The sequence below is a fragment of the Pseudomonas putida genome, from assembly GCF_050989985.1.
Taxonomy (GTDB): Bacteria; Pseudomonadota; Gammaproteobacteria; order Pseudomonadales; family Pseudomonadaceae; genus Aquipseudomonas; species Aquipseudomonas putida_AI.
Map to the genome: position 1 here is coordinate 5183941 of NZ_CP158815.1, position 57550 is coordinate 5241490.

Annotated in this window: 48 protein-coding genes, 4 tRNA genes and 1 pseudogene (2 of these 53 running past the window's edge); 15 read left to right on the forward strand and 38 right to left on the reverse strand. The window is 60.8% G+C overall.

Annotation, left to right across the window (positions count from 1 at the left end):
* The 10 genes from ABTV29_RS23710 to ABTV29_RS23755 all read right to left on the reverse strand — a co-directional run.
* On the reverse strand, positions 1-711 hold the 5' portion of the coding sequence (locus tag ABTV29_RS23710) for a molybdopterin cofactor-binding domain-containing protein (RefSeq protein WP_433767062.1). It extends 1611 nt beyond the left edge of the window; the window shows 711 of its 2322 coding nt (coding positions 1-711); its start codon is at positions 709-711; its stop codon lies beyond the left edge, outside the window.
* Positions 708-1178, reverse strand: a complete 471-nt coding sequence (locus ABTV29_RS23715) for a (2Fe-2S)-binding protein (RefSeq protein WP_110966941.1) — start codon at positions 1176-1178, stop codon at positions 708-710. Before ABTV29_RS23715 ends, ABTV29_RS23710 begins: the two co-directional genes overlap by 4 nt.
* A 243-nt stretch (positions 1179-1421) precedes the next feature.
* A complete protein-coding gene (gene murB, locus ABTV29_RS23720) occupies positions 1422-2441 on the reverse strand; it encodes a UDP-N-acetylmuramate dehydrogenase (RefSeq protein WP_433767063.1) in 1020 nt (339 codons plus the stop codon).
* Positions 2438-2902 carry a low molecular weight protein-tyrosine-phosphatase gene (locus ABTV29_RS23725; RefSeq protein ID WP_433767064.1) on the reverse strand — a complete coding sequence of 155 codons (465 nt, stop codon included), beginning with the start codon at positions 2900-2902 and terminating at the stop codon, positions 2438-2440. The genes murB and ABTV29_RS23725 overlap by 4 nt, the downstream gene beginning before the upstream one ends.
* Positions 2902-3666: a 3-deoxy-manno-octulosonate cytidylyltransferase gene (gene kdsB, locus ABTV29_RS23730; protein WP_433767065.1), complete on the reverse strand. Its 765-nt coding sequence runs from the start codon at positions 3664-3666 to the stop codon at positions 2902-2904. The genes ABTV29_RS23725 and kdsB overlap by 1 nt, the downstream gene beginning before the upstream one ends.
* Positions 3663-3848 carry a Trm112 family protein gene (locus tag ABTV29_RS23735; RefSeq protein WP_007945752.1) on the reverse strand — a complete coding sequence of 62 codons (186 nt, stop codon included), beginning with the start codon at positions 3846-3848 and terminating at the stop codon, positions 3663-3665. The genes kdsB and ABTV29_RS23735 overlap by 4 nt, the downstream gene beginning before the upstream one ends.
* A 24-nt stretch (positions 3849-3872) precedes the next feature.
* Positions 3873-4883 (reverse strand): tetraacyldisaccharide 4'-kinase, encoded by a 1011-nt coding sequence (gene lpxK / locus ABTV29_RS23740; protein ID WP_433771991.1) that lies wholly within the window; start codon positions 4881-4883, stop codon positions 3873-3875.
* Complete coding sequence (locus ABTV29_RS23745; RefSeq protein ID WP_433767066.1) at positions 4883-5311, reverse strand: ExbD/TolR family protein; 429 nt, start codon at positions 5309-5311, stop codon at positions 4883-4885. Before ABTV29_RS23745 ends, lpxK begins: the two co-directional genes overlap by 1 nt.
* Positions 5308-5943: a MotA/TolQ/ExbB proton channel family protein gene (locus tag ABTV29_RS23750; RefSeq protein WP_433767067.1), complete on the reverse strand. Its 636-nt coding sequence runs from the start codon at positions 5941-5943 to the stop codon at positions 5308-5310. Before ABTV29_RS23750 ends, ABTV29_RS23745 begins: the two co-directional genes overlap by 4 nt.
* 98 nt (positions 5944-6041) lie before the next feature.
* On the reverse strand, positions 6042-8276 hold the full coding sequence (locus tag ABTV29_RS23755) for a DNA internalization-related competence protein ComEC/Rec2 (protein WP_433767068.1): 2235 nt from the start codon (positions 8274-8276) through the stop codon (positions 6042-6044).
* Between the two features lie 136 nt (positions 8277-8412).
* Here ABTV29_RS23755 and ABTV29_RS23760 point away from each other — a divergent pair, with 136 nt between their 5' ends.
* On the forward strand, positions 8413-8928 hold the full coding sequence (locus ABTV29_RS23760; RefSeq protein WP_433767069.1) for a DUF2062 domain-containing protein: 516 nt from the start codon (positions 8413-8415) through the stop codon (positions 8926-8928).
* 153 nt (positions 8929-9081) lie between these two features.
* On the opposite strand, the gene ABTV29_RS23765 is transcribed toward ABTV29_RS23760, so the two are convergent.
* The 4 genes from ABTV29_RS23765 to ABTV29_RS23780 form a co-directional block, all read right to left on the reverse strand.
* Positions 9082-9861 (reverse strand): ABC transporter permease, encoded by a 780-nt coding sequence (locus tag ABTV29_RS23765; RefSeq protein WP_433767070.1) that lies wholly within the window; start codon positions 9859-9861, stop codon positions 9082-9084.
* Positions 9858-10790 carry an ABC transporter ATP-binding protein gene (locus ABTV29_RS23770; RefSeq protein WP_433767071.1) on the reverse strand — a complete coding sequence of 311 codons (933 nt, stop codon included), beginning with the start codon at positions 10788-10790 and terminating at the stop codon, positions 9858-9860. Before ABTV29_RS23770 ends, ABTV29_RS23765 begins: the two co-directional genes overlap by 4 nt.
* A 133-nt stretch (positions 10791-10923) precedes the next feature.
* On the reverse strand, positions 10924-11547 hold the full coding sequence (locus ABTV29_RS23775; protein ID WP_433767072.1) for a glutathione S-transferase family protein: 624 nt from the start codon (positions 11545-11547) through the stop codon (positions 10924-10926).
* A gap of 43 nt (positions 11548-11590) precedes the next feature.
* Positions 11591-12250, reverse strand: a complete 660-nt coding sequence (locus ABTV29_RS23780) for a transglutaminase-like domain-containing protein (RefSeq protein WP_433767073.1) — start codon at positions 12248-12250, stop codon at positions 11591-11593.
* A 249-nt stretch (positions 12251-12499) separates the two neighbouring features.
* Here ABTV29_RS23780 and ABTV29_RS23785 point away from each other — a divergent pair, with 249 nt between their 5' ends.
* On the forward strand, positions 12500-14947 hold the full coding sequence (locus ABTV29_RS23785; RefSeq protein ID WP_433767074.1) for an acyl-CoA dehydrogenase: 2448 nt from the start codon (positions 12500-12502) through the stop codon (positions 14945-14947).
* Positions 14948-15030: 83 nt separating this feature from the next.
* The gene (locus ABTV29_RS23790; RefSeq protein WP_077047009.1) at positions 15031-15438 is read left to right on the forward strand and encodes a PA2817 family protein; all 408 of its coding nucleotides are present in this window, start codon (positions 15031-15033) and stop codon (positions 15436-15438) included.
* A 64-nt stretch (positions 15439-15502) separates the two neighbouring features.
* Here ABTV29_RS23790 and ABTV29_RS23795 read toward each other — a convergent pair whose 3' ends face one another.
* Positions 15503-16501 carry a LysR substrate-binding domain-containing protein gene (locus tag ABTV29_RS23795; RefSeq protein WP_433767075.1) on the reverse strand — a complete coding sequence of 333 codons (999 nt, stop codon included), beginning with the start codon at positions 16499-16501 and terminating at the stop codon, positions 15503-15505.
* 90 nt (positions 16502-16591) lie between these two features.
* Between ABTV29_RS23795 and ABTV29_RS23800 the strand changes: the two genes are divergently transcribed.
* From ABTV29_RS23800 to ABTV29_RS23810, 3 genes are all read left to right on the forward strand, one after another.
* The gene (locus ABTV29_RS23800; protein WP_433767076.1) at positions 16592-17218 is read left to right on the forward strand and encodes an alanyl-tRNA editing protein; all 627 of its coding nucleotides are present in this window, start codon (positions 16592-16594) and stop codon (positions 17216-17218) included.
* Positions 17219-17311: 93 nt separating this feature from the next.
* Positions 17312-18082 (forward strand): 2OG-Fe(II) oxygenase, encoded by a 771-nt coding sequence (locus tag ABTV29_RS23805; protein ID WP_433767077.1) that lies wholly within the window; start codon positions 17312-17314, stop codon positions 18080-18082.
* A gap of 1 nt (position 18083) precedes the next feature.
* Entirely contained in the window at positions 18084-18722 is a 639-nt protein-coding gene (locus ABTV29_RS23810) for a LysE family translocator (protein WP_433767078.1), read from the forward strand.
* 115 nt (positions 18723-18837) lie between these two features.
* Here ABTV29_RS23810 and ABTV29_RS23815 read toward each other — a convergent pair.
* The 4 genes from ABTV29_RS23815 to ABTV29_RS23830 all read right to left on the reverse strand — a co-directional run bounded on the left by ABTV29_RS23815 (position 18838) and on the right by ABTV29_RS23830 (position 19250).
* Positions 18838-18913 (reverse strand) — tRNA-Gly (locus ABTV29_RS23815).
* Between the two features lie 3 nt (positions 18914-18916).
* Positions 18917-18992: transfer RNA gene (locus ABTV29_RS23820), tRNA-Glu, on the reverse strand.
* Positions 18993-19096: 104 nt separating this feature from the next.
* Positions 19097-19172, reverse strand: a tRNA-Gly gene (locus tag ABTV29_RS23825).
* 2 nt (positions 19173-19174) lie between these two features.
* A tRNA-Glu gene (locus tag ABTV29_RS23830) sits at positions 19175-19250 on the reverse strand.
* Between the two features lie 389 nt (positions 19251-19639).
* Between ABTV29_RS23830 and ABTV29_RS23835 the strand changes: the two genes are divergently transcribed.
* Positions 19640-20398, forward strand: a complete 759-nt coding sequence (locus ABTV29_RS23835) for a hypothetical protein (RefSeq protein WP_433767079.1) — start codon at positions 19640-19642, stop codon at positions 20396-20398.
* A gap of 173 nt (positions 20399-20571) precedes the next feature.
* Here ABTV29_RS23835 and ABTV29_RS23840 read toward each other — a convergent pair whose 3' ends face one another.
* The 4 genes and pseudogenes from ABTV29_RS23840 to ABTV29_RS23855 form a co-directional block, all read right to left on the reverse strand.
* On the reverse strand, positions 20572-21453 hold the full coding sequence (locus ABTV29_RS23840) for a methyl-accepting chemotaxis protein (protein ID WP_433771993.1): 882 nt from the start codon (positions 21451-21453) through the stop codon (positions 20572-20574).
* A 27-nt stretch (positions 21454-21480) separates the two neighbouring features.
* A pseudogene (locus tag ABTV29_RS23845) lies at positions 21481-22536 on the reverse strand (methyl-accepting chemotaxis protein); the annotation flags it as partial.
* 108 nt (positions 22537-22644) lie between these two features.
* Complete coding sequence (locus ABTV29_RS23850; protein WP_433767080.1) at positions 22645-24006, reverse strand: PLP-dependent aminotransferase family protein; 1362 nt, start codon at positions 24004-24006, stop codon at positions 22645-22647.
* A 230-nt stretch (positions 24007-24236) separates the two neighbouring features.
* Positions 24237-24998 carry an SDR family oxidoreductase gene (locus ABTV29_RS23855; protein WP_433767081.1) on the reverse strand — a complete coding sequence of 254 codons (762 nt, stop codon included), beginning with the start codon at positions 24996-24998 and terminating at the stop codon, positions 24237-24239.
* 236 nt (positions 24999-25234) lie between these two features.
* Between ABTV29_RS23855 and ABTV29_RS23860 the strand changes: the two genes are divergently transcribed.
* Complete coding sequence (locus tag ABTV29_RS23860) at positions 25235-26239, forward strand: NADP-dependent oxidoreductase (protein ID WP_433767082.1); 1005 nt, start codon at positions 25235-25237, stop codon at positions 26237-26239.
* 122 nt (positions 26240-26361) lie between these two features.
* Here ABTV29_RS23860 and pyrF read toward each other — a convergent pair whose 3' ends face one another.
* Positions 26362-27060, reverse strand: coding sequence for an orotidine-5'-phosphate decarboxylase (gene pyrF, locus ABTV29_RS23865; RefSeq protein ID WP_175389663.1), 699 nt, complete (start codon positions 27058-27060; stop codon positions 26362-26364).
* 295 nt (positions 27061-27355) lie between these two features.
* Here pyrF and ABTV29_RS23870 point away from each other — a divergent pair, with 295 nt between their 5' ends.
* Together ABTV29_RS23870 and ABTV29_RS23875 are read left to right on the forward strand one after the other, a co-directional pair.
* Positions 27356-28114, forward strand: a complete 759-nt coding sequence (locus ABTV29_RS23870; protein WP_433767083.1) for a response regulator — start codon at positions 27356-27358, stop codon at positions 28112-28114.
* Positions 28114-29166 (forward strand): sensor histidine kinase, encoded by a 1053-nt coding sequence (locus ABTV29_RS23875; protein WP_433767084.1) that lies wholly within the window; start codon positions 28114-28116, stop codon positions 29164-29166. Before ABTV29_RS23870 ends, ABTV29_RS23875 begins: the two co-directional genes overlap by 1 nt.
* Positions 29167-29293: 127 nt before the next feature.
* On the opposite strand, the gene ABTV29_RS23880 is transcribed toward ABTV29_RS23875, so the two are convergent.
* The 3 genes from ABTV29_RS23880 to aceK form a co-directional block, all read right to left on the reverse strand.
* Positions 29294-30415 (reverse strand): beta-ketoacyl-ACP synthase III, encoded by a 1122-nt coding sequence (locus tag ABTV29_RS23880; protein WP_433767085.1) that lies wholly within the window; start codon positions 30413-30415, stop codon positions 29294-29296.
* A 336-nt stretch (positions 30416-30751) separates the two neighbouring features.
* Positions 30752-34663 carry an ATP-dependent RNA helicase HrpA gene (gene hrpA, locus ABTV29_RS23885; protein WP_433767086.1) on the reverse strand — a complete coding sequence of 1304 codons (3912 nt, stop codon included), beginning with the start codon at positions 34661-34663 and terminating at the stop codon, positions 30752-30754.
* Positions 34664-34831: 168 nt separating this feature from the next.
* Positions 34832-36544, reverse strand: a complete 1713-nt coding sequence (aceK, locus tag ABTV29_RS23890; protein ID WP_433767087.1) for a bifunctional isocitrate dehydrogenase kinase/phosphatase — start codon at positions 36542-36544, stop codon at positions 34832-34834.
* 178 nt (positions 36545-36722) lie between these two features.
* On the opposite strand from aceK, the gene ABTV29_RS23895 reads away from it, so the two are divergent.
* Positions 36723-37631 carry a DMT family transporter gene (locus tag ABTV29_RS23895; RefSeq protein ID WP_433767088.1) on the forward strand — a complete coding sequence of 303 codons (909 nt, stop codon included), beginning with the start codon at positions 36723-36725 and terminating at the stop codon, positions 37629-37631.
* A gap of 130 nt (positions 37632-37761) precedes the next feature.
* Here ABTV29_RS23895 and ABTV29_RS23900 read toward each other — a convergent pair whose 3' ends face one another.
* The 6 genes from ABTV29_RS23900 to ABTV29_RS23925 form a co-directional block, all read right to left on the reverse strand.
* Positions 37762-39342, reverse strand: a complete 1581-nt coding sequence (locus ABTV29_RS23900) for an aldehyde dehydrogenase (NADP(+)) (protein WP_433767089.1) — start codon at positions 39340-39342, stop codon at positions 37762-37764.
* 20 nt (positions 39343-39362) lie between these two features.
* Entirely contained in the window at positions 39363-40358 is a 996-nt protein-coding gene (gene araD1, locus ABTV29_RS23905; protein ID WP_433767090.1) for an AraD1 family protein, read from the reverse strand.
* 52 nt (positions 40359-40410) lie between these two features.
* On the reverse strand, positions 40411-41586 hold the full coding sequence (locus ABTV29_RS23910) for an L-rhamnonate dehydratase (RefSeq protein WP_015096352.1): 1176 nt from the start codon (positions 41584-41586) through the stop codon (positions 40411-40413).
* A 700-nt stretch (positions 41587-42286) separates the two neighbouring features.
* Entirely contained in the window at positions 42287-43291 is a 1005-nt protein-coding gene (locus ABTV29_RS23915) for a 4-hydroxythreonine-4-phosphate dehydrogenase PdxA (RefSeq protein WP_433767091.1), read from the reverse strand.
* A complete protein-coding gene (locus tag ABTV29_RS23920; protein ID WP_433767092.1) occupies positions 43288-44259 on the reverse strand; it encodes an amidohydrolase family protein in 972 nt (323 codons plus the stop codon). Before ABTV29_RS23920 ends, ABTV29_RS23915 begins: the two co-directional genes overlap by 4 nt.
* Positions 44252-45592, reverse strand: a complete 1341-nt coding sequence (locus ABTV29_RS23925; RefSeq protein ID WP_433767093.1) for an MFS transporter — start codon at positions 45590-45592, stop codon at positions 44252-44254. The genes ABTV29_RS23920 and ABTV29_RS23925 overlap by 8 nt, the downstream gene beginning before the upstream one ends.
* 498 nt (positions 45593-46090) lie before the next feature.
* Here ABTV29_RS23925 and ABTV29_RS23930 point away from each other — a divergent pair, with 498 nt between their 5' ends.
* From ABTV29_RS23930 to ABTV29_RS23945, 4 genes are all read left to right on the forward strand, one after another.
* The gene (locus tag ABTV29_RS23930; RefSeq protein ID WP_433767095.1) at positions 46091-47107 is read left to right on the forward strand and encodes a Bug family tripartite tricarboxylate transporter substrate binding protein; all 1017 of its coding nucleotides are present in this window, start codon (positions 46091-46093) and stop codon (positions 47105-47107) included.
* Positions 47108-47160: 53 nt separating this feature from the next.
* Complete coding sequence (locus ABTV29_RS23935) at positions 47161-47694, forward strand: tripartite tricarboxylate transporter TctB family protein (RefSeq protein WP_433767096.1); 534 nt, start codon at positions 47161-47163, stop codon at positions 47692-47694.
* On the forward strand, positions 47691-49220 hold the full coding sequence (locus ABTV29_RS23940) for a tripartite tricarboxylate transporter permease (protein ID WP_433767097.1): 1530 nt from the start codon (positions 47691-47693) through the stop codon (positions 49218-49220). Before ABTV29_RS23935 ends, ABTV29_RS23940 begins: the two co-directional genes overlap by 4 nt.
* 69 nt (positions 49221-49289) lie before the next feature.
* Positions 49290-50228, forward strand: coding sequence for a LysR family transcriptional regulator (locus tag ABTV29_RS23945; protein ID WP_433767098.1), 939 nt, complete (start codon positions 49290-49292; stop codon positions 50226-50228).
* A gap of 105 nt (positions 50229-50333) precedes the next feature.
* On the opposite strand, the gene ABTV29_RS23950 is transcribed toward ABTV29_RS23945, so the two are convergent.
* The 5 genes from ABTV29_RS23950 to ABTV29_RS23970 all read right to left on the reverse strand — a co-directional run.
* Positions 50334-51197: a DMT family transporter gene (locus tag ABTV29_RS23950; RefSeq protein ID WP_433767099.1), complete on the reverse strand. Its 864-nt coding sequence runs from the start codon at positions 51195-51197 to the stop codon at positions 50334-50336.
* A gap of 360 nt (positions 51198-51557) precedes the next feature.
* The gene (locus ABTV29_RS23955) at positions 51558-52787 is read right to left on the reverse strand and encodes a glycosyltransferase family 4 protein (RefSeq protein ID WP_433767100.1); all 1230 of its coding nucleotides are present in this window, start codon (positions 52785-52787) and stop codon (positions 51558-51560) included.
* Positions 52788-52795: 8 nt separating this feature from the next.
* Positions 52796-54034, reverse strand: a complete 1239-nt coding sequence (locus ABTV29_RS23960; RefSeq protein WP_433767101.1) for a glycosyltransferase — start codon at positions 54032-54034, stop codon at positions 52796-52798.
* Entirely contained in the window at positions 54024-55943 is a 1920-nt protein-coding gene (gene asnB / locus ABTV29_RS23965; RefSeq protein WP_433767102.1) for an asparagine synthase (glutamine-hydrolyzing), read from the reverse strand. The genes ABTV29_RS23960 and asnB overlap by 11 nt, the downstream gene beginning before the upstream one ends.
* Before the next feature lie 5 nt (positions 55944-55948).
* Positions 55949-57550 carry the 3' portion of a D-glucuronyl C5-epimerase family protein gene (locus ABTV29_RS23970; protein WP_433767103.1) on the reverse strand. It continues 2628 nt past the right edge of the window, so the window shows 1602 of its 4230 coding nt (coding positions 2629-4230); its start codon lies beyond the right edge, outside the window; it ends in the stop codon at positions 55949-55951.

The following is a 57550-nucleotide window of genomic DNA, read 5'->3' on the forward strand; positions in this document are numbered from 1 at the left end:
CATGCCGTCGAAATGCACATCGGCACCGTACACCGCGCGACCGTTGACGATGTCGTCGCCATCGATGGCCTTGTTGCCTTCCTTGCCGATATAGCGGAATTCCGAGGGCATCTTGAGCTTCAGGCTGTCACGCGCCGGTACCGCCAGGGCGCTGGCGGCAGTCGCCAGGGCGCCGTACTCCAGCTCGCGACCGGAAGGTTTGTGTACGACTTTGTGCAGTTGCGCATGGCATTCGCCGACCGGCACTTTCCACTGTTCGGCAGCGGCCTGCTCGAGCATGGTCCGCGCGGCGGCACCGCAACGGCGCATCGGCTCGTACCAGTGGCGCATACTGCGTGAACCGTCGGTGTCCTGGTTGCCGTAGCGGGCTTCGTCGCCTGGCGCCTGACGCACCTTGACCCGCGCCCAATCGGCTTCCAGCTCATCCGCCACGACCATGCTCAGACTGGTGCGCACGCCCTGCCCCATTTCCGAACGGTTGCAAACCACAGTCACCGAGCCATCGGTGGCGATGCTGACATACACCTTGGGATCATCGACCCAGCCGTGGGGCATGCCATCGGCACCGAATTTCTTTTCCTTCTCTTCGGCGAACACGTCCTGCCAGCCCCAACTCGCGGCAATCACCAGGGCGCCCGTGGCCCCCACCCCTTTGAGGAAACCACGCCGGCTGAGATTGCTCAGGGCGAAATCATTCGGTAACCGGCTCATGCCTTGGCCTCCTTCAGGTGAGTGGATGCCTGGCGAATGGCGGTCTTGATGCGGTTGTAGGTACCGCAACGGCAGATATTGCCGACCATCGCCTCTTCGATCTGTTCATCGCTCGGGTTCGGGTTGGTCTTGAGCAACGCCGTGGCAGACATGATCTGCCCGCCCTGGCAGTAACCACATTGGGCCACGGCGGTATCGAGCCAGGCTTGCTGCACGACCTTGCCTACCGGGTCGGCGTGCAGGTTGTCGATGGTGGTGACGTTCTGGCCGACCACCGAACCAATCGGGGTGATGCAGCTGCGCGCCGGAGCGCCTTCGATATGAATGGTGCAGGCACCGCACAGGCCCATGCCGCAGCCGAATTTGGTGCCGTTGTAACCGGCCACGTCGCGGATAGCCCACAGCAGGGGCATGTCCTCGCTGACATCGAGTTGATGGTCTTGACCATTGAGCTTCAGGGTAATCATGGGCACGCCCGCATAGTATTGGTTTATGGGGTCGAGCAATCTGCCGCCGAAGTCCGGCGGTTGGCATCACGCAGATCGACTCAGGCTAAGGAGGCTCTCTTGTGCCGACGGGAACGTCTGCACCGGGCCTTTGATGGAACAAAGCATTGCATCGTTAGCTCGCTAAGTTAACCCAGCATTAACAAAAAAGCCCTGCACTTGGCATCAGTGCAGGGCTTTGGATTGAACCTAGAAAGCGTAGCCTCAATACCGGTTCGGCTCCATTTCCAGATCGACTTGGAAACGTTCTGAAATGTCTTTCTGGATTCGCTGCGCCAGGTCGAGCAATTGCAGCCCGGTGGCGCTGCCGTAATTGACCAGCACCAGCGCTTGCAGCTTGTGCACGCCGGCATCGGCTTCGCGGAAACCCTTCCAGCCCGCCCGCTCGATCAGCCAACCGGCGGCCAGTTTCATCTGCCCGTCGGCTTGCGGGTATGCCACCAGATCCGGGTATTGGCCCTTGAGCTGCGTAACCAGCGCCGCCGGCACCAACGGGTTTTTGAAAAAACTGCCGGCATTGCCGAGCACCGCGGGATCCGGGAGTTTTTCGTTGCGGATGCTGCAAATGGCCTGGCTGACATCGCTGGCCGTCGGATGCTCGATGCCTTGCTCGGTCAATCGCTGGCGCACCGGACCGTAATCCAGATGCAAGTGCGCGGTGCGATCGAGTCTGAAACGCACGCGCAGAATCAACCAGCGTCCCGGCTCCTGCTTGAACAGGCTGTCACGGTAGGCAAAGTTGCATTCCTCCAGGCTGAACTCGCGCAATTCACCGCTCTGGCGATCCAGAGCGGTCAGACCGGCGAACACGTCCTTGATCTCGACCCCATAGGCGCCGATGTTCTGCATCGGCGCCGCGCCGACAGTGCCAGGGATCAGGCTGAGATTCTCCAGACCCGACAAGCCGTGCACCAGGGTGTGCTGCACAAACGGGTGCCATGGCTCGCCGGCCTCGGCCTCGATCACGACCTTGCTGCCATCGTCGCTCAGCACACGAATCCCGCGGGTGGCCATGCGCAGCACCAGCGCCGGGATATCGGCGGTCAGCAACAAATTGCTGCCACCACCAATCACCAGCAACGGCACGTCATGGGCCTGTGCGTAAGCCAGGGCTTCCCGTACATCGGCGTCGCTATGGGCTTCGGCAAACAGGCGGGCCTGAACGTCCACGCCAAAACTGTTGTACGGCTTGAGCGATACCTGTGATCGCAGCTGCAAACTCATAACCGTCCCTTCAGTTCAATCACCAGCGAATCGGTAGCGCGTTCGATCAAATCCAGCACCTGTTCGAAACCCTGATCGCCGTCGTAATACGGGTCCGGCACTTCATCGAGTTCGCACTGGTAACGGCGCAGGAACAGGTCCAGCTCGGCCTTGCCCTTGGCTGGCTGAAGCGCCTTGAGGTTGCGCAGGTTGCTGTTGTCCATCGCCAGGATCAGGTCATAAGTGGCGAAATCGGCGCGGGTAACCTGCTGGGCGCGCTGGGCCGACAGGTCGTAGCCGCGACACTTCGCGGCAGCCTGGCTGCGCTTGTCCGGGGCCTTGCCAATGTGCCAGTCACCGGTTCCGGCGGACGCGACTTCGACCTGCTCGGCCAAGCCTGCCTCGCGCAGTTTGTGTCGCAGCACGCCTTCGGCGGTGGGTGAACGGCAGATGTTCCCCAGGCAGACAAACAGGACCCGCATCAGGCCTCCAGCAGGCGACGAACGCGCTCAAGGTCTTCAACGGTATCGACACCGGCCGGCGGCGCGATCAGCGCGTCGGCGACGTGAATCCGCACGCCGTGCCAGAGCGCCCGCAGCTGTTCCAGGCATTCGGTGTTTTCCAGCCAGCACGGGCCCCAGCTGACGAAGTCATGCAGGAAACCGGCGCGGTAGGCGTAGATACCGATATGACGACGGTACGGCACGCCTTGCGGAAGCTGCTCGCGGTTCTGGGCAAAGGCATCCCGTGCCCATGGCAGCGTGGCGCGACTGAAGGTCAGGGCCAGGCCATTGAGGTCGCTGACGACCTTGACCACATTGGGATTGAACAGGCTTTCAACGTCTTCAATCGGCTCGCCCAGGGTGGCCATGCGCGCTTCGGTGTGGGCGGCCAGGTTGGCGGCGACCTGGTCGATCACGCTTGGCGGGATCAACGGCTCGTCACCCTGGACGTTCACCACGATGGCGTCCGGGGCCAGACCCAGTTTCGCCGCGACTTCCGCCAGGCGATCGGTCCCGGAGTTGTGATCTTCGCGGGTCAGCACCACTTCGGCGCCAAACCCCTGGCAGGCTTCGACGATGCGCGCATCGTCGGTTGCCACGACTACACGCTGGGCGCTGCTTTTGCTCGCCTGCTCCCAGACGTGCTGGATCATCGGCTTGCCGGCGATCAGCAGCAACGGCTTGCCCGGCAAGCGGGTGGAGGCATAGCGCGATGGAATGACAACGGTAAAGGCTGTGGTCATTTATCCAGACGCTCATCGGTGGTCAGGGTGCGGGCTTCGGTTTCGAGCATCACAGGGATACCGTCGCGAATAGGGTAGGCAAGACCTGCGCCCTTGCTGATCAACTCGGTCTTGTCGGCGCTGAGCTTGAGCGGGCCTTTGCAGACCGGGCAAGCGAGGATGTCGAGCAATTTGGTGTCCATGAGCATTCCCTGGATAAAAACGGATTAAGGCAACAGACGAGCCGGCAACAGACGCATCAGCTGAGTATCGAACCAGGCTACGAAAGCCGGCGACGGCACAGCATCGACCGCCAGGTACCACCAATCGGCGGCGGCAAAGGCACGGCACTTCACCGCGTCCTTTTCGGTCATCACCAACGGCAATGACGGGGTGAAATTCAAGGCCTGCACGCTGTATTCGGCGTGATCGGCAAATGCATGCGGGACCGGCTGCCAGTGTAGCGTTTCGAGGGTCTTGAAGAAACGCTGAGGGTTGCCGATGCCGGCCACGGCGTGCAGTGCCTGGCCGGGGGGAAAGTGGTCGAGGGGATGGCGTGCGCCGCTGCGCAGATTGATCAACGCGCTGGGTTGCAACTGGAAGGCAAAGCCGCCCTCGCGATCCGCCGCGGCACCGTTATAGAGCACCGCATCGACGCTTTGCAGGCGCTCGACCGGTTCGCGCAATGGCCCGGCGGGCAAACAACGCCCGTTCCCCAGGCCACGGGCGGCATCGATCAGCACCAGCTCCAGATCGCGGGCCAGGCGGTAGTGCTGCATGCCGTCATCGGACAGGATCAAATCCAGCGGCTCGCTCTCCAGCAACGCCTTGACCGCGCGGCTGCGGTCCGGATCGATCATCAACGGCACGCCCGTGCGCTGGACGATCAATAGCGGCTCGTCGCCAGCAATGTCCGCGCCTTGATCGGCCTCGACCCGCCACGGCAACTGAGGCGGTTTGGCGCCGTAGCCGCGGCTGACCACGCCGACCCGCAGGCCGCTACGCTGACAATGTTCGATCATCCATAGAATCATGGGCGTCTTGCCAGTGCCGCCGACCGTGATGTTGCCGACCACGATCAGCGGCACGGGCGGCTGATAGATATCACCCTCGCCCGCCAGGAAGCGTTTGCGTTTGTTGTTGACCACACGCCGGTACAACCACTCCAGGGGCTGTAACAGCTTCAGGGCCGGATGCCCCTGGTACCACGCGGCAAGCAATCGATCGGACATGGCCATCATGGCGCGGTAGGCGCCGCCTCGACTGTGGTCATGCGCAAGTGGCTGAAGCCAAGCTTGCCGGCGGCGTCCATGGCAGTGATCACCGACTGATGCTGGGATTTGCCGTCGGCGCTGATGGACAGTGGTCGACTGGTGTCGCCATTGGAGGCTTTCTGCAGCGCCTCCATCAGGCTCGCCAGGTCGCTCTTTGGCAGAATCTGGTTGTTGACCGAGAACACGCCCTCAGCACTGATGGCGATATCCAGCTGTTTCGACTGATCCTCGGTCGGCGAGCCGCTGACGGCTTCCGGCAGGTCCACGCGCAACTGGGTTTCGCGGGTAAAGGTGGTAGTCACAACGAAAAACAGCAGCAGGACAAACACCACGTCGATCAGCGACACCAGGTTGATGTCTATGTTCTCCCGTTGCTTGCGGCGGAACTTCACGCTTTGCCTCCAGCCAGATCAACGTCACGGTCGCCCTGCACCACTTCAACCAGTTTGATGGCTTCCTGCTCCATGCCCACGACGAGTTCATCAATGCGTCGTTGCAGAAAACGGTGGAAGAAAACCGCCGGGATACCGACGATCAGGCCGGAAGCCGTGGTCACCAGGGCTTTGGAAATACCACCGGCCAGCACTGCCGGGTTGGTCGCCATGCCCGAGCCCATGAAGGAACTGAAGATATCGATCATACCGAGCACGGTACCGAGCAATCCCAGCAGCGGCGCCATGGCGGCGATGGTGCCGAGGGCGTTGATGTAGCGCTCCAGCTCGTGGATGACCCGCGCGGCGGCCTCTTCGATGCACTCTTTCATGATCTCGCGACCATGTTTGGAGTTGGCCAGGCCCGCCGCGAGGATCTCGCCCAGCGGCGAGTTGGCGCGCAGTTCCTTGAGTTTTTCTTTATTGAGTTGCTTGTCCTTGATCCACACCCAGACCTGCCCGAGCAAGTGCTCCGGGGTCACACGACTGGCCCGCAGGGTCCAGAGGCGCTCGGCGACGATCGCCATGGCCGCGATGGAACTCAGGATGATCGGCAGCATCATCCAGCCGCCGGATTTGACCAATTCCCACACAGTGACAGTCCCCTCGAAAAAGTGCGCCACTCTAACATAGGGGGTGAGTTGACCGAAGACCGTGATGTCGCATCCGGTCGGTCTCTGATAGCCGAAGGTTACTCATGAGTTGCCGGTGGATCGCGCCAGAACCGCCGTTCCAGACGCATTGTCCGCGGCGGCTCGAAACGCCCCAGTTGCAGATGAATGGCACCCTGCTGCGCACTGTCATGGATGGCCATGCCGCGCTTTCGATAGCGCGCCAGTACTGTCGGATGGGGATGACCGAACGAATTGCCCCGACCACGGGAGATCAGCACGGCCTTGGGCTGCAAGCCGTTGAGCAATACCGTTGTGGAGGAACTGCGACTGCCATGGTGTGGCGACTGCAACCAGTCGGTCTTTACCGCCAGCGGACTCTCAAGCAGCGCGCGCTCGGCGCTGGCGTCGATATCACCGGTCAGCAGCAATCGCTCGCCGCTGGCGTCAATCTGCAAAACGCAGGATTTTGGATTGCTTTCCTGAGCATCCGCCCAACGCCATAGCTCGAAGCTCACACCATCCCAGGTCCATTGCCGACCACTTTCGCATTCCCCGGCTTGCAGTTCAGTCGGCAGCTCCTCGGGTTCACCACTGACTACCTGTCGCACCGGCAATGCCCTGGCAACCGCCTGAGCCCCTCCGGAATGATCGACGTGGGCGTGGCTGATCAACATCATATCGAGAGCGTCCACACCCAGTTTGCGCAAGGTCGGCACCACGACACGCTCGCCAAGATCACTGCCACCCAAGCGTGGCCCGGCGTCATACAACAGCGCGTGATGGCGGGTTCGAACCAGGATGGCCAGGCCCTGACCGACATCCAGTTGCCAGATTTCAGCAACGCCTTCAGGCAGCGAGGGCCTGGGCGGAACAATCAGTATCAGCAGCAACGGCCACCCCAACGGCCGCAGCGGCACGCCTCGCGGCAGCAGAAGCAGGAACGCACCGATTGCCCCCATGGCCCAAACCCACCCTGAAACCGTCACAGGTATCCACGCAGGAATCTGCCCGGCCATCATCCGCAGCCCCTGGAATAACCAGTCGACCAGCCCGCCGGCCAGCCACAGCAAGCCCTCCCCCACATAGGGAACGGGCAACAACAGGGTTCCAAGCAAGGCCGGTGGCAGCACCAGCATGCTGATCCAGGGCACGGCCAGCAGATTCACCAGCGGCCCACTGAGGCTGATCGGCAGGCCCAGTATCAGCAGCAGCGGCGCCAACCCGATTGCGATCAGCCATTGGGCGCGGGTCCAGGTTTGCCACCATCGCCACGGCCCCAGGCGACCGCCGAAGGTGAAGATCAGCACCGCCACCGCCCCGAAAGACAACCAGAACCCCGGTTGCAGGCTGGCCAATGGGTCCATTAGCAACACGCCATTGAGCGCCAGCAGTAGCGGCCACCAGGCACCAAGGTGGCGAAATCGCAGACGCCATAACAACACCAGCCCGATCATCAGGCAGGCACGCCGCACCGGCACCTCGAAACCGGCCAACAGCCCGTATCCGAGAGCGGCAGCGAAGGCCAGGCCGCAGGCCCAGGGCAACCACGGCAGACGGGCTGGCCACAAGCCATAACGGGCAAGCCCGGCGATCAACATATACACCAGGCCCGCCAGCAAGCCGATGTGCTGCCCGGAAATCACCAACAGGTGCACGGTGCCGGTGTCCTGCAACACTTGCCAGTCTTCACGACTGAGCCCTGCACCATCCCCCAGCACCAACGCCACCAGGATGCCCGTCCGCCCCTGAGCGTCCACTTGCAGCAACCTTTGCCGAATGCCGTCGCGCCAGGCCCACCGCGCCTCGGCCAGTCGCTCGCCGTCCTTGACGGTGCCAGTCGCACCGATGCGCTGCGCCAGCAACCAGGCGTCGTAATCGAAGGCATGGGGATTGAGTAATCCGGCTGGTTGCTTCAGCTTGACCGCCAGTCGCCAGCGCTCGCCGCTTTTTACCGCAGGTCCGCCGTACCAGGCCAAGCGCAGGCGCTGCGGCACGCTGCCGTGGCGTGACCGGGCGTCCGCCAATTCGAAGCGCACGACCGCATCGCCTTGCTGAGGCAAACCCACGACGCGCCCTTCGACCCAACGAGTCTCGCCATCCAGGTTCGGTCGCAACCGGTCATCCAGCGCCCATTGCGCCTGGGCGCCGGCCCAGCTCAAGCCGAAGAGGAAAAACGCCACGGGGTACGACCGAAACGGCAGCAACATCAAACCCACTACCGGTAACAACAGCCACAACCCGACCGGCGGCAATGCCGGTAAAAAACGCAGGGTCAGCAAACCCAGCGCCAACGCCACCATCCCTGTGCGCATGTGCCTTTCCTGGAGAGTTCCGAACCTAGGCATAGCCGGCCGATTGCACGTCCGCCGTTATCAATTGTCACAAAGTCTGAATAGGCGACTCATAGAATCCATACATACTTGCCGCCTTAACCGACCGAGAAGCCTTATGCCCCGGCGCTTGTTCAAACGTTACATGCCAGATCCGATAAGCATCAGGGAACACAAATCCTTACGCTTTCTCGGCACTCTGTTGCATGACCCGAACCTCTGGCACCTCAACCGCCACTCCGTTGCCCGCGCCATGGCGGTCGGCCTGTTCGCGGCGTTCCTGCCGATTCCCTTGCAAATGCTGGTCGCCGCCGTCCTCGCCATCGTTGTGCGCGGCAATATGCCAATTGCCGTCAGCCTGGTCTGGCTGACCAACCCCATCACCATGCCCGCCGTGTTCTTTTGCACCTACCAGGCAGGCGCCTGGCTGATGGACGTGCCCGCCCGCCATTTGCCGGATGAGCTGACCTGGGAATGGATCAGCGGCGAACTCTCGACCCTGTGGCAGCCGTTCCTGCTCGGTTCGGTGGTGACGGGGCTGGTGCTTGGGGCGCTGGCTTATTGCCTGGTGATGATGTACTGGCGCTGGTGGGTTGCGCGGCAGTGGAAACGGCGCAAGCAGCGCCGGATGTGAGAATGCAAAACGGCCTCCGCTTGGGAGGCCGTTTTTTATGGCGTCTGGAATGACGCCATCGCGAGCAGGCTCGCTCCCACAATGAAATCTGATGACGACGTAGATCCAATGTGGGAGCGAGCCTGCTCGCGATTGAAGGCGCCGCGGTGTTGCTTAAGTGCGCATCCCCCGCCCACTCACCAGCAACCGCGCACAACCGATATACAGAATCACCGTCGCCACCAGCATGAACGTGATCGCAATGCTGATGCGGATATCCGACACGCCAAGGATGCCGTAGCGGAACGCGTTGACCATGTGCAGCACCGGGTTGGCCAGGGACACGGTCTGCCAGAACGGCGGCAGCAGCGAGATCGAGTAGAACACCCCGCCCAGGTAAGTCAGCGGCGTCAGCACGAAGGTCGGGATGATCGAGATGTCATCGAAGTTGCGCGCAAACACTGCGTTGATAAATCCCAGCAACGAGAAGATCGTTGCCGTCAGGACCACCACCAGAATGGTCACGCCCAGGTGATGCACCTGCAAATGGGTGAAGAACAGCGACAGCAGCGTCACGATGATCCCGACCATCAACCCGCGCAGCACGCCGCCCAGGGTGTAGCCGATCAGGATGGTGTGCGGCGAAACCGGCGACACCATCAACTCTTCGATGGAGCGCTGGAACTTGCTGCCGAAGAAACTCGACACCACGTTGCCATAGGAGTTGGTGATCACCGACATCATGATCAGCCCCGGCACGATGTACTCCATATAGGTGAAGCCACCCATGTCGCCGATCTGCCGGCCGATCAGGTTACCGAAGATCACGAAGTACAGAACCATGGTAATCGCCGGTGGCAGCAGGGTCTGCGGCCAGATCCGGGTAAAGCGCCGGACTTCACGGTAAACGATGGTGTTCAGGGCGACGAGGTTGGGGCGCAGCTCGGAACTCATACCGCCACCTTCGACAGATTTTTCTCCACCAGGGACACGAACAACTCCTCGAGGCGATTGGTCTTGTTACGCAGGCTCAGCACCTCAATGTTCTGCTGTGCCAGCTGAGTGAAAAGCGCGGTAATGCCCATGCTTTTATCCACCTGGACTTCCAGGGTATGGCCATCGAGCAACCGCGAGGAATAGCCAAGCAGTTGCGGCGGCGCACCCAGGCCGTTCTTCAGGTCCAGCAGGAAGGTCTCGACATGCAGTTGGCCGAGCAGCTGCTTCATGCTGGTATTTTCGACGATGGTGCCGTGGTCGATGATGCCGATGTTGCGGCACAACTGTTCAGCCTCTTCCAGGTAATGGGTGGTGAGGATGATGGTGATGCCACGTTTGTTCAGCTCGGTGAGGAAGGTCCACATCGAGCGGCGCAGTTCGATGTCCACCCCCGCCGTCGGCTCATCGAGGATCAACAGACGCGGTTCGTGAACCAGCGCGCGGGCGATCATCAAGCGACGCTTCATGCCGCCGGACAACGAACGCGACGGCACATCGCGCTTGTCCCACAGGCCCAGCTGGGTCAGGTATTGCTCGGCGCGTTCCTTGGCGACTTTCGCCGGAATGCCGTAGTAACCGGCCTGGGTCACGACGATGTCGAAGGTCTTTTCAAACTGGTTGAAGTTGAATTCCTGGGGCACCACGCCGATCGAGCGCTTGAGCGCGGCCGGGTTCTTGTCCAGGTCATGCCCGAAGATATTCACCGTACCGCTGGTCTTGTTCACCAGGGTCGAGAGAATGCCGATGGTCGTGGATTTGCCGGCGCCGTTGGGGCCGAGCAAGGCGAAGAAGTCACCTTCGGCGACGTCCAGATCGATACCACTCAAGGCCTGGAAACCGTTGCCGTAGGTTTTGGTTAGCTGCCGGATGGACAGAGCGGAACTCATATCGGATTTACGCACCAAGAAGTGAAGAAAGGAAAAAGTATGAGCGGGCGGCGAGCCATGCAACCGCAGCGCAATAGCACAATGGTGCTTGTCGCCGCCACACAAGTACAGTCAAGTGTGTCGATAGTGAGTATTAAGTCAACGCGGTCATGACCGCCTTGCGATACGCCGGGCGCTCGGTCAGGCGCGCATACCAGGCTTGCAGATGAGGCAGTGGTGCGCGCTCGATCGGCATTTCGAACCAGGCATAAATAAAACTGCCCAGGGGAATGTCGCCCATGCCGATCTCATCACCTGACAACCAGGGTTTGTTCGCCAGCGCATGATCGGCCATCGCCAGCAGCGCATCGCACTCCTTGATTGCGGCCTTGATGGCGGGCCAGTCCTGTTGCTCCGCCGGGGTACGCAGTACGCCCCAGAACACGGTGCGAAACGGGCCGGCGAAACTGGAGGTGGTCCAGTCCATCCACTTGTCGGCGGTCGCCCGCGCTTGCAGATCCTGGGAGAACCACGCTGTCCCGGCCGCATGTTTGGCCATCAGGTAGCGGACGATGGCGTTGGATTCCCACAACACGAAACCGTCGTCTTCGATCACCGGAACGCGGCCATTGGGGTTCATGGCGCGATACTCGGGCGTGTCCACGACACCAAAGGCGCCGCCCGCATCGATGGCTTCGTAGGCGAGGCCGAGTTCCTCGGCGGCCCACAATGGTTTCCTGACATTCGACGAATTTTTCCGACCCCAGATCTTCAGCATGACCGCCTCTCGATTGATGAATGCGCAGGCAGCATACGCCGGATCAGGCGCGACTCAAATCGCTCTGCATGTCCCCCAGCAGCGGTTGCAGTTGCGAGCCGAACAGGTGCGGATAGCACTGGCGCAGGTGCTCGAAGAAGAACGCTTCGGGCACATCGGTGAACTGGCCGTGATCGACCAGGTACTCCATCAGTTTTTCGCCATCGCGATTGAACGGGTGAAAAACACTGTCATTAAGACCGTCGAATTCCAGCGGTGCGACGTTGAACAGCTCACACAAACCCTGATTGAAAGCCGGCGTTGCCTTGACCCAACGATCGTTCAAATACAGCTCGGTGTAGCCATGCATGGCGAACACATCGCTCTTGAGCAGCTCAAGCAGACGCGGCGTCGACAAATGATTGCGCACATCCGCCAGGCCAATCCGCGCCGGTATCGCGCAATGCCGCGCGGCGCCTGCCAGCAACGTGGCCTTGGGCACGCAATAACTTTCACCGGTGGCCAGTGCATGACTGCCACGCAAGGTCTGCGGGTCGAGGCTGAAGGCGTACGGGTTGTAGCGCACCGCCTCGCGCACGGCGTAATAGAGACTGACGGCCTGCTCGACCGGGTCGCGACTGGCGCCTCGATGCTTTTCGGCGAACTCCACCACTGCAGGGTGGTCACTATCGATGAAGCGGCCGGGGCTCAGGTACTCGTGCATGCGGGCAATCTCCTTGGCTAGCTCCCGAGTCTAGCGAGAGGTTCAGCACACAGATAACGACGTTTCGGCCAAATGTGCACGCTTTGGCGCCCGCACAATGAACGATTCTTCACGGTCCGGCGCCCCTCGGGCCGACACAATCAGCGTGGGTTTCCCACGTTTTCAGTCACCTTGCTCCAACCACCCCGTTTCGCGGATGCCGTCTAAGCTCTTGGGGTTGGTTTGCCCTGGTTTCACGGAGGATTAAATATGCTGCTGTTGTGGATAGTGGTTCTGGTTGTCGGGATAGCTTATTTAGCCCACCGTCGTATCGCCCCGCTGCCCGCCCTGGGCATGGTGGCGGTCTACCTGCTGGCCATGGGAGCCCTCAGTCGCGCGCCGGGCTGGTTGTTGTTGATTTTCTGGGTCCTGCTCGCCGTCGTGGCGGCCCCTTTGTTGTTGCCTGATCTGCGGCGCAAATTCTTCAGCGCGCCGATGTTCAACTGGTTCCAGAAAACCCTGCCACCCATGTCGCAAACCGAACGCGACGCCATCGAAGCCGGCACCGTGTGGTGGGACGGCGAACTGTTCAGCGGTCGTCCCGACTGGAACAAACTGCTGTCCTATCCAGTGGCCCAGCTGAACGAAGAGGAACGCGCCTTTATCGATGGCCCGACCGAAGAGCTCTGCGCCATGGTCAGCGACTGGCAGCTGGGGCAAACCATGGACCTGCCGGAACAGGCCTGGACCTTCATCAAGGACAACGGCTTTTTCGCCCTGATCATTCCCAAGGAGTTTGGCGGCAAGGGTTTCTCGGCCTACGCCCACTCGCAAGTGGCGATGAAACTGGCGAGCCACAGCGGCGACCTCGCGTCCACCGTGATGGTCCCCAACTCCCTCGGCCCGGCGGAGCTGCTGTTGCATTACGGCACCGACGAACAACGCAACCACTACCTGCCACGCCTGGCGCGGGGCGACGAAATTCCATGCTTTGCGTTGACCGGGCCACTGGCCGGCTCCGACGCCGGCGGCATGCCCGACACCGGCATCATCTGCAAGGGTGAATGGCAAGGCCAGGAAACCCTCGGCCTGCGCCTGAACTGGGAAAAGCGCTACATCACCCTCGGCCCGGTGGCCACCCTGCTCGGCCTGGCGTTCAAGGCCTATGACCCGGACCATCTGCTGGGCGAAAAGGAGGATCTGGGCATCAGCCTGGCACTGGTGCCAACCGACACTGCCGGAGTAAACATCGGTCGCCGCCACCTGCCATTGGGCGCGGCGTTCATGAACGGGCCGAACTCCGGCAAGGACGTGTTCATCCCGCTGGACTTCTTGATCGGCGGCCAGGAAATGCTCGGCAAGGGCTGGATGATGTTGATGAACTGCCTGTCCGTCGGGCGTTCGATTTCCCTGCCGGCGGTGGGCACCGGCATGGCCAAGTTCACCAGCCTGGTCACCGGCCAGTACGCGCAGATTCGCGAACAGTTCAATGTGCCGATTGCCGCGTTCGAAGGCATTCAGGAAGCAATGGCCCGCATCGGCGGTAACGCCTGGATGATGGACGCCGCGCGCATGCTCACCGCCAACGCGGTGGACCTCGGCGAGAAACCGTCGGTGCTGTCGGCGATTCTCAAGTATCAGCTCACCGAACGCGGCCGCGAATGCATCAGCCATGCGATGGATGTGCATGGCGGCAAGGCGATCATCATGGGCCCGAAAAACTACCTCGGACGCATGTGGCAAGGCGCGCCCATCTGCATCACCGTGGAAGGCGCGAACATCCTCTCGCGCAACCTGATGATCTTCGGCCAGGGCGCGATTCGCTGCCATCCCTTCGTGCTCAAGGAAATGGCCCTGGCGGGGCGCGAGGACAAGGATCAGGCGCTGACCGAGTTCGATGGCCTGCTGCTCAAGCACATCGGTTTTGCCGTGGGCAACGCCGCCAGTACGCTGGTGCTGAACCTCGGTTTCGGTCATCTGGAACACCTGCCGGGCGACAGGATCAGCCAGGGTTATTTCCGTGCCCTCAACCGCCAGGCCGCTGCGTTCGCCCTGCTGGCCGACCTCAGCATGATGTTGCTCGGCGGTGAACTCAAACGTCGTGAACGCCTGTCGGCACGGCTGGGGGATGTTCTGAGCAACCTGTACCTGGCCAGCGCCGCCCTCAAACGCTACAACGACCTCGACACGCCGCAGTACATGGAGCCGCTGTTTGTCTGGGCCATGGAAGAAAGTCTTGGCCAGGCCGAACGGGCCATGGATGAACTGCTGAACAATTTCCCGAACAAGGTCCTGGCGTGCCTGCTGCGGGTAATCGTGTTTCCGTTCGGCCGTCGCCACAAAGGGCCGTCGGACAAGCTCGGTGCCGCAGTCGCCGGGGTGATCGGTCGCGCCAAGGGCGATCCCGCCCTCGAAGAGCTGCTTCAGGGTTGCTACCGTCCGCAATCGAAGGAAGATCCGATAGGTGCCCTGCAACATGCCTGCGACCTGCTGAGTGCCGCGCAACCCCTGCAGAAGAAGCTGCACGTGGCGCTCAAGAGCGGCCAGGTCAGGCCGGTCGCCGGTGAGCCTGTCATCGATACCGCCCTGGAGGCTGGCGTGCTGCAGCCGGTTGAGGCGCAAACGCTACGTGAGGCAGAAGCGGCTCGGCGCAAGGTGATCGATGTCGATGATTTCGACAAAGAAGAAATCGCACTGACCAATGGGCGGGTCCGCTGATCCAGTCAAATATGCGCAGCATGTAAAAATGGGCGCGGGAGCTTTATACTCCCGCGCCCGTTTTGCTCTTGAGGACTTATCTCGTGTCCAACATCGTTGCCGATCATCTCGTTTTGCTCGACCACCTGCGCAGCATCCTGGTCGCCGTGGGTGAGGCCGACCAGGTTCCCGAAGAAAGCCATGCCTTGTTCCTGGAGCGCTTCGACGAACTGCGTGCACTGCTGCCGGTCGACCCGATCGAAAGCCAATACCTGGGCCAGGACATCCTGTGCCAGGTCATCACCCGCTACCCGCAAATCGCCCACCTGGTCCCGCGCGACCTGCTGTGGTACTTCGCCGGTGACTGCCTGCACTACATGCCCGATGATGAAATCGACCTGTACCAGGCACTGGAAGAACGTCGCTTCGAAGCCGAACAGAACGACGAACCCTTTGACTGGAACCAGGAAAAACAGCTGCTGGCCCTGTCGAATCAGGACAGCAAGCACTGATCCTCGGTCGGTAATGCAAAAGGCCCGCATGGTTATCCATGCGGGCCTTTTTTTGTGGCCTGTCTTAAAACAAGCCATCACTCTCGGGGAGTTCATACTCCGAAACGGCAATATTCGAAGGCCTCGACTTGCCCGGTCGGTTCAACGTCGGCTCCTTCTCTAGGCACTCCACCAGATAATCGATCAAGACCCGTAGCTTGGGTGGCAGGTATCGGGTTGGCGAATGCAGCAGCCAGGCACCTCCGTGGTAGGACGCCAAGAAGGTCCAGTCCGGCAGCACTTGCACCATCAAGCCCTTCTCCAGGGCACGGCGCGCCGTGAAATACGGCAGGCTGCCAATGCCGATGTGCTGCAAGACGGCGCCGAAACGTACGCCAGTGTGATTGGCGGCATATCGCCCGCGCACACCAACCGTCACTGTCTTGTTGCCCTTCTTGAACTTCCAGCGCGCATCGCTCGGCGTTTCACCCAGGTAGATGCAACTGTGGTTGAGCAAGTCATGGGGATGGGTCGGCGTTCCGTGCTCGGCCAGATACTGCGGTGTCGCGCAGAGCATATGGTCGATGCTCAGCAATTGCCGTCCCACGAGCCCCGCCGGGGGCCGGTCAGTGATACGAATCGCCAGGTCGACATGATCGTCGATCAGATCCACCTGGCGATCCTCCAGCAACATCTCCACATCCACCTTGGGATAGCGGCGCAGAAACTCCGGCATATGCGGGTGAATGACGATTCGGCCAACCGCCTTCGGCACGCTGATACGCACCACGCCCTCGGGTTCATCGGTGAACTGACCACTGATTTCCATCACCGACCGGGCTGCACTGACCATGTCCTGGCAACGCTTGAACACTTCCTCGCCACCGTCGCTCAGGCGCAACTTGCGCGTAGTCCGTTGCAGCAAACGCATGGCGAGGACTTTCTCCAGTCGCGAAATGCTGCGACTGACGGCCGAGGGTGAAGAGCCCAGTTGGCGAGCCGCCTCGGAGAAACTGCCGGTCTCGACGACCTTGACGAAAATCGCCATTTCACCCAGCAGGGGCAGCGGTAGATTTATGCTCACGACGCAACAGTCCTTTGATGTTTGACCGGATTATCACGCACCAGCACGGTCCATATAATAAAAATTAGAAACATTTTTGTGAGTTTGGATATGACGCTTCGCCTTTTTTTCCACAGTGATGACCTCAAGGCCAACGTGGAAATCCTGGAATGCACGCCCCACGAGCACGAGTTTGCCGTGGTATTGCGCGCCACACTGTTCCACCCCCAGGGCGGCGGGCAACCCTGCGACACCGGCTGGATTGGCGAAAGCCGGGTACTGCGCGTGATGCAGGATCCCGAGCGGATCATCCATTTCGTCGACCGCCCGGTGAGCACCGGCATGACGCAGATCCGTATCGACGAGCAACGTCGTCAGTTCAATACGCGCATGCACTCGGCCGGCCACCTGATCGGTCACTTCGTCCAGGCCATGGGCTGGATGCCGATCAAGGCGCATCACTGGCCGGGCGAAGCAAAAGTGCAGTTCAAACCGGCGGACTGCGCACAGGACGTTGATGTGCAGACGCTGCAGGACGGTCTCGCACAGTGGATCGCCCATGACCTGCCACGCCTGACCTCGTCGCGCGAAGGCACCCGGGAAATCGGTTTCGGCGAGCTGCCCGCCTACGGTTGCGGCGGCACCCATGTACGTAGCCTGAAGGATTTGGGCACGGTCACGATCGAATCCCTTTCGCAGAAGAAAGGGATCCTGTCCGTCCACTATCACGTGGACTGAGTTGCAGGACGATGCCATTTGCCGGCATCGCCTGGCGCCGGATGAGCCTGCGTTCGCAGGCTTCGTTGACACTTTGTCGGATGGACCCAGGACATGATGCTTGACGTCGAATGTCTCGATGAGACGTGCATAAAAAAGCTGGCCAATGAGGAAGTTCTCGCCATCCGCATCAAGGGCTGGCTAGCCCCGCCATTGGCGATGCAAATTGGCGAAAAGATCCTCGAGCCAGGTTTTGAAGGCTATATCAACGCGCCGAGCATCGGTCGCATCGGCATGGCGTTTTACGAAGCGGAAAACCAGCCACTGCTGATCGAGGACTATTTCGCACGCGCCACTCGCAACATCGCCGAATTGCGCAACCGCTGCGCGCCCTACTCGTCCCCGGTCGATACCTTGCGCTGCATGCTCGACGAGTCCTGGCCGGCAGGCGCACACCTGGAAACCCTCTACGGTCGCAAGATGTATGTCGGGCTTTCCCGGGTGGTGAAACCCGGTGTGTGTTTTCTCGCCCATCACGACATTTTCGCCAAGGACGCGCCGGACAGTTTTCAGGCCAGAAGCCTGGAGGCGCAGTTCGCCTGCAATGTTTACCTGAACATGCCCACCGAAGGCGGTGCCTTGCAGATGTGGGACCACGACATTTCGCCGGATCAGTTCGACGAAATGCGCGGTGACAGCTACGGCATCGACCCGACCCTGCTGGGAACGCCGACTCTGGAAGTCCGTCCCGAGCCGGGCGATTTCATCATGTTCAACTCGCGCCGCATGCACGCGGTGACGCCGGGCCTGACCGATCCGCGCTTGAGCCTTTCATTCTTCGTCGGCTATCGCGGCGCGGCTTCCCCCCTGACCTTCTGGAGTTGAAATGCTTTCCAATTACCTGGGCGAATTTCTGGCGTTGGCGACCATCCATTTCCTGGCCGTGGTCGCCCCAGGGCCGGACTTTGCCGTAACGATCCGTCAGAGCGTGCGTTTTGGCCGGTGGACCGGCATCTGCACGGCACTGGGCATCGGCGCTGGCATTTCCGTGCATGTGCTGTACACCCTGCTGGGCGTGGGCGCGCTGATGCACACGATTCCCTGGATGCTGACCTTGGCCAAGGTGATTGGGGGTGCCTACATTCTTTACCTGGGCATCAGCCTGCTGCGCAGCCAACCCAAATCCGTGCTCGAGGGTGAAAAAGAAGCGGACGAGCCAGTGGTCAAGCAAACCCTGTTCAAGGCATTCACCACCGGCTTTCTCACCAACGCCACCAATCCCAAGGCCACGCTGTTTTTCCTGGCGATCTTCACCACTTTGGTCAGTTCCACGACACCGTTGGCGATTCAGGCGCTGTACGGTGTGTGGATGTGCTGTGTGAATGCCTTGTGGTTTGTGATCGTCGCGCTGTTTTTTTCGAGCAACAAAGTGCGGTTGCTGTTTTTGCGCATGGGGCACTGGTTCGAACGGACCATGGGCGTGATCCTGATTTTGTTTGCGGGGCGGTTGATTCTGTCGATGTAAAAACGCCTGAATGCAAAAGGCCCGCTCAGTCTGACTGGCGGGCCTTTTTTCTATACAGGTACAAATCACGCGCAAACAAAAACGCCGCTCGATTGAGCGGCGTTTTCGTTTAATTTGGAGCGGGAAACGAGACTCGAACTCGCGACCCCGACCTTGGCAAGGTCGTGCTCTACCAACTGAGCTATTCCCGCAAATGGCGTCCCCTAGGGGACTCGAACCCCTGTTACCGCCGTGAAAGGGCGGTGTCCTAGGCCACTAGACGAAGGGGACACGCTACCCGGAACACATGGTGTGTGTTTCGGTGTCCAGATCCGCATCCGAAGACTTGGTTCTGGTTTCACTCAGCCCTGCCCGAAAGCAACGCTGTTTAAAATTGGAGCGGGAAACGAGACTCGAACTCGCGACCCCGACCTTGGCAAGGTCGTGCTCTACCAACTGAGCTATTCCCGCATTGGCGTCCCCTAGGGGACTCGAACCCCTGTTACCGCCGTGAAAGGGCGGTGTCCTAGGCCACTAGACGAAGGGGACACACTACAACATTCACTCCCTGCTTCGTTTCGCTGTGTGCTTTACGCTGCAAGTGGCGCGCATTCTATGGATGGTTTGAGGGGTCGTCAACCCCCTGTTATAAATTTTTTTAAATCAATGACTTGGCCCTGCTTTTCAGCCCCTGCCCGGCTTTTCCGCCGTCCGGTGTTTGGCGCCTATATTCTGACACTCGCCAAGGCGTTATAGTCGGCGACCATGAGTGATGGCAATGTGCTAAACAAGTGCCAGCATTTAATTAAGCCACTCTACGGTCGATACAGGCATTACCACATTGATCCAACTCGTCGAGTGGCGCTAGGCGCTCAAATGCCAAGTCCATACACTCGCACGCGAACCCTATAGAAGAGGTCTTACCGGTGACACCACTCATGATCACCCTGCTCGTCGTAGCCGGGATCGCACTCTTGATCGCCATTGGCTATATCAACCATGTGGTGGAGAACAATAAGCTGGAAAGGGCCCGTACCAAGGTTGAACTCAACGATCGCCTGCGTCGTTGCGGAGAAATCACCGAAACCTTCCCGGGCCAGTTGATGACACCGGCGCTCAAGTTGCTGCTGACCCGCCTGGAATTGAATGTCTGCCAACGCCTGCTCAACCTCGAAAAAACCAGTTCCAACCTCAAGGCGCGGATTGTCGAGCTTGAAGCGTTGGTCGGCCAGGGCGAATCGATTCCGGTCAACAACCCGCCGGCACCGATCCAGACTGAAGCCAAGGCCAAGGATGTACGTTTCCTTCTTGAAGCCCTGCATGGCCAAATCACCCGCGCGGCACAGGACGGCTTCCTGCCGCCCAACGAAGCCAAACGCTGGATCCGTGAAGTGCGCCACATCCTGGTGCTGCTGCACATCGAGTTCTTCAACAACCTTGGCCAGCACGCCCTGCAACAGAATCAGCCAGGCCAGGCGCGCCTGGCGTTTGAACGCGGCGTGCAGTACCTGCGCAAACAGCAGGAGCCGCAGATCTACGCCGAACAGCTGGAGTACCTGGAAAAGCTCCTGGCCCGCGCCAACGACCAGGTCATGGACCGCATCGCCCCGGTGGAAGGCGAAGTGAACCAGTTGACCGAAGGCCTCAAGGACGTCGAGGCGGATGCGGACTGGAAGAAGAAAGTGATTTACGACTGATCATCGAGCGGAAACAGAAAAGCCACCGGGACCGGTGGCTTTTTTTTGCTCTGTGCAGGAGCGAGCTTGCTCGCGATGAACATCAGGGCGCCGCGTTTATGCTGCCTACCCCTCGTGATCGTTCGCGTCCATCGCGATCAAGCTCGCTCCTACAGGGTCCAGCGGTGTAGCTGTTAGAGCCTGAAATGCCCCACCATCCCCTTCAACTCAACCCCCAGCTGCGCCAGCTCGATACTCGACGCGGCATTGCCCTGCATCGCCAACGAAGACTGATCGGCACTGGCACGAATACTCGTGACACTGCGATTGATCTCTTCGGCCACCGAGCTCTGCTCTTCGGCAGCTGCGGCGATCTGCTGATTCATCTGCTGAATCAACGACACCGCCGCCGCAATGCTGCCCAACGCACTTTCGGTTTGCAGCGCATCGCTGACCGCCAGTTTCACCAGGTCGCCGCTGCTCTGGATTTGCTGCACTGAAGTCTGCGCCGCCGAGCGCAAGGCGCTGACCAGACGTTCGATTTCCTCGGTCGATTGCTGGGTCCGCTTGGCCAGTGCGCGCACTTCGTCAGCCACCACGGCAAAGCCCCTGCCCTGCTCACCGGCCCGGGCGGCTTCGATCGCCGCGTTGAGCGCCAGCAGATTGGTCTGTTCGGCCACGCTCTTGATCACGCCAAGCACCGTACCGATGTTCTGGATTTCCGCGCTCAGGCTTTCGATGCTCGAGCTGGCCGAGGTGGCCGAATCCGCCAGTTGTTCGATTCGCGCCATGCTCTGGCGCACCACAAGCTGACCACTCTCCACCTTGCCGTCCGCCGTCTGCGCCGCCACGGCAGCCTCCTCGGCGTTACGCGCGACATCATGCACAGTGGCGGTCATCTGATTCATCGCCGTGGCGACCTGCTCGGTTTCTTCCTTCTGGCTGCTGACTTCAAGATTGGTCTGTTCAGTCACCGCGGACAGCGATTGCGCAGAAGTGGCCAATTGTTCGATACCGGCCTGCAAGCCGCTGACGATATGGCTAAGTCCCGCGCCCATTTGCTGCATGGCCTGCATCAACTGGCCGATCTCGTCCCGACGGTTCACCTCGACCGTCCCGCTCAGATCCCCCGAGGCAATCTGCTGCGCCACGCGAATCACGCTACGCAGTGGCCCGACGATCAAGCGGGTAATCACCCAGGCGGCGATCAAGCCAACAAGCAACGCCAGCGCGGAAGAACCGATAATCATCAAGGAATTCTTTTTCAGCTCCGCCTGCATCGACTGGTCTTCGGCGACATAGGCCTGATCGACCCGCTCCATCACCTGGGCAGCGCGCTGGTGCAATTGCTGATAGACCGTCTTTTCCTGTTCCAACAAGCCGGTGTACTCGGTGAGCTTGTCGCTGAAACTGGCGATATGACCGGTCACTTCATTGAGTACGGTCTGATACCCCTCATCCTTGACCGTGGTTTTCAGTTGCTCGGCCTGAGCCAGCGCCTGGCTGGCCTGTTCGATCTTGCCCTGGCCCGCACTGTCGTCGCCCTTGCGGCTCTGATCCAGACGTACGCGCGCCTCGTTCATCGCTTGCAGCATCAACCGCGATACCTGGCTGACCTGACTGGCCTGCTCGATGAATTGAGCGCCGTCCTTGCCCTCGGAATCCTTCAGGGTATAAGTGCCGTCATCGGTCAGCCCGGACTGCAGCACATCGAGATTATTGGCCACGCTGGAGACCGACCAACTGGCCATTTCCAGCGCCAGGTCCTTGGCCTGGCTGAGCGAGACGAACTCATCGAATGCCTTGCGATAGGCGCCGAGTGACTGCTCGACATCGTTCATCACCGGCACGTTGGCGGCTGATCCCGCCTTGAGCTCGTTGGCCAGTGCAATCAAGCCATCGACGCCTTCGTGCAGGGCGTCGACGGTTTTCGGGTTGCCGTGCAAGGCATATTCCTGCTCCAGCAGGCGCACCTTCAGCAAACCGCTGTTGAGCGACGACATCTGCTTGAGCCCGTCGAAGCGTTGGCTGATGGTTTGCAGGGACCAGACGCCGATGGCCGCCACCAGGGCGGTCAACAACAGCACCAGCACAAACCCGACACCCATTTTTTTTGCCATACCCAGGTTGGCAAAACGTCCTTGCACGGCCGAAATCATTGGACCAGGTCCTCCGCCATTATTGATAGACGCAGATTCGCAACGGGCCTGTGGCAACACAAGGCTCTGGCGCCGGAATAATGGCAAAAAGCTACGCCCGCGTCGTTTTCAGAACGCTTGAGGTCGATCCGGAGTGGTGGCCTGAATAAATGCCCGTGCACGTGGATCAGCCGCGCAGGCCACATTGATGCGCAGCCAGTCGTTGACCGTACCGTCGGGACTGAAGGCAGTCGTCGATGACAACAGGATGCCGCAACGCCTGGCCTGTGCCCGCACCTGGGCGTAGTCCGCCATTCGTGATCGCGCCCACACAAACAAACCGCCTGCCGGCTTGCCGAACACTTCCCACTCGGCGTCTTCGAGCAACTGCAACAGCACCAGCCTGTCGTGGTTCAAGCGCTGTCGCTGACGCTGCACCAGCTTGCGGTAGGCGCCATTGGCCAACAGGCAAGCGAGCACCGATTCGCAAAATCCCGAGGCCCCCATACTGGTGATCATCTTGACCTCGGCCAGTCGCTCGATCGACTCGGCAGTGGCCACGACAAAGCCGACCCGCAAGGCGCTGCTGAGTGTCTTGGAGTAACTGCCGACGTAGATAACGTTGTCATCCAGCGCGGCGAGACGCTTGCCGTGACCACCATGCAGGTCCGCATAGACGTCGTCTTCAACCACCCTTACGTCGTGTTCCCTTGCCAGTTGCAGCACCTGTCTGGCGACCTCCGGCGTCAGGCAGGTTCCGGTGGGATTGTGATGAAAACTGTTGATGAAGAAGGCGCGTGGCCGGTCTTGCACAAACAGCGCTTCCAGGGTTGCGATGTCCGGCCCGAGCGGAGTGCGCGGCACCTCCCGCATGATGATGCCGTGCAGCCTGAGCAGTTCGAATAGCACGGGATAACCGGGGCTTTCAACCACGACGCAGTCGCCCGGTTTGAGCAATGCCCGCACGATAAGGTCGAGCCCCTGACTGGCCCCGGCAGTGGTCAGAATCCGGCTGTCCTCGACGTGGATATCCAGGGGTTTCAGGCACTTCAGAATCTGCTGGCGCAAACGGGGCAGGCCCAGTGCCGAGCTGTAGTTGAACAGGCCGGCCATGTCGGTGCGACTGACCTCTCGGATCGCATAAGCCAGATCATCCGACTCACGCCAGCTTTCGGGCAGGCTGCCGGCCCCCAATTGCAGCTCGCACGAGGAACGGCACGGATCGAATTCAGCGTCGCAAAGCGCGGCCGGCGCCGGAGCTGCCACGGTGTAACCGGCACGCTGGCGCGGCCCCAGTACACCCTGCGCGACCAGGCGTTCGCAGGCCTGGGCGACACAGAACTCGTTGAGCAAATTGATTCGCGCGATTGTCCGCACCGATGGTAGACGTGCGCCTGGCATCAATTGATTGCAACGGATCGCGCAAACCAGCGCGTCGACGATTTGCTGTACGACCGGCACCATGGCCTGTCGATCGATTCTCAACTCCATGAGCAAGCAAACTCCTGTTGGTTATGCGAAAACCAGTTAATCACAGGAGCGCCGGCCACGATGTGCGACAACGCAGCTAAAGCCTTTGCTTTTTACCCTTTGCAACATACAAAAAAACCTGTGGGAGCGAGCCGGCTCGCGAGACGGGTGTATCAGTCGACAACCCAGTTGTCTGACACACCGCTATCGCGAGCAGGCTCGCTCCCACAGGTTCAGTGTTGCTACAGAACTCAGAACGCGGTCACACCACCATCCACCGCCAACGAATGACCGGTGGTGAAGGCAGCACCGTCACTGCACAGGTACAGCACCGCACTGGCGATTTCCTCGACCTTGCCGATACGGCCCACCGGGTGCATGGCATTGGCGAACTCGCCTTTCTTCGGGTCGGCTTCATAGGCGCGACGGAACATGTCGGTATCGATCACCGCCGGGCACACCGCATTGACCCGGATCTTTTTCTTGGCATATTCGATGGCCGCCGATTTGGTCAGGCCGATCACCGCATGCTTGGAGGCTGCATAGATGCTCATCTTCGGCGCAGCCCCCAGGCCCGCCACCGACGCGGTGTTGACGATCGCGCCACCGCCCTGGGCCAGCAGCAACGGCAACTGGTACTTCATGCACAACCACACGCCCTTGACGTTTACGCCCATGATCGCGTCGAACTCGTCGACGGTGCCTTCCGCCAGCTTGCCCTTCTCGATTTCGATACCGGCATTGTTGAAGGCGTAATCGAGGCGCCCGTAGGTATTGACCACCTCTTCCATCAGATTTTTTACTTCACTCTCCACGGTGACGTTACAACGCACGAAGGTCGCTTCGCCGCCCGCTGTACGAATCAGCGCAACCGTCCCCTCGCCGCCCGCCGTGTCCATGTCAGCCACTACCACCTTCAGGCCTTCGGCGGCGAACGCCTGGGCCGTCGCGCGACCAATACCATTGGCGGCGCCCGTCACTACAGCGACCTGACCGGAAAACGTCATGCTCATCGTTATGTCCTCAAGGAAAAGTTGGCGAGGGTGATTGTTTTCGCAGTCTAGCCACAGCGTCCGCCGGCACGGCAGCACTATCAGAAGGCCGGTTGAGCGCCCATGAGTTGCAGTGATGGAACTCCCGTACCAACTATCACTGCACTGGATCGAACCGTATTCGCCGCATCAGCCAAACTTGCGGCCTCGTCGTTGAAGGACTATCTACAAGGCTTCATTCATCTTGAGTGCCTGACATGACTACCCAGACCAATCGCCAGTTCCTGCTCGCCAAACGACCAGTCGGCGCGGCTACCCGCGAGACGTTCACGTATCAGGAGGTACCGGTCGGCGAGCCGGCAGCGGGTCAGATCCTGGTCAAAAACGAATACCTGTCCCTGGACCCGGCCATGCGTGGCTGGATGAACGAGGGCAAGTCCTACATCCCGCCGGTGGGCCTGGGCGAAGTGATGCGCGCCTTGGGCGTAGGTAAAGTCGTGGCCTCGAACAACCCGGGCTTCGCGGTCGGGGACTACGTCAACGGGGCGTTGGGCGTGCAGGACTATTTCCTCGGTGAGCCACGAGGGTTCTACAAGGTCGATCCGAAACTGGCCCCTCTTCCACGTTACCTGTCCGCACTGGGCATGACCGGCATGACCGCCTACTTCGCCCTGCTCGATGTCGGCGCCCCCAAGGCGGGTGAAACTGTAGTGCTGTCGGGCGCAGCCGGCGCGGTGGGCAGCATTGCCGGGCAGATCGCCAAGATCAAGGGTTGCCGCGTAGTGGGCATTGCCGGTGGCGCGGACAAGTGCAAGTTCCTGATTGATGAGCTGGGTTTCGACGGCGTCATCGACTACAAGAACGAAGACGTCATCGCCGGCCTCAAGCGTGAATGCCCCAAAGGCGTCGACGTGTATTTCGATAACGTCGGCGGCGACATCCTCGACGCAGTACTGAGCCGCCTGAATATGAAGGCGCGGGTGGTGATCTGCGGCGCCATCAGCCAGTACAACAACAAGGAAGCGGTCAAGGGCCCGGCCAACTATCTGGCGCTGCTGGTCAACCGCGCGCGGATGGAAGGCTTTGTGGTGATGGACTACGCCGCACAATTCGCCGCCGCCGGGCAGGAAATGGCCGGCTGGATGGCCAAGGGGCAGCTCAAGAGCAAGGAAGACATCGTGGAAGGACTGGAGACGTTCCCGGAGACGCTGATGAAGTTGTTCAGCGGGGAGAATTTCGGGAAGTTGGTTCTGAAGGTCTAACCCAATAACCAATGTAGGAGCGAGCCTGCTCGCGATAGGGGTGTATCAGCCAACATTGATGTCGGCTGACACTCCCTCATCGCGAGCAGGCTCGCTCCCACAATGGGTATTTCAGTGTTTGATCAGGCCAGTTCGGCCACTACATCGGCCAATGCCTTGGCCGGATCCGCCGCCTGGCTGATCGGACGGCCAATCACCAGATAGTCGGAACCGGCTTCCAGCGCCTGACGCGGAGTCAGGATGCGGCGTTGGTCGTCCTGGGCACTGCCCGCCGGACGGATCCCCGGAGTGACCAGTTGCAGCGACGGGTGCGCCGACTTCAGGGCCTGGGCTTCCAGGGCCGAGCACACCAGACCGTCCATCCCGGCTTTTTCCGCCAGGGCTGCCAGGCGCAGCACTTGCTCCTGCGGCTCGATATCCAGACCGATACCCGCCAGATCCTCACGTTCCATGCTGGTCAGCACAGTCACACCGATCAGCAACGGCTGCGGGCCGCTGCGCTTGTCCAGCACTTCACGGCACGCCGCCATCATGCGCAGGCCACCGGAGCAGTGCACGTTGACCATCCACACGCCCATTTCCGCGGCGGCCTTGACGGCCATGGCAGTGGTGTTGGGGATATCGTGGAACTTGAGGTCCAGGAACACTTCGAAACCCTTGTCACGCAGGGTGCCGACGATTTCCGAGGCACAGCTGGTGAACAATTCCTTGCCGACTTTGACCCGGCACAGTTTCGGGTCCAACTGATCGGCCAGCTTCAGTGCGGCGTCACGGGTGGGGAAATCCAGGGCGACGATGATAGGAGTCTGGCAGGCGGACATGAGCGGGCTCTCAGGCAAGTCGAAATCGGCGCGCATTGTAGCGGAACCGGCGCCGCTGCGGGACCCGATGATCGGTAAATCATCGAGAACGCTCAGCCAAGACTAGCTTTTGCGGCAATTGTGTCGAGCAAGATACATTACAGACACGTCCACAACACCCTCGCCCGCTACCCTCCCCAGCCGCAACACGTCCTGATACAGCACTTTGCGCCCGCAGGCCGGGCGCCTATGCTGGAACCACCACCTCGCGGCCTATCTTTGTGGTTGGCAGCCAACCTGACAGATGAACGCACGCATGCACAACATCCACGCACCTGTGAACGACGAACAAAAAGCACCCGGCGACGACAAACGCTGGAGCATTCGCGCCTTGATCGTCGACGATGACGTCCCGATCCGTGAATTGATGATCGACTACCTGGCCCGGTTCAACATCCACGCCAGCGGTGTCACCGATGGCGCCGCCATGCGCCAGGCACTGCAGGCGGAGCATTTCGACGTGGTGGTGCTGGACCTGATGCTGCCCGGCGAAGACGGGCTGTCGCTGTGCCGCTGGCTGCGCGCAGAGTCCGATATCCCGATCCTGATGCTCACGGCCCGCTGCGAACCCACCGACCGGATCATCGGCCTGGAACTGGGCGCCGACGATTACATGGCCAAGCCATTCGAGCCCCGGGAGCTGGTGGCACGTATCCAGACCATCCTGCGCCGCGTGCGGGACGACCGCAGCGAACAACGGGCGAACATTCGTTTCGACAACTGGCGACTCAACAGCGTGCTGCGCCAGTTGATTGCCGCCGATGGCCTGGTGGTGCCGCTGTCCAACGCCGAGTTCCGCCTGCTCTGGGTTTTCATCGAACGTCCGCGCCGTGTCCTGAGCCGCGAACAGTTGCTGGACGCCGCCCGTGGTCGCTCGATCGAAGCCTTTGATCGCAGCATCGACTTGCTGGTGTCGCGACTGCGGCAAAAACTCGGGGATGATCCGAAAGCACCGCAACTGATCAAAACCGTGCGCGGTGAAGGCTACCTGTTCGACGCTAGAGACATCGGCTGATGCGCGGGCGCTTCGATACGCTGTTCGGCCGCCTGTTTGGCGTGCTGCTGATCGCGATTATCCTGGCGCACCTGCTGGCCTTTGCCTGGTTTCGCCATTACGGCCCACCGCCCCCTCCGCCTCCACCACCGGCCTTTTCCGAAGGCTTCGACGGTCAGCGCCCACCGCCGGACCCGCGTTTCGCCAATCGGCCACCCCGGCCGTGGTTTGGCGGGCCGCTGGTGCCGCTGACCTTCCAATTGATCTCGCTGATCATCGCTGCCTGGTACGGCGCCAAGTTGCTGAGCCGGCCCATCCAGCGCCTGAGCGACGCCGCCGAGCGCCTGAGCGAGGACCTCAACAGTGCGCCGCTGGAAGAGTCCGGCCCTCGCGAGGCGCGACAAGCGGCGCACACGTTCAACAAAATGCAGCGGCGCATCATCGAGCAGGTCAAGCAGCGCTCGCGGATGCTGGGCGCGGTATCCCATGACCTGCGCACGCCGCTGTCGCGGCTCAAACTGCGGCTGGAACAGATCGACGACGACAAGTTGCAGGGCCAGATGCGCCAGGATCTGGACGACATGATCAGCATGCTCGACGCCACCCTCACCTACCTGCACGAACAGCGCACCAGCGAAGCGCCGCAGTTAATGGATGTGCAGGCATTGGTGGAGTCCTTGAGCGAAAACGCCCAGGACCAGGGCGCCGATGTCCAGGCCAGCGGCCACTGTGCGCCGCTGCAGGTTCAGCCGATGGCGTTGCGTTCCTGCGTCAACAACCTGCTGGACAACGCCTTGCGGTATGCCGGCCAGGCATCGATCACCCTGGAGGATCATCGTGATCATCTGTTGATCAGGGTCATCGACCGTGGGCCGGGAATCGCGGCGGAGCAACGCGAAGCGGTGTTTGAACCCTTCTTCCGCCTGGAAGGTTCACGCAATCGCAATTCCGGCGGCGTCGGCCTGGGCATGACCATCGCCCGCGAGGCGGCGCAGCGGCTGGGTGGGCAATTGAGCCTGGAGGAAACCCCGGGGGGCGGGTTGACTGCGGTTATCCGTCTACCACGCATTTGAATACCCCACGCCCCCTGTGGGAGCGGGCTTGCCCGCGATAGCGTCGTGTCAGTCAACATCACAGTTGAATGGAACTCCGTCATCGCGGGCAAGCCCGCTCCCACAGGGTTTGGGGTGAATCGCTGAATCAGCGCTTGCGCAGAATCACGCTACCAATCGAATAACCGGCACCGAACGAGCTGAGTACCGCCAGCGAGCCGGCCGGCAGGTCGTCCTGGTTTTTGTGGAAGGCGATCACGGAACCGGCGGAGCTGGTGTTGGCGTAGGTGTCGAGAATCACCGGGGCTTCCTGCTCGGTGGCGTCGCGACCCAGCAGTTTCTTGACGATCAGGTGGTTCATGCTGAGGTTGGCCTGGTGCAGCCAGAAGCGCTTCACGTCGCTGACGTTGAGCTGGTTCTCTTCCAGATGCGCACCGATCAGCTCGGCCACCATCGGGCAGACTTCCTTGAACACCTTGCGGCCTTCCTGCACGAACAGCTTGTCCTTGGCGCCAATGCCCTCTTCCGCGGCGCGGTTGAGGAAGCCGAAGTTGTTGCGGATGTTGTTGGAGAACTTGGTCAGCAGTTTGGTGCTGACGATGTCGAACTGGAACTTGGACGTCGCTTGGTCGGCGCGCTCGATGATGACCGCAGTGGCAGCGTCACCGAAGATGAAATGGCTGTCGCGGTCGCGGAAATTCAGGTGACCGGTGCAGACTTCCGGGTTGACCATCAGGATCGCCCGGGCCTGGCCCAGCTGGACGCTATTGGCGGCGGCCTGGATACCGAAAGTCGCCGAGGAGCACGCCACGTTCATGTCAAAACCGAAACCCTGGATGCCCAGCGCTTCCTGAACTTCGATGGCAATCGCCGGGTAGGCGCGCTGCAGGTTGGAGCAGGCGACGATCACCCCGTCGATGTCCGCGGCGGTCTTGCCGGCGCGCTGCAAGGCTTGCTCGGCAGCGCCGATGGCCATCTGGCAAAGCACCGACCATTCGTCGTTGGAACGCTCCGGCAGGCGCGGGGCCATGCGTTGCGGGTCGAGGATGCCGTCCTTGTCCATGACAAAGCGGCTCTTGATGCCGGAGGCTTTTTCGATGAACGCAGCACTGGATTCGGTCAGCGCCTCGACTTCACCACGGGCGATGGCGTCAGCGTTATCGGCGTTGAATTGCGCCACGTAGGTATTGAAAGACTGCACCAGCTCTTCGTTGGAGATGCTGTTGGCTGGGGTGTAAAGGCCGGTGCCGCTGATGACGACGTTATGCATGGTCGTGTCTCTAATCTGTTCAGGCAGAAAGCATTGGCACCGACGTACCAATACATAAAGGGTCTATTCCCATCCTGGGGACGCAAAACTGGCATCGCTTTATTCCGACGCGCAACATGACCAAAGGCTCTGGGTCGCGAAATCGGCGGTTATGGTCGCGAAGTTTGCCATAAACGTCAGCTTTTGGCGCCTTTTGCTGGCGTACTGGCTTACTGACACCTGCCGACTCAACTGTGGGAGCGAGCCTGCTCGCGATGGAAGCAAGAACACCGCGGGGTGTCAGGCATCCCGCGTTATCGTTGACGACCATCGCGAGCATGCTCGCTCCTACAGGGTCTATGGCTCTACCTGCGTCCACTGCTTGCTCAGGCGCTTATCGGAGATCGGTACCTTGGTCCCCAACTGCTGGGCGAACAATGAAACCCGGTACTCCTCCAGCCACCAGCGATACAACTCCAGCTGCGGATCGCGCTTGCCTTCCTGGGCGTGCTTGCTGGCGCGGGTCTGGTATTGGGTCCAGAGATTGGCCAATTCGCCACTCCATACCCGATCCTTCTGCACCTGGGATCCGAGCTTTTCAAAACGTTGTTCGATGGCCTTGAGGTAACGCGGCAATTCCTTGAGCCATTGCATCGGCGTTTCCCGGACAAAGCCCGGATACACCAGCTGGCTGAGCTGCTGCTTGATATCGTTCAGGGCCACGGCTTGCGCCAGGTCGATCTTGCCCTTGAAGCGCTTTTGCAGGCCATGCCAGAGCTTGAGGATTTCCAGAGTCAGCTTCGCCACACGTTCGGCGTGCTCGGTCCAGGCCCCGCGCTTGCGTTCGGCCAGCGACGCCAGCCCCGCACCATCTCGGGGCAACGGGTCTTCGCCGTCGAGAATGCAGCTGTCGAGGCTGGCCAGCAGGATATCTTCCACCAGCGCATCGACGCGCCCCATGTCGCGGTACAGCAGGCCCAGCTCGGTCAGGCCCGGCAACTTGCCGCGCAGGAACTTCGCCGGCTCTGCCAGCTGTTGCAGCAGCAGGCGCTGCAACGCGCGACGGTGCTGGAACTCGGCCTCGGCCGGCGTCGAGAAACGCCCTTCCTTGACCGTGCCAGCTTCTTCCACCAGCGCCGGATAGACCGTCATCGACAGGCCGGCGATCTTCTGCTGGGTTTTCTCGGCCACCGCGGCGAACACCTTCGGCTCCACCGGTTGCTGGCTTTTTGCGGTCTGCGGCACGGCCAACGCCGCCTGACTGGCTTCGGCAAAACGCGCAGTCAGCTCGGCCAGGTCGCGACCTTCGCCGAGGAACTTGCCCTGGCCATCGACGATTTCCAGGTTCATGCGCAGATGGCTTTCCACCTGTTGCGCCGCTTCCGCCCAGGCTTCGTCGCTGACCCGTGCGCCGGTCATGCGCAACAGCTCGCGGCCCAACGCCTGGGGCAACGAACCCTCGGCGAAGGTCATGCGCTGCAAGGCGGCCTTGACGAAGTCCGGCACCGGCACGAAGTTCTTGCGCAGGGCCTTGGGCAGGTTGCGCACCAGGGCAATGCACTTGGCTTCAATGACACCCGGCACCAGCCATTCCAGGCGTTCCGGCGGCAGCATCGGCAACAGAGGGGCCGGTACGCGCAAGGTCACGCCGTCGCGCGGATGGTTGGGCTCGAAGTGGTAACTCAAGGCCAATTCCAGATCACCGATGTGCAGGGTGTCCGGGTAATGCTGGGCGGTGACTTCGCTCGCTTCGCGCGCCAGCACGTCTTCTTCGCGCATGATCAGCAGCTGCGGGTCTTTCTGGCTGTTGACCCGATACCAGCTGTCGAAGGTCGCGGTCTGGTGGATCTCCGCCGGCAGCCGGGCGTCGTAGAAGGCGAACAGGGTTTCTTCGTCGGCGAGAATGTCACGCCGGCGGGCCTTGGCCTCCAGCTCGTCGAGCTGCTCCAGCAACCGTGCATTGGCCGCAAGACACTTGGCCTTCGACTGGATCTCGCCGCGCACCAGCCCTTCGCGGATAAACAATTCCCGGGACACCACCGGGTCGACCGGGCCGTAATGCACCGGCCGGCGACCGACCACGATCAGCCCGAACAGGGTGATCTGCTCGTAGGCCACTACCTGGCCGCGCTTCTTCTCCCAATGGGGTTCGAAGTGGTTCTTCTTGATCAGGTGCCCGGCCAGCGGTTCGATCCAGTCGGCGTCGATCTTGGCCACCATCCGCGCATAAAGCTTGGTGGTTTCCACCAGTTCGGCGGTCATCAACCACTGCGGGCGTTTCTTGCCGATGCCCGACGAAGGGTGAATCCAGAAACGCCGCTGACGGGCGCCCAGATAGTCACCGTCTTCGGTTTTCTGGCCGATCTGGCTGAGCAGCCCCACCAGCACCGCCTTGTGCAGTTTCGGGTAGTCCGCCGGCTCTTTGTTGAGGCTCAGCTGCATGTCGCGGCAGATCAGGCTCAACTGGCGATGGGAGTCGCGCCATTCGCGCAGGCGAAGGTAATTGAGGAAATTCTTGCGGCACCAGTTGCGCAGTGGATTGGCGGTCAGCGCCTGGCGCTGCTCTTCGAAGCCGCGCCACAGATTGACCAGCCCGGCGAAGTCCGAGTCGGCGTCTTTCCATTGCGCGTGGGCCTGGTCCGCCGCTTGCTGGCGCTCCGGCGGCCGCTCGCGCGGGTCCTGGATCGACATGGCGCTGGCGACGATCAGCACTTCCTGCAAGCTACCCAGCTTCGCCGCTTCCAGCAACATGCGGCCCATGCGCGGGTCCACCGGCAAGCGCGCCAGCTGCCGGCCAAGCGGCGTCAGCTGGCTGTTGCGGTCCACCGCAGAAAGCTCTTGCAGCAGGTTGAAACCGTCACTGATCGCCTTGCCATCCGGCGGCTCGATGAACGGGAACGCAGTGATCTCGCCCAGGCGCAGATGCAGCATCTGCAAGATGACCGCCGCGAGGTTGGTACGCAGGATTTCCGGATCGGTAAATTCCGGGCGGGCCAGGAAATCCTCTTCGCTATACAGGCGCACGCAAATGCCCGGCTCGACCCGTCCGCAACGGCCCTTGCGCTGGTTGGCGCTGGCCTGGGAAACCGCTTCGATAGGCAAGCGCTGGACCTTGGCGCGATAGCTGTAGCGGCTGATGCGCGCGGTGCCGCTGTCGATCACGTAGCGGATGCCCGGCACGGTCAGCGAGGTTTCCGCAACGTTGGTCGCCAGCACCACGCGACGCCCCGGGTGCGACTGGAAAATCCGCTGCTGTTCGGCCGGCGACAACCGGGCGTACAGCGGCAGGATCTCGGTGTGCTTGAGCTGCGCCTTGCGCAGCATGTCGGCGGCGTCGCGAATCTCGCGCTCACCGGGCAGGAACACCAGCACGTCGCCGGGACTGCGGCGTTCACTGCGTTCGTACGCGGCGATTTCGTCGAGGGTGGCGAGAATCGCCTGATCCACGGTCAGGTCGTCCTCGACCCGGTTGCCCTCTTCGTCCTGCTCAAGGGTCAGCGGGCGATACCAGGTTTCCACCGGGAAGGTGCGGCCGGAGACCTCGACAATCGGCGCGTCATCGAAATGTTTGGAGAAGCGCTCCAGATCGATGGTCGCCGAGGTGATGATGACTTTCAGGTCCGGACGGCGCGGCAGCAGGGTTTTCAGGTAACCCAGCAGGAAGTCGATGTTGAGGCTGCGTTCGTGGGCTTCGTCGACGATGATCGTGTCGTAGCGTTCCAGGAAGCGGTCATTCTGGGTTTCCGCCAGCAGGATGCCGTCGGTCATCAACTTGATCAGGGTGTTGGCGTCGCTCTGATCCTCGAAGCGCACCTGATAGCCGACCAGCGCGCCCAACGGCGTGCCCAGTTCCTCGGCGACCCGGCTGGCCACGCTGCGCGCGGCAATACGCCGTGGCTGGGTGTGGCCGATCAGGCCATGCTGGCCGCGACCGATTTCCAGGCAGATCTTCGGCAACTGGGTGGTTTTACCCGAACCGGTTTCGCCGGCGATGATCAGCACCTGATGCTTTTCCAGCGCCTTCTTGATTTCGTCGCGCTTGGCAGCGATCGGCAGGCTGTCGTCGTAACGAATCACCGGCAGGCTGGCCTTGCGCGCCAGCACCTGATCACAGGACGCCTGCATCCGCGCCACCCACTGGGCCAGCTTGGCCTCGTCGGGTTTCTTGCGCAGCTCAAGCAACTGCCGCCGCAACCGGTGACGGTCGGCGAGCATGGCGTGATCGAGGTTTTTCAGCAGTTTGTCGATGGAGGGCGATTCGTCGGTCATCGGGTACGCAATTCGGTCGTGTAGTGGCGCAAGGTTGCGGATTGTCGCAGATTTTACGGCCGCTGCGCGGCCGATCGCGAGCAGGCTCGCTCCCACAGTGGATCTATGGCGACCCTAAAATCGGTGGCACCACGGTCAAATGTGGGAGCGAGCCTGCTCGCGATGGCGTCAGTCCTGGCCCCTGCGTCGATACGGGAACACATCAATCACTTTCCCCGCTCGAATCGCTTCTTGCAGGCTTTTCCAGTAATCGGCGTTGTACAACTCGCCATGCAACCGGTCGAACAACTTGCGCTGCCCCGAATCAGCAAACAGAAACGGCGGAAACTCTTCCGGGAACACGTCCAGCGGCCCGATCGAGTACCAGGGTTCGGAAGCCATTTCGTCTTCGGGCGTGCGCGGCGGCGGGATGTGGCGGAAGTTGGCTTCGGTGAGGAAGCAGATTTCGTCGTAGTCGTAGAACACCACCCGGCCGTGACGGGTGACGCCAAAGTTCTTCAGCAGCATGTCGCCGGGAAAGATGTTCGCCGCCGCCAGTTGCTTGATCGCCAGGCCGTAATCATCCAGCGCCTCGCGCACCTGCGCCTCGTTGGCGTTTTCCAGGTACAGGTTCAACGGCGTCATGCGCCGCTCGGTCCAGCAGTGGCGGATCAGCACCGTGTCGCCTTCCACCGACACCGTGGACGGCGCGACTTCCAGCAGCTCTTCCAGGCACGCCGGGTCGAATTTGCCCAGCGGGAAACGGAAGTCGGCGAATTCCTGGGTATCGGCCATGCGCCCGACACGGTCGACGCTTTTCACCAGCCGATACTTCTCGATCACCGTGGCGCGATCGACGTTTTTCGACGGCGAGAAACGGTCCTTGATGATTTTGAATACGGTGTTGAACCCCGGCAGGGTGAACACGCTCATCACCATGCCGCGCACGCCGGGGGCCATGATGAACTGGTCGTCGGTGTTGGCCAGGTGATTGATCAGCGCCCGGTAGAACTCCGACTTGCCGTGTTTGTAGAAGCCGATCGAGGTGTACAGCTCGGCGATGTGCTTGCCCGGCAGGATGCGCTTGAGAAAACCGATGAACTCCGCCGGCACCGGCACATCCACCATGAAATACGAACGGGTGAACGAGAAGATGATCGACACGTCGGCTTCGTCGGTGATCAACGCATCGATCTGGATGCCGCGACCTTCCAGGTGCAGCAGCGGAATTGCCAGCGGCCACTGTTCGTCGGCGGTGTAGATGCGCCCCACCAGGTACGCGCCCTTGTTGCGGTAAAGCACCGAGGAAAACAGCTCGACGCTCAGTTCCGGGTCCTTGCACACCCAGTCCGGCAGGTTCTCGCGCAACTGCGCTTCGAGGCGCTGCAGGTCGCCGGGCAGATCGGCGTATTCCTCGCTGAAGCGGTAATCGGCAAAGATGCTGGCGAGCATGCCCGACAGCTGGCCCTGGGGTTTGTAGGTGCGGGTTTGCGCGGCCCGGGCGCGGCGCAGGCTCGGCCGGGTGGTGTGGATGAACATGCAGCCGTCGCTGATCAGGTCGTGGCTGAACAGCCCGCAGAAAATCGAGTTGTACCAGGTCTCCGACAGTTCATCGTCGAAACGCAGGTCGATGAGTTTGATGTAGGCGCTCTTGACCAGCGGCCAGCAGCTGACGTCCAGCGTGTCGTCGTCGAAGGCGATGTGCAGGCGCTGCACCGTTTCGCCGACTTTCTCTTCATACAGATTGATCCGTGCCGCCGATGCCGATTGCGTGTCCTGCCACCGGGCCTGTTCGAAACGGGCCCGGGCACCGTCGGTGATCTGGCGGAAATGCTCGCGGTAATCGTCAAAGCCGTCGAGGATCAAACGGGCGATGTCGGCGGCTGGCCAATTCTGCGGCATGGTGAGACCTCTGCGGGAATTCGGGAGCCCTGAGCTTAGCCAGTGAAGCGGGTGCAGGAGAAGTGTAATTTTCCGTTGCCGCGTCATCGCCGCCCTGCAGAGTTAAATGCCCGTTTTCCGGTTGCCATCGATCAGGCGCTCGGCAACACTCTCGTCCCGATCAAGCCAGGAGCGTGCCGTGAACCCCGTCGATCTTTTCCGATTACTGTCGCTGGCGGCCATTTGGGGTGCGAGTTTCCTGTTCATGCGCATCATCGCCCCGGTGATTGGCACAGTCCCCACTGCGTTCTTCCGCGTGTCCATCGCTGCCGTCGGGCTGCTGGTGATTCTCGGGCTGATGCGCGTGCGCTGGGATTTCAAGGGCAAGCTGAAGACCGTGATGCTGCTCGGGGTGATCAACTCCGGGGCTCCCGCGACCCTGTATTCGGTGGCCGCACAGGTGCTGCCCGCCGGTTACTCGGCGATCTTCAACGCAACCACACCCTTGATGGGGGTGCTGATCGGCGGTCTGTTCTTCCATGAACGGCTCTCCGCCGCCAAGCTCGGCGGGGTGTTCCTGGGGTTGCTGGGCGTCGGCATCCTGACCCGCGCCGGTCCCGTGGCCTTTGATTGGGAACTGTTGATGGGCGCCCTCGCCTGCCTGCTGGCCACCACTTGCTATGGCTTCGCCGGCTTCCTTGCGCGCCGCTGGCTCGATCAGGCCGGTGGCCTCGACAGTCGCCTGTCGGCGCTGGGCAGCATGCTCGGGGCGACCCTGTTCGTCTTGCCGCTGTTCGGCTACAGCGTGATCACCCAGCCACCGGCCAGCTGGGGTGGCTGGAACGTCTGGTTGTCCTTGTTGGGGTTGGGACTGGTATGCACGGCGTTTGCGTACATCATTTACTTCCGCCTGTTGAGCTCGGTCGGCCCGGTGAAGTCGATGACCACGACCTTTCTGATCCCGCCGTTCGGGGTGTTGTGGGGGGCGTTGTTTCTGGATGAACCGCTTTCGATGGCGCACATCTATGGCGGGGTGTTGATTGCGGCGGCGTTGTGGCTGGTGTTGAAGCCGGCGGTGAAGAAGTCTGTCGAGGTGGCCGCCAGATAGCCTTGTGGCGTTTCTGAGGACGCCTTCGCGAGCAGGCTCGCTCCCACAGTGATCGGCGTCGTACACATATTCTGTGTTCGGCGCTAAACCTGTGGGAGCGAGCCTGCTCGCGATAGCGTTCGCTCAAACACTACAAGGCTGAATCACTGACCTCCCCATCCACCAACCGCCGAATCCCCAGCGGGTTCGCGTTCTGCAATGCCTCAGGCAGCAATGCATCCGGATAATTCTGGAAGCACACCGGCCGCAGGAATCGATCAATGGCCAGCGAACCAACCGACGTTCCCCGCGCATCGGAGGTCGCCGGGTACGGCCCGCCGTGAACCATTGCGTCGCACACCTCGACGCCCGTCGGATAGCCGTTGAGCAGGATCCGCCCGACCTTTTCCTGCAGCATCTCCGCCAGCCAGCGGTACTCCAGTAATTCCTCGGATTCGCCGATCAGCGTCGCCGTCAGTTGCCCGCGCAGACCGTGCAAGGCTTCGGCAAGCTGCGCCCGATCCTCGACTTCGATGACGATGGTGGTCGGCCCGAACACTTCTTCCTGAAGCAATTCATCACCCTTGAGCAGCAGGCTGACATCGGCCTTGAACACCTGCGGCTGCGCCTGGTTACCCTGCTGCGGTTTGCCCGCCAGGTGCTTCAGGCCCGGGTGTTCGTGCAGTTCGCCCAGGCCTCGGCTGTAGCTGGCCAGTGCGCCGGCATTGAGCATGGTCTGTGCCGGTTGCTCGTTCATGTTGGCGCAAAACGCCTGCAGAAACTGGCTGAACTGCGGCGAGCGCAGGCCAATGACCAAGCCCGGGTTGGTACAGAACTGACCGCAGCCCAGCGTCACCGAACCGGCCAGTTGCGCCGCGACCTGCTCGCCACGAACCTTCAGCGCATCGGGCAGCAGGAACACCGGGTTGATGCTCGACATCTCGGCAAAGACCGGTATCGGCTGCGCCCGTGTCGCGGCGATATGGCTCAGGGCATTGCCGCCCTTGAGTGAACCGGTGAAGCCCACCGCCTGGATGACCGGGTGCTTGACCAGCCACTCACCCACACCGCTGCCATAAATCATGTTGAACACGCCCGCCGGCATCCCGGTGCGTTCGGCAGCGCGAATGATCGCGTCGGCGACCCATTCGGCGGTCGCCATGTGCCCGCTGTGGGCCTTGAACACCACGGGGCAACCCGCGGCCAGCGCCGACGCCGTATCCCCACCGGCGGTGGAAAAGGCCAGGGGAAAGTTGCTGGCGCCGAACACCGCTACCGGCCCCAGGGCGATACGGTACTGACGCAGATCCGGGCGTGGCAATGGCTGGCGATCGGGCAAGGCGCGGTCGATCCGCGCGCCGTAAAAATCGCCCCGCCGCAGCACCCTGGCGAACAGCCGTAACTGACCGCTGGTGCGGCCGCGCTCGCCTTGAATGCGCCCCGCCGGCAGCGCGGTTTCACGGCACACGGTGGCGACAAAATCATCGCCCAGTGCGTCGATTTCATCGGCGATGGCGTCGAGGAAGGTCGCACGTTTTTCCGCACTCAGGTTGCGAAAGATCGGGTAGGCCACGGCGGCGGCCTTGGCAGCGGCGTCCACTTCGGCTTCGCTGGCCTGGAAGAACCGCGCCGGCAAGGGTTCGCCAGTGGTGGCGTCGAGGCTTTGCAGCTGCAAGGTGCCGTTGGCGCTGCGACGCCCGCCGATGTAGTTGTGTCCCAGAATCGTGGTCATGAGCGTTTCCTCTGGCAGATTCAAAGCGCGCGCACCTGGCCGATGGGCAGGGGCTGGGCGCTTTCACCGATACCGTTGACCAAAGGTGCGCCGAACTCCTGGAGGCTGATCTGGAAACGGTCCCCCGGCTGGGTCTTCACCCCGTCGGCGAACGACAGCGTGGCGGTGCCGAAGTAATGCACATGGACATCGCCGGGACGCAGGAACTGCGCGTACTTGAAGTGATGGAATTCCAGATTGGCGAGGCTGTGGCACATGTTGTCCTCGCCGCTGAGAAACTCCTTCTCCCAAATGGTCTGGCCGTCGCGCTTGATGCGGCTGGTGCCGACCAGATGCCGGGGCAATTCGCCGACCCGCAATTCCGGGCCGTAGGAGCAGCTGCGCAGTTTCGAGTGGGCCAGGTACAGGTAGTTGCGCCGCTCCATGACATGGTCGGAAAACTCGTTGCCCAGCGCATAGCCGAGGCGATAGGGCTGGCCGTCGTCGCCGATCACATAGAGCCCGGTCAGCTCCGGCTCTTCACCGGCATCCTCGGCAAACGGCGGCACCGGGAAGTCGGCGCCCGGACGCACGACAATGCTGCCGTCGCCCTTGTAGAACCACTCCGGTTGCGCACCGACCTGGCCCTGCGCCGGTTTGCCGCCTTCCAGACCCCATTTGAAGATGCGCATGGTGTCGGTCATCCCGGCTTCGATCGCACCTTCCTGCTGGTGCATCTTGTCCCGCGTCGAGGCGCTGCCCAGGTGGGTCAGGCCGGTGCCGCTGATCAGACAATGCGCAGGGTCCTCATGGTCCAGCGGCGGCAGCACCCGGCCCTCATGCAACAACTGCGCGTAGTCCAGGCTCGCTTCGCTGCCGCGCAAAATGACTTCTTCTGAAAGGCCGTGCCGGGCGCGGATCGCCGCGAGTGCCAGTTCGCGGGTGCTGCGAGTGTCTTTGAGCACCTGTACCTGTGAGCCATCGACAACGCCCACCTGGCGTTGGCCATTACTGTTTTCGAATTGAATCAGGCGCATGTCGGCCTCCGCAAAGTCGTGGATGGCGCCGCCCGTGAGCGGCGCTGCAAGGTCACTCGATGATGTTGAAGTCGCTCAGGTATTCATCGGAGATTTCCAGGCCCAGACCCGGCTTGTTGTCGTCGAGCTGGATGTAGCCGTTGACTGGCTGCGGCTCGCCCTTGAACACGTAGTAGAAGAGTTCGTTGCCGACTTCGACGTCGAACACCGGGAAGAACTCGGCCATCGGCGAGGCGGTGGTGGACATGGTCAGGTGGTAGTTGTGCATCTGCCCGGCGTGGGGAATCACCGGTACCGACCAGGCTTCGGCCATGGCGTTGATCTTGCGCGCGGCGGTGATGCCGCCAACGCGGTTGGTGTCGTACTGGATCACGTCGACGGCGCGGCGCTCCAGCAGGTCCTTGAAGCCGTAGGAAGTGAATTCGTGCTCGCCGCCGGAGATCGGCATGATCCCCATTTTTTTCAGCTCGATGTAGCCCTCGATGTCGTCGGCGATCACCGGCTCTTCCAGCCAGCGCGGTTCGAACTCGGCCAGTTTCGGCAACATGCGCCGGGCGTATTCCAGGGTCCAGCCCATGTAGCACTCGAGCATGATGTCGACGTCGGGGCCGGCCAGCTCACGCAGGGCGCGCACCTGTTCGATGTTGCGGCGCATGCCCGCCGGGCCGTCTTTCGGGCCGTAGCCGAAACGCATTTTCAGCGCAGTGAAACCCTGGCTCAGATAGCCCTGGGCTTCTTCGAGGAACAGGTCGAGGTTGTCGTTGGCATAGAGCTTGGAAGCGTAGGTCCAGATCTTTTCCTTGGTGCGTCCGCCCAGCAGCTTGAACACCGGCTTGTTCACCGCCTTGCCCATGATGTCCCAGATCGCGATGTCGATCGCCGAGATCGCCGCCATGCCGATGCCCTTGCGGCCCCAGGCGTGGCTCTGGCGGTACATTTTCTGCCAGATGTATTCGTTGTCGAACGGGTCTTCGCCGATGGCGATCGGCGCCAGATAAGTGTCGATGATTTCCTTGGCCACGCGAGGCGCCAGGGCACAGTTACCGATACCGACGAGGCCGGTGTCGGTCTCAACTTCCACCACCAGCCAGCCGTGGAAACGGAACGAGCCCATGGCATCGCCGCGTTCGAACAGGATGTCGCTGGCGTTGGTGCAGAAGTGCGCCTGAGGGGGAACGACTTTGCCTTTCCACTCGAAAACGCGGGTACGGATCGCTTTGATTTTCATGAATACAGTTCCTTGCTGGCGCTTCTTGTAATTGTTGAGTCGTGTGCGCGAAACCGCCTGGTTGGCGGCCTCCGGCATTCGATGGAGCGACTTTAGCCAGCGCCCGGGGACTGCGGATAATCACTTATGCGTATCCGGCGATAACCTGGGGTGATACCGAAAAGCGATTATTGGGTGGATCGAGTTATCGGCCCGAAAACAACTGTGGGAGCGAGTTTGCTCGCGATTGCAATCGGACATTCACCATCAAGGTGTCTGTGCTGACGCAATCGCGGGCAAGCCCGCTCCCACAGTGATTTGGGGTGTTGCAGGGATTTGTGATCAGTACAAAGAAATGTGGGAGCGAGCCTGCTCGCGATAGCGGTATGACAGTCACTGCAATAGTGTCTGGCAGGCCGTCATCGCGAGCAGGCTCGCTCCCACAGTGATTGGGGGTGTGGCAGGGTTTTGTGATCAGCACAAAGAAATGTGGGAGCGAGCCTGCTCGCGATAGCGGTATGACAGTCACTGCAATGGTGTCTGGCAAGCCGTCATCGCGAGCAGGCTCGCTCCCACAGTGATTGGGGGTGTTGCAGGGTTTTGTGATCAGTACAAAGAAATGTGGGAGCGAGCCTGCTCGCGATAGCGGTATGACAGTCACTGCAATGGTGTCTGGCAGGCCGTCATCGCGAGCAGGCTCGCTCCCACAGGGGTACTGCGTTTAGTAGCTGTTAGCCCCCATCCGGCAGGCGATTTCGAATGCCTGGCGTGTTGCGCCGACGTTGGCCTTGCCCTGCCCCGCGATGTCGAATGCGGTGCCGTGGGCCGGGGTGGTGATCGGGATTGGCAGGCCGCCCTGCACGGTGACGCCACGGGAGAAGCCCATCAACTTGATCGCGATCTGTCCCTGGTCGTGATACATGGTCACCACCGCGTCGAAGGCACTGGCATCGCCTTGGACCTTGAGGAAAATCGTGTCCCCCGGATACGGCCCTTCGGCGGCAATTCCCTGCGCTTGAGCCGTGCGTACTGCGGGGCCGATGATGTCCAGTTCTTCGCGTCCGAACGAGCCGTTGTCGCCGTTGTGCGGGTTCAGGCCACAGACGCCGATGCGCGGTTTTTCCAGGCCGCTGCGCTTGAGCGCGGTGTCGATCAGTTGAATCGCTTCCACCACCCGCTGTTCACTCAACAGGCCCGAGACCTCGGACAGCGCCACGTGGGACGTCACCCGTGAAGTCCAGAGGTTGTCGAGCACGTTGAACTCGCAGAACGGGCCGTGGAAATCCAGCAGCTCGGCGAACCAGTGCAGCTCGTCGTTGTGGGCCATGCCCGCCATGTGCAGCGAAGTCTTGTTCAGCGGGCCGAACAGCACCGCATCGGTGATCCCGGCCTCGGTCAGGCGCAGGGCTTTTTCCAGGGTGTCGAGGCTGTAGCGACCACCAATCACACTGGCTTCGCTGCGCGGGAATTCGCCGACGGCATCACCGCGAAAATCGTAGAACAGCGGCGTGTCGTCGACGAACGACAGCTGCTCCAGCGACGCCACCTGGCGATAGGGAAATTGCACACCGGCGATGTCCATGCCGCGGCGCATTTCCGCCTCGTCGGCGATCAGAATCACCTGCGCCTGGCTGCGCACCTGTGGCTCGGCGAGCAGGCGGGCGATCAGCTCAGGGCCGATGCCTGCCGGGTCCCCCAGGACCATCGCGATGGTTGTCTTGTTCATGCTTCACTCCTCAAGGGTTCAGGCCGCGCCCGGTCGATGGCGCAAGGCTCGCAGCGATAGACCCGCTGCGCGTTGCTGTAGAACAGTCGCTCCTGATCGGCCACTGGCAGATCGGCGACGATGGATTTGAAACCGCTGTAGATGTCATCGAAGGAGCCGCACAGGCTGTCCACCGGAAAGTTGCTGGCGAACATCACCCGGGGGCTGCCGAACATGGCGATCACTTCCCGCACGATCCAGGCGTTGTCGATGGCACGCCATGCGCGACCGGCCTGGCCGAGGCCGGAAATCTTCACCTGCACGTTCGGCCACTCGGCCAGCCGCGACATTGCCAGGCGCCAGCCGGCCAGGCCTTCGGCGCTGCGATCGCTGGGCAGGCCGGCGTGGTTGAGGATCAGCGTGGTGCCGGGGAAGTCCCGGGCCAGCCGTTCGGCTTCGTGCAGGTTCCACCAGGGCGTCTGCAAATCGAAATGCAGGCCCAGGCCTTGCAGCGCTGCATAGCTGCGGCGCCAGTGTTCATTGCTCATCAGGGTGCGCACATGGCCAACCTCAGCCGGCCTTGTCGGGCCACCGGGTTTGTGCCGCACGCTGCGCACACACTTGAATGCGGCCTGCTCGGCGAGCACCGCGATGGCGTCCGGATGATCGAGCCAGGCCTGGGCGACGATGGCGTTGGGCACGCCATAACGGGCGGCCAGTTGCTCGATGAAACGGGTTTCGCCAATCGGGTCCTGCGGGTCCCACTCGGTCTCGATGTACACCGTTTGCACGACGTTGTGGGGACCGGCATCGGCGAAATAATCTTCGGGAAAATAACGACGCTTGATCGCACTGTAATCGCCGTAGCGGAACGGGATGTTTGCCTCTGGCGCGAGCCACGGATGGTGATTGACCGTCGGATCCCAGAAGTGATGATGGGCGTCGATGATCGGGCCTTTCCAAAGGCTTCGGGACGAAGACTCAGGCATGACGCACCTCATCCAGGCTGATGAACAGGGTGGCGAGCACGAACACTGCCGAACACACCGCGAAGAAACCCAGTACCGGGGCGAAGCCACCGCTCATTTGCACGATCACGCCCACCAGGATCGGCACCGCGATACCACCGGTGCTGCCGGCCATGTTCATGACGCCGCCAATCAGGCCGACCCGCGCCGGGGCCGCCAGCAACGCCGGGAAGCTCCAGTAGAGACTGCCCCACATCAGGAAAAACGCGGTCAGGGCCAACAGCGCCACGGCGGCATAGGGATCGCTCAGGGTCGGCAACAGCAGGAAGGCGCCGAGGGCCACCAGGCCGGAGAACGCCAGCAGGCTCTTGACCGCCACCCCGCGCCGCACGCCTTTGCGGATCAAGCCATCGCAGAGAAAACCGCCGGTCAGCGAGCCCAGGGCGCCGCAGATGAAAATCACGAAAGTCGCTGCGCCAATGCCCTTGATATCAAAGCCGCGTGCCTGGGACAGATAACTCGGCCCCCAGGTCAGCAGACCGAAATACACCATGGCCCAGCTGGCCCGTCCGATCAGCAGGCCGCTCAGGGAACGAATGGCGATACCCAAACCCTTCACTGGCGCACGGGCAGCTTCGGCGGCCGGCGTGGCGCGCCCGGCGTTGATCTTTTCCAGTTCCAGCGCATTGACCTGCGGGTGGCTGTTGGGGTCATCACGCAGATAGCGCCACGCCAGCCAGGCCAGCGCCAGGGTCGCGACGCCGGCAATCACGAACGCCAGGCGCCAGGAGTCGAGCGAGGCAATCAGAAAGGCGATGATCAACCCGCCCAGTGCCACGCCCAGCGGGCTGCCGCTGTCCATCAGCACCGCGCCGCGACTGCGCTCGCTGGGCGCCAGCCACAGGGAAATCAGTTTGCCGCCGGAAGGGAACAACGGCGCCTCCGAGGCCCCCAGCGCCACGCGGGCAAACAGCAGCGACAGGCCACCGGTGGCAAAGGCCGCCAGCACCTGGAACGTGCCCCACAATCCGGTGGACCACCCGATCACCCGATGCGGGCCGTAGCGATCGATCAACCAGCCACCGGGAATCTGCAACAACGCGTAGGCCCAGAAAAAGCTGCTGAGGATCAGCCCTTGCATGCTCGGTGACAGGGAAAACTCGTGGGCGATGGTGGGCATGGCGATGGACAACGACACACGGTCGATGAGGTTGACCATGGTCAGCGCAAAGATGATCGCGAAGATCCGCCAGCGCACATTGCTGGCCTTGAGGGTGGCGGCCTGCGGGGTTGCTGCGGCGGCGGACGGAGCGGTGGCGCCGGGCAACTGCAGGGAAGCACTGGGACGAGCCATGGTGCGTACCTCTTTTATTATTTTTGTCGGGGACAACATTGCCGCCGCTTTCTGTAGGAGCGAGCTTGCTCGCGATGAACCTGAGAGCACCACGGAGTGTCAGGCACCCCATGTCATCGTTAACGACCATCGCGAGCAAGCTCGCTCCTACAGTGGAAAGCGGTGTTGGTGAGCACTATCGAAGGCCCAGCGATAACCGTCTAATCAAACCTGGAAATACGGCGATAGCCTCAAGTTATGGCATGCCCCGCTTTCACTGGGCTTTCAGCTCGCAAGCACTGTTTCCACTTATTACGGAAACTGCTCTATTCCGGGCCATTGCTCAAGCACTTCGGCCTTTGCACCCGCCAGCTATAACCCCTGGCTATCGGTGTATGTATTGTTTTGAGTAGACGCGGCGACACGACGTTCCCACACTCGGGCCAGGCTTGCGGCTTTCGCGCTGCGACAAGCCACTCATAACAATTACAAAAAACACAAAAACGAGGCCATTCCATCATGCGAAATGCATTCGTCCGTCGCACTTCCCGTCTGTTTCTTGGCTGCACCCTGCTCACCGCAGGCGCCCTCCCCACCCTCGCCCAGGCTGCCTGGCAGCCCGACAAGAACGTCGAGATCGTCGTCGCCGGCGGCCCTGGTGGCGGTACCGACCAGCTAGGGCGCCTGATCCAGTCGATCATCACCACCCACAAGCTGCTCGATGTGAACACCATCGTCCTCAACAAGGGCGGTGGCAATGGCGCCGAAGCATTCCTCGACATGAAGATGAACAAGGGCGATGCCGAGAAACTGGTGATCGGCACCAACAACATCTACCTGTTGCCGCTGGTGTCCAAGCTCGGCTACCAATGGCAGGAACTGACGCCGATTGCTGCCGTGGCCGAGGATGACTTCATTCTCTGGAGCTACAAGGGCGCGCCCTGGAAAGACGCGAAAGGTTTCTACGACGCGGTCAAGGCCGACCCTTCGAACCTGCGCATGGGCGGCAGCCAGTCCAAGGATGTCGACCAGACCCTGACCCTGCTGTTGAACCAGACCAACAACAGCAAACTGGTGTACATCCCCTTCAAGAGCGGCAGCGAGGCCGCCACGCAGCTGGCCGGCAAACACATCGCCGCCAACGTCAACAATCCCAGCGAAAGCATCAGCCAATGGCGCGGCGATCAGGTCGAACCGCTGTGCGTGTTCAGCAAGGAGCGCATGGCCTACACCGACAAAGTCGCCGGCGATAAATCCTGGGCCGACGTACCCACCTGCCATGAGCAGGGCCTGGGCATCGATCAGTACCGCTTCCCGCGCACCGTGTTCATGCCCGGCGATATCAGCGCCGAGCAGCGCGCGTTCTATGTCGAGCTGATGCGCAAAGTCACCGAGACTCCGGAGTTCAAGGCCTACGTCAAGCAGAACGCTTTGGTGCCGACCTTCCTCGAAGGCGAGCCACTGACCGCCTACATCGAAAATGACACCGCCCGTGTCACGCCGGTGTTCAAGGAAGCCGGCTGGCTGAAAAACTAAAGTTGCCGCGGCCGCTCACCCACGGGCGGCCGTCACCTGCTGGAGACGTTTTCATGTCCCATTCTTCGGATTCACCGGCGCTGGTCGGCACCCGTTGGGTCGAACTCTGCCTGGCATTGTTCACCACCCTGCTGGGTCTGGTGGTGATGTTCGGCAGTTACGAACAAGGTATCGGCTGGGGCGACGCCGGCCCCGAGCCGGGTTATTTCCCCTTCTACATCGGCCTGCTGTTGAGCGCCGCCAGCATCGCCAATGGCGTATTGGCCCTGGTGCGCTGGCAGGCCCTGAGCGTGGCATTCGTCAGCCGCGGCGCGTTCCGGCAAGTGATGTCGGTGTTCGTGCCGATTGCCCTGTTCGTCGGCGCCATGCCGTTCACCGGCATCTACCTGGCATCTGTCGTGTTCATCGCCTGGTTCATGTGGCGTGACACCGTGCGCGCCAAACCCTATGGCAAGTGGATGATCGCCAGCGTGTCCCTCGGCGCGGCACTGTTCAGCTATCTGGTGTTCGCGCTGTGGTTCAAGGTCCCGCTGGATGCAGGTCCCCTGGGCGACTTGGTTGCCCTGCTCGGGAGACATTTCAAATGAGCGAATTCGATTCCCTGCTGCAAGGCATGAACCTGATCCTGACCCCGGGCCACATCGGTCTGATGGTGGTCGGCGTGCTGCTGGGCATTCTGGTCGGCGTGTTGCCCGGCCTCGGCGCCCCCAATGGCGTGGCGTTGCTGCTGCCGCTGACGTTCACCATGTCGCCGGTGTCGGCGATCATTTTGCTGTCGTGCATGTATTGGGGGGCGTTGTTCGGCGGTTCGATCACCTCGATTCTGTTCAACATTCCCGGTGAACCTTCATCGGTGGCGACCACCTTCGACGGCTACCCGATGGCCCGTGAAGGCCGCGCCGCCGAGGCCCTTACTGCCGCCTTCAGTTCGGCGCTGATCGGAGCCCTGTGCGGCGTATTGCTGCTGACGTTCCTGTCGACACGGATTGCCGAATTCGCCATGTCCTTCAGTTCGCCGGAGTTCTTCGCGGTGTACCTATTGGCGTTCTGCACCTTCATCGGCATGAGCAAGAACCCGCCGCTGAAAACCTTGGTGGCGATGATGATCGGCTTCGCCATGGCGGCGGTCGGCATGGACACCGTGTCCGGCAACCTGCGCCTGACCTTCGACCAGCCTGTGCTGATGACCGGCATCAGCTTCGAAGTGGCGGTGATCGGTCTGTTCGGCATCGGCGAAATCCTCTGCACCGTGGAGGAAGGCCTGGTGTTCCGTGGCGAACATGCGCGCATCACGCCGATGGTGATTCTGCGCACCTGGGCGAAGTTGCCCCGCTACTGGTGGACGATCGTGCGCAGCACGCTGGTCGGTTGCTGGATGGGCATCACCCCCGGCGGGCCGACGGCGGCCTCGTTCATGAGCTACAGCCTGGCCCGGCGCTTCTCGAAGAACCGCGACAACTTCGGCAAGGGCGAAGTCGAAGGGGTGATCGCCCCGGAAACCGCCGACCATGCCGCCGGTACCAGCGCCCTGCTGCCGATGCTGACCCTGGGCATTCCCGGTTCGGCCACGGCAGCGGTGATGCTCGGCGGCCTGATGATCTGGGGATTGCATCCCGGCCCGACGCTGTTCGTCGAGCAGCATGATTTTGTCTGGGGGCTGATTGCGAGCATGTACCTGGGCAACGTGGTGAGCCTGATCGTGGTGCTGGCCACCGTGCCGTTGTTCGCCTCGATCCTGCGCATTCCGTTCTCGATCATCGCGCCGATCATCATCATGATCTGCGCCATCGGTGCCTACTCGGTGCACAACTCGTTCTTCGACGTGGTGCTGATGCTGGGCTTCGGTGCGCTGGGTTATCTGTTCAAGAAGCTTGGCTACCCGATTGCGCCACTGGTGCTGGCGGCGGTGCTGGGAGACAAGGCGGAAGATGCGTTCCGCCAGTCGATGCTGTTTTCGGATGGGCAACTGGGAATCTTCTGGTCCAACCCATTGGTGGGCAGCCTGACCACGGCAGCCCTGCTGATGCTGTTCTGGCCGCTGATTTCCAAGGCGCTGCAGGGCCTGATGGCCTTGCGCAAATCCCCTGCCGCCAAGGCAAAATCGGTGCTGTGATACAGCAATGCTGGCAACGCCTGACATTTGTTGTCAGGCTTGCCGCAGTCTTTTTTGCGAGCGCGGCCCATGACCCGAATTCCTGTAGCCAATGTGATCCACAGTCGACTGCGTCTGCGCCAACTGCGCCTGATGCTGGCGTTACAGGAATTCGGTTCGTTGCGCCGCGCCGCCGACCATATCGGCATGACCCAGCCGGCAGCGACCAAGATGCTGCACGAAGCCGAGGACCTGCTCGGTGTCGAACTCTTCGAACGCCTGCCCCGGGGCATGCGCTCGACCCCGTTCGGGGAAACCGTCATCTACTACGCGCGCATGGTCTTTGCCGAACTCAGCGGCATGCGCGAGGAACTGGTGGCGCTGGAATCGGGCAACCTTGGCCGGGTCGCCGTCGGGGCCATTCCGGCGCTGGCGTCGGGCTTGCTGACTCGTACCATCGCGACCTTGAAACAGAGCCATCCGCGGCTCTCCATGAGCATTCAGGTCGACACCAGCGACGTGCTGGTGCAGGCGCTGTTGCAGGATCAACTGGACGTGGTGCTCGGGCGCATCCCGGTCGGGGCGCGGGCCGAAGAATTGCTCTTCGACAGCCTGGGTGAAGAAGCCCTGTGCGTGATTTGCGGCGCGCAGAATCCACTGGCAAAGGAGACCCAACTGAGCTGGGCCGAATTGCAGAACCAGACCTGGGTGCTGCAACAACATCCAAGCCCGATGCGCGCGATCATCAACCAGGTGTTTCACAATGCCCGGGTCGACATCCCCAGCAGCATCGTCGAAACCACCTCGATCATGACCCTGCTCTCGTTGATCCAGCAGACCGACATGCTTGGCGTGACGCCGGTGTCGGTAGTGGAGGATTACCCTGGCCGCGACTTGCTGGCGGTGTTGCCCATCAAATTCGAAGCACGACTGCCGCCCTATGGCTTGATCACCCGGCGCCATCGCATTCAATCGTCGGCGATGCAGGCGTTCATGCATTCGGTGCGGGCCGAGCATGCACAAGCCTGAACTGTAGGAGCGAGCCTGCTCGCGATGGACGTCAACGATAACGCGTGCTGTCTGAATCACCGCGTTGTCTGGGCGTTTTTCGCGAGCAGGCTCGCTCCTACACATTCACGCTGCTTTACGGAACACGAAGACCAGGCCGACGATGATCAGCACCATCCCCAGCAGACTCAAGGCCGCCAGTTTGTTGCCGAAAATCAGGTAGTCCATCACAGCGGTCACCGCGGGTACCAGGTAAAACAGGCTGGTGACATTCACCAGATTGCCCCGGGCGATCAGGCGATACAGCAGCAAGGTCGCCAGCACCGACACCACCAGCCCCATCCACAACACCGGCACGATAAACCCGCTGGTGTGTTCGAAATGAAACGGCTGGAACGGCACGAATATCCCGCACAACAGCAGTCCCGCGAGGTACTGCACCGGCAGCGTGCCGAGCGGATTTTCAGTGATGCGCTTTTGCATGATCGAACCGAACGTCATGCTCGCCAGCGCCAGCAGGCCGAACAGCATCCCGGCCAATGACATGCCCGCCAGACCGATGCCCTGATAAACCACCATGATCAACCCAGCCAGCCCCAGGCACAGCCCGAACATCCGGCTGGCCGAGCGCTGGCGCTCCATGATCACCACCGTGAGAATCGGCTGAACCCCCATGATCGTCGCCATCACCCCCGGTGTGACTTTCAGGTCCAGGGCCAGCAGATAGAAAATCTGATACGCCCCCAACAACACCACGCCGGTGGCCATCGCGTACTGCATCGGTTTTCCACCCTTGGGCAACTTCAGCTTGAGCAAAGGCACCAGCAGCAACAGCCCGCACAGGGCGATGACGAAACGAAACAGCAAAAAGGCAAAGGGTGACGCGTGGGCCAGGCCCCATTTGGAAAAGATCGCGCCACTGCTCCACAGCAGGACGAACAGGCTCGTGGAAGCCGCCGCGAGCGCGGACTTTCGAGAAAAAGCAAACATGAATACCACCTGTAGTCAGGCAAAAAGCCAACTCAGCCGAAGCTGAAATTCAGTCGTTTTTTTGGCGGGCGGCAGGGGTCAGCAGAAAACGCCGATCAGCCCCGAATGCCAACACCTGGCGGTGAAACCACCGCGCACACTGGGGTGCGACTGACAGGAGGGGGGTAATGACTGATCTGCACAGGCTGCTGATTCCCGCACGGCACGACGCCAGCGTTGACCGCTGAATCGACTACCGCGTTGATGAGGGATGCAGGCATTGTGCTGATCTTTTTTGATGAGATGGACGGTGACATGGAAGTACCGAGCGCCGACTATAACCAGCGCTGGACATGAATTGCAATAAGTCGCGACATGGATTTACGGCAGTTCGGCTTCCCGGACCACGTCGCGCAAAATCCCTTCCATTTTGCTTTGCGAGGCACTTGCCGAGTAGAACTCACGTACGTAAGCCAACGCATTGCTTCCCATGTTCGCGGCGCCCTCCGGGTCGGCGCACAGTTCGAGGATGGACCGGACAAGCGCCTGATCATCATCGGGAGAGAAAACCAATCCGGCTCCCGCCATTGTCATGATCCGCTGCGCCTCACCACGAATACCGCAGATGACAGGCTTGGAACACGCCATGTAATCCAGCAACTTCGTTGGAATGGCACCTTCGAACAGGGGGATGTCTTGCAGTGTCACCAGGCAGATATCCGCAGCATTGAGGTAGGCGTTGGCTTCGTGCTTGGGCACCGGATCGAGAAACAGAACGTTATCCAGCTCCATGGCTTGCGCCATCGCCTTCAGGGATCGGCTCATCATCCCGTCGCCGACAAGTACAAACAGCACCTGAGGCTCACACAACAGGGCCTGGGCAGCCCTGAGCACGACAGCGATGTTGTTGGCCTCCCCTAGCGCACCGAAGTACATGACGACCTTTCGATGTTCCCAGTCCATGCTTTTCCGGGTTTGCAGGCGCAGCGCCTCATCGGGGCGCAGCAGGTCGAAATTGACCCCACAGGTCACCAACTCCACCTTGTCATGCTGCCACCCGCGATCACGGATGTTCACCTGAATACCCTCGGTCAGGGCGACGATACGTCGGGATTTGTCATACAGCACCCGCTCGATCCAGCTCATGATCCGGATCAGATGGCGATTGTGCAGGATCCCCATCTGAACGGCAGACTCGGGCCAGATATCGCGCACTTCGAGCACCATGGGTATGCGACGCAACTTGCACACCAGCCAGACGGAGAACATAGGGAAAATTGGAGGCGAAGACGCGATGACCACGTCCGGACGGCTCATGAATAACAGCCCCAAGGGACAGGTCAGGGAGAAGGACAGAAAACTCAGCAACCGCCCCAGGTAACTTTTGTGGAGTTCCGAGTAGGTGTAGGTGCGCACGACGTTTACCGGCCCGTCCAACTCTCTGCGCATGAGCCGCTTGTACCATGGAAGCGTAATCGCTTCGCGGCGCATGTACCCGGTCTCGCCTGTGACCACAGTCACCTCATGGCCGCGCCGGGCCAGGAACTGAGTCAGTTCATAAACCAGCGAGTGCCCGGGAGCCCCATGCCCCTGGTAGTACTGGTAAACCATGCAAATCTTCATCGAAAACGCTCATACAGTGCTTGCAGCCGTGCACCTTCAACTTGCCAATTAACCTGTTGACGCACCCTTGAAAGGGTCTCGCGCCACAGCTGCAACTGCCCATAATCCTTGAAAAAACTGTCGATGCTGTTTGCCATCGACGGGACACTCGACAAATCCGCCACCCGCCCAATCTCATTGCCACTGACAATGCGCCGCAACTCAGGCAGGTCGCTGGCCAGAATCGGCAGCCCAGCCGCGATGAACTCGAACAGTTTGTTGGGCGTGCAATAAAAGTTGTTCAGGCAGATCGCCTGGTAAGGAATAACGCCGGCATCCGCGGCAGCCGTGATCTCAAGCAAGTCCCGCTGAGGTACGGCGGGATGCAGGAACACTCGCTTCTCCAGCCCCAGGCGTTTGACCTGGGTTCTGAGTGCCTCGCCCAACTGACCGTCTCCCAGCAGCACCAGATGCACCGTCTGGCATTTAACCAGTGCCATGGCATCGATCAGCTGCGGCAAATGACGGCCTGCCGACAAGCCCCCCTGGAACAGCAGGATTGCGTGGCTGCGATCAATGGCAAAGCGGTCATGCAGGTACCACGAGCGTGGCGCTGACGGCAGCGCTCGCTCGGCGTTGTGAATCACCTGAACCTCATCCAGGTGATAGCGTCGCTCCAGTTCCCTGGCGATCGACGGGTTGACGGTGATCACCAAATCGCAGGCGCCGATGTGTCGCTGCTCGATCACGGCCCAATTGCGCCCCTGAGCCCGGCTGAACTCCTGTTCGCAATACAGCTCGTGACTGTCGTACACCAGGCTAGCGGAGAACTCGGCGGCCAGCGCCCGCCCCACGGCCAGCATCGGCAAATCGTGGGCTACCACCACGTCAGCCCGCATCTGCCGGGCCTCGTCGAGAAACAGGCGCAGATAGAACCGCTCCTGGTCGACCAAAAAGCGCCAGGCCATTGCCTTGAGAACACGCATGACGCCGCCATTCATACTCAAATAGCGACGTACAAACCGATATGCCGACAACACCCGGTTCTCGCGCGTCGCCGTTTGCGAGGCACCCTGCCCGACACGAGAAACCCGGGGATCATCGTTGGCCGGCTCATCCAGCGGCATCGCCAGAATGCGCACTTGCCAACCCGCCTCCTCCAGGCTGTCCGCCTGCAGGAGAATGCGTCGATCAATCTGCCGATCATTGCAAAGCATGAGAATCGAACGGTTGGCAACAGAGCCTTCAACGGGCATTAAGCGCAACATCCCCGTCGATAAAGTTGCGATGCCAAAGTTCGAGGCACAGCAAGCCCCAGACCACACGACCGAACTCACGCTCGCTGTCGAGTGCCTTCTCTACCGCTTCAACGTTGTACAAACCGCGCTGACGCGCCCGGTCAGACAGGAGCGTATCGCGCACGAAGTCGCGAGCTACACCCTTGGTCCATGCAGCCAATGGCGTAGGGAAACCCATTTTGTCCTTGCGCTCGAAGATCTGCTCCGGAACGATGTTGCGCACAGATTCCTTGAACAGATGCTTCATGCGTCCGCCGGCGAATTTGATATTCGGCGGAACACGCGCCATGAACTCGACGATACGGTGATCAAGCAAAGGAACTCGCGACTCGATAGAGGCCGCCATGCTGGTGCGATCTTCAACGTGCAGCAGCGCCGGCATGGAGCCCTTGAGGTCAAAGTAGGTCATTTGGTTGACCAGCGAATGCAGCCCTTCGCGATTGAAGATCTTCTGGTAGGCCTCGAACGGCGAATAATCCTTGTCGAAGGCCCCTTGGTTGAACAGGTGCGACATGCCTTCGCTGCGGTCGATGAGGCGGAAGTAACGCTGATCGGCCGACGAGAACAAGCCTTCGCGCCACAGCCCCTGAAGCATCGGCTGATACGTCTTGAGCAGCGGCAAGTTGGGGATGATGGACTCCAGCGACACCGCGTAACGATGCTGATTCGACGTTTCGTTGATCGCCCCGGACAAGCATTTTTCGAGGTAGGCGGCCATGTAGCGGGCGTAGCCGACGAACAGCTCGTCACCGCCCTGCCCGCCCAGCACGACCTTCACTTGCTCACCCGCCAGACGCGACACGTAGTATTGCGGGATGACACCTGGACCCGCCAATGGCTCGTCCATGTAGTGCATCAGCTTGGGCAGCATATCGGGCAGTTCATTGCCCGGAATGAAGATCTCGTTGTATTGGGTGCCGGCGAAGGCAGACACCACTTTGGCGTGCCCCGTTTCGTCGAACTGCGGGCCCTCGCGGAAGGCTCCGGTGAAGGTTTTCAGTTGCTCGCCGCCCAGCATTCTGGACGCCAGGCAAACCACGGAGCTGGAATCCAGGCCACCTGACAGGTGCGCCCCCAATGGAACGTCCGAACGCAAGTGCATGCGCACGGAGTCCTCGATCAACGCCGCCAGGTTATCGATGAAGTAACGCTCATCGTGGCTTTCATCGATATCGAATTCCAGGTCCCAGTACTGCCGCGTCTTGACCTTGAGCTGGTCACCCTCGTACCAGGCATTGAGGTGATGACCTGGTTCCAGTTTTTGTACGCCTTTGAACAGCGTTTTTTCATTGAGGCAGAACTGGAATGTCAGGTAATCCTGAAGGCCGTTGGCGTTCGATTCGGCCTTCACACTGCCGTCGGCAAACAACGCCTTGATCTCGGAGGCGAAACTTAATTTGCGACCATCGAAGTGGTAATAGAACGGCTTGATGCCAATACGATCCCGGGCGCAGAACAGACGTTGTTCGGCGCGATCCCAGATCGCAAAGGCAAACATGCCCAACAGACGGTCAACACAGCGCTCGCCCCACTCGTGAAAGGCGTAGAGCAGAACTTCGGTATCCGAATAGCTGTGCAGCGGATGACCACGACCGATCAACTCACGACGCAATTCCAGATAGTTGTAGATCGCACCGTTGAAAACGATCGTGTAGCGACCGTCCTCTGTCGTCATCGGTTGCTTGCCGTGCTCCGGATCGATAATCGCCAGGCGTCGATGCCCCAACGCCACGGGACGTGCAGGGTCCAGCCAGACGCCTTCACCGTCGGGTCCGCGGTGGCTGACGGAGTCCATCATCTTCAATAAATTGGCTTGCAGTTCGGCTGGAGAACCTGCATTGGTAAGAACACCAGTAATTCCACACATCCGAACTATCCCTCCAAGGACTTTAACGTGTAACTTTTAATCTTCATATAGCGATAGTCTGGACCGCGATAATCATGTTTCAACTCCACTACCACATTGTTTGAATCGGCAGTGAAAGGAATACTCCAGGGTTCAACCGAACCGCTGGAAAAATCAAATGCATGAGTTTGATTGGTTTTAGACGAACCACTGACGATTTTGGCACTGGCATTGAACACAGGAGGTTCAGAACTTGGGTCAACACCCAACTCTTTGGGCTCGATAACAAAAACATACTGCTTGCCTGCCGTAAGTCCTTTCAGCAACCAACGCTGTTGCTGGTTGGTCGATGCCGCACCGATATAATTGGCACCTTGATTCTCAGGCCCGAAATCGACATCGGACAAACTGTTATTGCTTTTCAAGTCCAGTTCAAGCGGAAACATCATTGGATGGTTAGGCCCGATAACCCCGGCAGGTGATGCCTCGGTAAAAATCTTACGCCCGGTAAACCGATGTTCTCCAGCCCGACTGTTGCCCAGTGCGGCAAAAACATTAGCACCTGACTTGTATCTTGCGACGATTTCGTCAAAACCCAGTGCATCGCCCCTGGTTTTCTCGCTTGATGTGTAATAAGCAGAGTATGTCGGATCATAGAGCCGCCATTTACCATCAACTTTTATCTCAGCGACCGTATGTCCATCGGCCTTTGGGTAGTTATGCATATTTATGTAACGACCCGGCATTCCCTGCGCTGCACTCAGCGCAAGCAGCACATTGGTAAATTCGCCGCAGGCACCCAGGCGCTCTTTGATGATCGCGTCAGGTGTTGTTGAGTTTGGAGTACCCACTTGAAATCCGTCTATGTAAGACATGAATTTCATTACCTTCTCATGATCCGATTTCAAACCGGCCGCGAGATGATCCGACTTCTTTTTAACACTAAGAGAAATTGGACTCCGAAAGATATTCAACGGATTAGCTTTGTCGTAGGCGCCCAAAAAAGGCTTTGGCTCCACTTGGCGAGTCGCCAATACTGCATTCCCTCGTTTTACTTCGATAAGACGAAACAAGCCACGGGGCTGACCTTTGAGCTCTGAGAACTCAAGCCTCATATACTTAACTGGTTTTTTACTCTTGATTTTCAAGGCGGACAAAGGTTTCTGTTGACGCTTGAGCGATGCAAGCTCTTTCCCTTTCGCGCCCGTGGCGTCAGATTCAAAGACTTGGATTACTGCTGGATAGTTGCTGTCGCTCTCACCCTGCACTTTAACGACGAATTCATTGAGAGACTCCGAAAGTTCAACGGCGACAAAATGCTGCCCTTGGCCTTCAAGTTCCGCGGTGTAATTATTATCAGTTACACCGTCGAGAGAGTTTTCATACCCGAATTCCGGATAGGTCCCTGACGAACTGATAACTTTAAGTTCTATGCGTTGCTCGCCACTACTTTCCGAGACTGGCTCATCCTTGGAAATGATCACATCAGCTCCTCCAGCTTTAGCATCCATAAAGTATCGCTGCCGCTGCACAAACTGGGAAAGGAAAGGGTCCTTGCTACGCTCGGCCACTCTGGAAAGCTGCTCGACTTCGAATTTCTGGTAGTCAACACCCTTGTACCAACCCAT

What these genes read in the sequence shown, in the direction of transcription:
- ABTV29_RS23715 (WP_110966941.1), bottom strand. Translation starts at nt 1,178, where the DNA reads ATGATTACCCTGAAGCTCAATGGTCAAGACCATCAACTCGATGTCAGC.
- murB (WP_433767063.1), bottom strand. Translation starts at nt 2,441, where the DNA reads ATGAGTTTGCAGCTGCGATCACAGGTATCGCTCAAGCCGTACAACAGT.
- ABTV29_RS23725 (WP_433767064.1), bottom strand. Translation starts at nt 2,902, where the DNA reads ATGCGGGTCCTGTTTGTCTGCCTGGGGAACATCTGCCGTTCACCCACC.
- kdsB (WP_433767065.1), bottom strand. Translation starts at nt 3,666, where the DNA reads ATGACCACAGCCTTTACCGTTGTCATTCCATCGCGCTATGCCTCCACC.
- ABTV29_RS23735 (WP_007945752.1), bottom strand. Translation starts at nt 3,848, where the DNA reads ATGGACACCAAATTGCTCGACATCCTCGCTTGCCCGGTCTGCAAAGGC.
- lpxK (WP_433771991.1), bottom strand. Translation starts at nt 4,883, where the DNA reads ATGGCCATGTCCGATCGATTGCTTGCCGCGTGGTACCAGGGGCATCCG.
- ABTV29_RS23755 (WP_433767068.1), bottom strand. Translation starts at nt 8,276, where the DNA reads ATGCGCACAGGGATGGTGGCGTTGGCGCTGGGTTTGCTGACCCTGCGT.
- ABTV29_RS23760 (WP_433767069.1), top strand. Translation starts at nt 8,413, where the DNA reads ATGCCCCGGCGCTTGTTCAAACGTTACATGCCAGATCCGATAAGCATC.
- ABTV29_RS23765 (WP_433767070.1), bottom strand. Translation starts at nt 9,861, where the DNA reads ATGAGTTCCGAGCTGCGCCCCAACCTCGTCGCCCTGAACACCATCGTT.
- ABTV29_RS23770 (WP_433767071.1), bottom strand. Translation starts at nt 10,790, where the DNA reads ATGAGTTCCGCTCTGTCCATCCGGCAGCTAACCAAAACCTACGGCAAC.
- ABTV29_RS23775 (WP_433767072.1), bottom strand. Translation starts at nt 11,547, where the DNA reads ATGCTGAAGATCTGGGGTCGGAAAAATTCGTCGAATGTCAGGAAACCA.
- ABTV29_RS23780 (WP_433767073.1), bottom strand. Translation starts at nt 12,250, where the DNA reads ATGCACGAGTACCTGAGCCCCGGCCGCTTCATCGATAGTGACCACCCT.
- ABTV29_RS23785 (WP_433767074.1), top strand. Translation starts at nt 12,500, where the DNA reads ATGCTGCTGTTGTGGATAGTGGTTCTGGTTGTCGGGATAGCTTATTTA.
- ABTV29_RS23800 (WP_433767076.1), top strand. Translation starts at nt 16,592, where the DNA reads ATGACGCTTCGCCTTTTTTTCCACAGTGATGACCTCAAGGCCAACGTG.
- ABTV29_RS23805 (WP_433767077.1), top strand. Translation starts at nt 17,312, where the DNA reads ATGATGCTTGACGTCGAATGTCTCGATGAGACGTGCATAAAAAAGCTG.
- ABTV29_RS23810 (WP_433767078.1), top strand. Translation starts at nt 18,084, where the DNA reads ATGCTTTCCAATTACCTGGGCGAATTTCTGGCGTTGGCGACCATCCAT.
- ABTV29_RS23835 (WP_433767079.1), top strand. Translation starts at nt 19,640, where the DNA reads ATGATCACCCTGCTCGTCGTAGCCGGGATCGCACTCTTGATCGCCATT.
- ABTV29_RS23840 (WP_433771993.1), bottom strand. Translation starts at nt 21,453, where the DNA reads ATGCAGGCCATGCAGCAAATGGGCGCGGGACTTAGCCATATCGTCAGC.
- ABTV29_RS23850 (WP_433767080.1), bottom strand. Translation starts at nt 24,006, where the DNA reads ATGGAGTTGAGAATCGATCGACAGGCCATGGTGCCGGTCGTACAGCAA.
- ABTV29_RS23855 (WP_433767081.1), bottom strand. Translation starts at nt 24,998, where the DNA reads ATGAGCATGACGTTTTCCGGTCAGGTCGCTGTAGTGACGGGCGCCGCC.
- ABTV29_RS23860 (WP_433767082.1), top strand. Translation starts at nt 25,235, where the DNA reads ATGACTACCCAGACCAATCGCCAGTTCCTGCTCGCCAAACGACCAGTC.
- pyrF (WP_175389663.1), bottom strand. Translation starts at nt 27,060, where the DNA reads ATGTCCGCCTGCCAGACTCCTATCATCGTCGCCCTGGATTTCCCCACC.
- ABTV29_RS23870 (WP_433767083.1), top strand. Translation starts at nt 27,356, where the DNA reads ATGCACAACATCCACGCACCTGTGAACGACGAACAAAAAGCACCCGGC.
- ABTV29_RS23875 (WP_433767084.1), top strand. Translation starts at nt 28,114, where the DNA reads ATGCGCGGGCGCTTCGATACGCTGTTCGGCCGCCTGTTTGGCGTGCTG.
- ABTV29_RS23880 (WP_433767085.1), bottom strand. Translation starts at nt 30,415, where the DNA reads ATGCATAACGTCGTCATCAGCGGCACCGGCCTTTACACCCCAGCCAAC.
- hrpA (WP_433767086.1), bottom strand. Translation starts at nt 34,663, where the DNA reads ATGACCGACGAATCGCCCTCCATCGACAAACTGCTGAAAAACCTCGAT.
- aceK (WP_433767087.1), bottom strand. Translation starts at nt 36,544, where the DNA reads ATGCCGCAGAATTGGCCAGCCGCCGACATCGCCCGTTTGATCCTCGAC.
- ABTV29_RS23900 (WP_433767089.1), bottom strand. Translation starts at nt 39,342, where the DNA reads ATGACCACGATTCTGGGACACAACTACATCGGCGGGCGTCGCAGCGCC.
- araD1 (WP_433767090.1), bottom strand. Translation starts at nt 40,358, where the DNA reads ATGCGCCTGATTCAATTCGAAAACAGTAATGGCCAACGCCAGGTGGGC.
- ABTV29_RS23910 (WP_015096352.1), bottom strand. Translation starts at nt 41,586, where the DNA reads ATGAAAATCAAAGCGATCCGTACCCGCGTTTTCGAGTGGAAAGGCAAA.
- ABTV29_RS23915 (WP_433767091.1), bottom strand. Translation starts at nt 43,291, where the DNA reads ATGAACAAGACAACCATCGCGATGGTCCTGGGGGACCCGGCAGGCATC.
- ABTV29_RS23920 (WP_433767092.1), bottom strand. Translation starts at nt 44,259, where the DNA reads ATGCCTGAGTCTTCGTCCCGAAGCCTTTGGAAAGGCCCGATCATCGAC.
- ABTV29_RS23925 (WP_433767093.1), bottom strand. Translation starts at nt 45,592, where the DNA reads ATGGCTCGTCCCAGTGCTTCCCTGCAGTTGCCCGGCGCCACCGCTCCG.
- ABTV29_RS23930 (WP_433767095.1), top strand. Translation starts at nt 46,091, where the DNA reads ATGCGAAATGCATTCGTCCGTCGCACTTCCCGTCTGTTTCTTGGCTGC.
- ABTV29_RS23935 (WP_433767096.1), top strand. Translation starts at nt 47,161, where the DNA reads ATGTCCCATTCTTCGGATTCACCGGCGCTGGTCGGCACCCGTTGGGTC.
- ABTV29_RS23940 (WP_433767097.1), top strand. Translation starts at nt 47,691, where the DNA reads ATGAGCGAATTCGATTCCCTGCTGCAAGGCATGAACCTGATCCTGACC.
- ABTV29_RS23945 (WP_433767098.1), top strand. Translation starts at nt 49,290, where the DNA reads ATGACCCGAATTCCTGTAGCCAATGTGATCCACAGTCGACTGCGTCTG.
- ABTV29_RS23950 (WP_433767099.1), bottom strand. Translation starts at nt 51,197, where the DNA reads ATGTTTGCTTTTTCTCGAAAGTCCGCGCTCGCGGCGGCTTCCACGAGC.
- ABTV29_RS23955 (WP_433767100.1), bottom strand. Translation starts at nt 52,787, where the DNA reads ATGGTTTACCAGTACTACCAGGGGCATGGGGCTCCCGGGCACTCGCTG.
- ABTV29_RS23960 (WP_433767101.1), bottom strand. Translation starts at nt 54,034, where the DNA reads ATGCCCGTTGAAGGCTCTGTTGCCAACCGTTCGATTCTCATGCTTTGC.
- asnB (WP_433767102.1), bottom strand. Translation starts at nt 55,943, where the DNA reads ATGTGTGGAATTACTGGTGTTCTTACCAATGCAGGTTCTCCAGCCGAA.